General features: G+C 62.1%; 42 protein-coding genes (2 of these 42 running past the window's edge). 30 read left to right on the top strand and 12 right to left on the bottom strand.

Features of this window, described 5'->3' with window-relative positions; genetic code table 11:
• The 9 genes from accC to V8689_RS26735 all read left to right on the top strand — a co-directional run.
• Window positions 1–141, top strand: the end of a protein-coding gene (accC, locus tag V8689_RS26695; RefSeq protein WP_056782803.1) for an acetyl-CoA carboxylase biotin carboxylase subunit. The gene continues 1,221 nt to the left of window position 1, outside the view; 141 of the gene's 1,362 nt are visible here — the last part of the coding sequence; the start codon falls outside the window, past its left edge; it ends in the stop codon at window positions 139–141.
• 259 nt (window positions 142–400) lie between these two features.
• Window positions 401–1,279 (top strand): 50S ribosomal protein L11 methyltransferase, encoded by an 879-nt coding sequence (prmA, locus tag V8689_RS26700; RefSeq protein ID WP_034134793.1) that lies wholly within the window; start codon window positions 401–403, stop codon window positions 1,277–1,279.
• A 30-nt stretch (window positions 1,280–1,309) separates the two neighbouring features.
• Entirely contained in the window at window positions 1,310–2,560 is a 1,251-nt protein-coding gene (locus tag V8689_RS26705) for a DUF3426 domain-containing protein (RefSeq protein WP_056782802.1), read from the top strand.
• Between the two features lie 185 nt (window positions 2,561–2,745).
• Window positions 2,746–3,759, top strand: coding sequence for a tRNA dihydrouridine synthase DusB (dusB, locus tag V8689_RS26710; RefSeq protein WP_034126416.1), 1,014 nt, complete (start codon window positions 2,746–2,748; stop codon window positions 3,757–3,759).
• A complete protein-coding gene (gene fis, locus V8689_RS26715) occupies window positions 3,756–4,076 on the top strand; it encodes a DNA-binding transcriptional regulator Fis (protein WP_002555375.1) in 321 nt (106 codons plus the stop codon). Before dusB ends, fis begins: the two co-directional genes overlap by 4 nt.
• A gap of 81 nt (window positions 4,077–4,157) precedes the next feature.
• Entirely contained in the window at window positions 4,158–5,765 is a 1,608-nt protein-coding gene (gene purH / locus V8689_RS26720; protein WP_056782801.1) for a bifunctional phosphoribosylaminoimidazolecarboxamide formyltransferase/IMP cyclohydrolase, read from the top strand.
• Window positions 5,766–5,893: 128 nt separating this feature from the next.
• Window positions 5,894–7,186 (top strand): phosphoribosylamine--glycine ligase, encoded by a 1,293-nt coding sequence (purD, locus tag V8689_RS26725; RefSeq protein ID WP_014716727.1) that lies wholly within the window; start codon window positions 5,894–5,896, stop codon window positions 7,184–7,186.
• A 116-nt stretch (window positions 7,187–7,302) separates the two neighbouring features.
• The gene (locus V8689_RS26730) at window positions 7,303–10,077 is read left to right on the top strand and encodes a response regulator (protein WP_434520653.1); all 2,775 of its coding nucleotides are present in this window, start codon (window positions 7,303–7,305) and stop codon (window positions 10,075–10,077) included.
• A 180-nt stretch (window positions 10,078–10,257) separates the two neighbouring features.
• Window positions 10,258–10,854 carry a MarC family protein gene (locus V8689_RS26735; RefSeq protein WP_003171467.1) on the top strand — a complete coding sequence of 199 codons (597 nt, stop codon included), beginning with the start codon at window positions 10,258–10,260 and terminating at the stop codon, window positions 10,852–10,854.
• On the opposite strand, the gene V8689_RS26740 is transcribed toward V8689_RS26735, so the two are convergent.
• The 5 genes from V8689_RS26740 to cobG form a co-directional block, all read right to left on the bottom strand.
• Window positions 10,851–11,630, bottom strand: coding sequence for a hypothetical protein (locus tag V8689_RS26740; RefSeq protein ID WP_056782799.1), 780 nt, complete (start codon window positions 11,628–11,630; stop codon window positions 10,851–10,853). The two genes, V8689_RS26735 and V8689_RS26740, sit on opposite strands and share 4 nt — an antisense overlap.
• Before the next feature lie 237 nt (window positions 11,631–11,867).
• Window positions 11,868–13,505: a precorrin-3B C(17)-methyltransferase gene (gene cobJ / locus V8689_RS26745; RefSeq protein WP_056782798.1), complete on the bottom strand. Its 1,638-nt coding sequence runs from the start codon at window positions 13,503–13,505 to the stop codon at window positions 11,868–11,870.
• Complete coding sequence (locus V8689_RS26750; protein WP_032893769.1) at window positions 13,505–14,236, bottom strand: precorrin-2 C(20)-methyltransferase; 732 nt, start codon at window positions 14,234–14,236, stop codon at window positions 13,505–13,507. The genes cobJ and V8689_RS26750 overlap by 1 nt, the downstream gene beginning before the upstream one ends.
• A complete protein-coding gene (locus tag V8689_RS26755) occupies window positions 14,236–14,862 on the bottom strand; it encodes a precorrin-8X methylmutase (protein WP_003188162.1) in 627 nt (208 codons plus the stop codon). Before V8689_RS26755 ends, V8689_RS26750 begins: the two co-directional genes overlap by 1 nt.
• The gene (gene cobG / locus V8689_RS26760) at window positions 14,855–16,201 is read right to left on the bottom strand and encodes a precorrin-3B synthase (protein ID WP_056782797.1); all 1,347 of its coding nucleotides are present in this window, start codon (window positions 16,199–16,201) and stop codon (window positions 14,855–14,857) included. Before cobG ends, V8689_RS26755 begins: the two co-directional genes overlap by 8 nt.
• A gap of 38 nt (window positions 16,202–16,239) precedes the next feature.
• Here cobG and V8689_RS26765 point away from each other — a divergent pair, with 38 nt between their 5' ends.
• The 8 genes from V8689_RS26765 to V8689_RS26800 all read left to right on the top strand — a co-directional run bounded on the left by V8689_RS26765 (window position 16,240) and on the right by V8689_RS26800 (window position 24,294).
• Window positions 16,240–17,445: a bifunctional cobalt-precorrin-7 (C(5))-methyltransferase/cobalt-precorrin-6B (C(15))-methyltransferase gene (locus V8689_RS26765; protein ID WP_056782796.1), complete on the top strand. Its 1,206-nt coding sequence runs from the start codon at window positions 16,240–16,242 to the stop codon at window positions 17,443–17,445.
• Window positions 17,442–18,161 (top strand): cobalt-precorrin-6A reductase, encoded by a 720-nt coding sequence (locus V8689_RS26770; RefSeq protein WP_056782795.1) that lies wholly within the window; start codon window positions 17,442–17,444, stop codon window positions 18,159–18,161. Before V8689_RS26765 ends, V8689_RS26770 begins: the two co-directional genes overlap by 4 nt.
• Before the next feature lie 509 nt (window positions 18,162–18,670).
• A complete protein-coding gene (locus V8689_RS26775) occupies window positions 18,671–18,976 on the top strand; it encodes a DUF6392 family protein (protein ID WP_177342980.1) in 306 nt (101 codons plus the stop codon).
• 328 nt (window positions 18,977–19,304) lie between these two features.
• Window positions 19,305–19,697 carry a DUF2946 domain-containing protein gene (locus tag V8689_RS26780; RefSeq protein ID WP_056782794.1) on the top strand — a complete coding sequence of 131 codons (393 nt, stop codon included), beginning with the start codon at window positions 19,305–19,307 and terminating at the stop codon, window positions 19,695–19,697.
• 47 nt (window positions 19,698–19,744) lie between these two features.
• Window positions 19,745–20,227 (top strand): copper chaperone PCu(A)C, encoded by a 483-nt coding sequence (locus V8689_RS26785; protein ID WP_056782793.1) that lies wholly within the window; start codon window positions 19,745–19,747, stop codon window positions 20,225–20,227.
• A 10-nt stretch (window positions 20,228–20,237) separates the two neighbouring features.
• Window positions 20,238–20,639 carry a DUF2946 domain-containing protein gene (locus V8689_RS26790; protein ID WP_032893777.1) on the top strand — a complete coding sequence of 134 codons (402 nt, stop codon included), beginning with the start codon at window positions 20,238–20,240 and terminating at the stop codon, window positions 20,637–20,639.
• Window positions 20,640–20,732: 93 nt separating this feature from the next.
• Window positions 20,733–22,793 carry a TonB-dependent copper receptor gene (locus tag V8689_RS26795; protein ID WP_056782792.1) on the top strand — a complete coding sequence of 687 codons (2,061 nt, stop codon included), beginning with the start codon at window positions 20,733–20,735 and terminating at the stop codon, window positions 22,791–22,793.
• 118 nt (window positions 22,794–22,911) lie between these two features.
• On the top strand, window positions 22,912–24,294 hold the full coding sequence (locus V8689_RS26800) for a PepSY-associated TM helix domain-containing protein (protein ID WP_056782791.1): 1,383 nt from the start codon (window positions 22,912–22,914) through the stop codon (window positions 24,292–24,294).
• A 15-nt stretch (window positions 24,295–24,309) separates the two neighbouring features.
• Here V8689_RS26800 and V8689_RS26805 read toward each other — a convergent pair whose 3' ends face one another.
• Window positions 24,310–28,866, bottom strand: coding sequence for a DUF4329 domain-containing protein (locus V8689_RS26805; protein ID WP_056782790.1), 4,557 nt, complete (start codon window positions 28,864–28,866; stop codon window positions 24,310–24,312).
• 256 nt (window positions 28,867–29,122) lie between these two features.
• On the opposite strand from V8689_RS26805, the gene urtA reads away from it, so the two are divergent.
• From urtA to ureC, 11 genes are all read left to right on the top strand, one after another.
• A complete protein-coding gene (urtA, locus tag V8689_RS26810) occupies window positions 29,123–30,388 on the top strand; it encodes an urea ABC transporter substrate-binding protein (protein WP_003188149.1) in 1,266 nt (421 codons plus the stop codon).
• 166 nt (window positions 30,389–30,554) lie between these two features.
• Complete coding sequence (gene urtB / locus V8689_RS26815; RefSeq protein ID WP_044271067.1) at window positions 30,555–32,057, top strand: urea ABC transporter permease subunit UrtB; 1,503 nt, start codon at window positions 30,555–30,557, stop codon at window positions 32,055–32,057.
• Window positions 32,057–33,124, top strand: coding sequence for an urea ABC transporter permease subunit UrtC (gene urtC / locus V8689_RS26820; protein ID WP_056782788.1), 1,068 nt, complete (start codon window positions 32,057–32,059; stop codon window positions 33,122–33,124). The genes urtB and urtC overlap by 1 nt, the downstream gene beginning before the upstream one ends.
• On the top strand, window positions 33,121–33,954 hold the full coding sequence (gene urtD, locus V8689_RS26825) for an urea ABC transporter ATP-binding protein UrtD (protein ID WP_162259471.1): 834 nt from the start codon (window positions 33,121–33,123) through the stop codon (window positions 33,952–33,954). Before urtC ends, urtD begins: the two co-directional genes overlap by 4 nt.
• A 147-nt stretch (window positions 33,955–34,101) precedes the next feature.
• The gene (gene urtE / locus V8689_RS26830) at window positions 34,102–34,800 is read left to right on the top strand and encodes an urea ABC transporter ATP-binding subunit UrtE (protein WP_056782786.1); all 699 of its coding nucleotides are present in this window, start codon (window positions 34,102–34,104) and stop codon (window positions 34,798–34,800) included.
• A 30-nt stretch (window positions 34,801–34,830) separates the two neighbouring features.
• Complete coding sequence (locus V8689_RS26835; protein ID WP_056782785.1) at window positions 34,831–35,670, top strand: urease accessory protein UreD; 840 nt, start codon at window positions 34,831–34,833, stop codon at window positions 35,668–35,670.
• 176 nt (window positions 35,671–35,846) lie between these two features.
• Entirely contained in the window at window positions 35,847–36,149 is a 303-nt protein-coding gene (gene ureA / locus V8689_RS26840; RefSeq protein ID WP_003171437.1) for an urease subunit gamma, read from the top strand.
• 9 nt (window positions 36,150–36,158) lie between these two features.
• Entirely contained in the window at window positions 36,159–36,671 is a 513-nt protein-coding gene (locus V8689_RS26845; protein ID WP_056782784.1) for a GNAT family N-acetyltransferase, read from the top strand.
• 5 nt (window positions 36,672–36,676) lie between these two features.
• A complete protein-coding gene (locus tag V8689_RS26850; RefSeq protein ID WP_056782783.1) occupies window positions 36,677–37,210 on the top strand; it encodes a GNAT family N-acetyltransferase in 534 nt (177 codons plus the stop codon).
• Window positions 37,207–37,512, top strand: coding sequence for an urease subunit beta (locus V8689_RS26855; protein ID WP_034134776.1), 306 nt, complete (start codon window positions 37,207–37,209; stop codon window positions 37,510–37,512). The genes V8689_RS26850 and V8689_RS26855 overlap by 4 nt, the downstream gene beginning before the upstream one ends.
• 110 nt (window positions 37,513–37,622) lie before the next feature.
• Window positions 37,623–39,323 (top strand): urease subunit alpha, encoded by a 1,701-nt coding sequence (ureC, locus tag V8689_RS26860; RefSeq protein ID WP_056782782.1) that lies wholly within the window; start codon window positions 37,623–37,625, stop codon window positions 39,321–39,323.
• On the opposite strand, the gene V8689_RS26865 is transcribed toward ureC, so the two are convergent.
• The 3 genes from V8689_RS26865 to V8689_RS26875 all read right to left on the bottom strand — a co-directional run bounded on the left by V8689_RS26865 (window position 39,320) and on the right by V8689_RS26875 (window position 52,691).
• Window positions 39,320–44,491: a dermonecrotic toxin domain-containing protein gene (locus V8689_RS26865; protein WP_056782781.1), complete on the bottom strand. Its 5,172-nt coding sequence runs from the start codon at window positions 44,489–44,491 to the stop codon at window positions 39,320–39,322. The genes ureC and V8689_RS26865 overlap by 4 nt on opposite strands.
• An 83-nt stretch (window positions 44,492–44,574) precedes the next feature.
• The gene (locus tag V8689_RS26870) at window positions 44,575–45,513 is read right to left on the bottom strand and encodes a DnaJ C-terminal domain-containing protein (protein WP_056782780.1); all 939 of its coding nucleotides are present in this window, start codon (window positions 45,511–45,513) and stop codon (window positions 44,575–44,577) included.
• A 230-nt stretch (window positions 45,514–45,743) separates the two neighbouring features.
• Window positions 45,744–52,691, bottom strand: coding sequence for an NEL-type E3 ubiquitin ligase domain-containing protein (locus V8689_RS26875; protein ID WP_056782779.1), 6,948 nt, complete (start codon window positions 52,689–52,691; stop codon window positions 45,744–45,746).
• 166 nt (window positions 52,692–52,857) lie between these two features.
• Here V8689_RS26875 and V8689_RS26880 point away from each other — a divergent pair, with 166 nt between their 5' ends.
• Window positions 52,858–54,126, top strand: coding sequence for an Hsp70 family protein (locus V8689_RS26880; protein ID WP_056782778.1), 1,269 nt, complete (start codon window positions 52,858–52,860; stop codon window positions 54,124–54,126).
• A 611-nt stretch (window positions 54,127–54,737) separates the two neighbouring features.
• Here V8689_RS26880 and V8689_RS26885 read toward each other — a convergent pair.
• The 3 genes from V8689_RS26885 to V8689_RS26895 form a co-directional block, all read right to left on the bottom strand.
• Entirely contained in the window at window positions 54,738–55,751 is a 1,014-nt protein-coding gene (locus V8689_RS26885) for an AI-2E family transporter (RefSeq protein ID WP_003188124.1), read from the bottom strand.
• Between the two features lie 176 nt (window positions 55,752–55,927).
• Window positions 55,928–56,227 carry a PsiF family protein gene (locus tag V8689_RS26890; RefSeq protein WP_056782777.1) on the bottom strand — a complete coding sequence of 100 codons (300 nt, stop codon included), beginning with the start codon at window positions 56,225–56,227 and terminating at the stop codon, window positions 55,928–55,930.
• A gap of 71 nt (window positions 56,228–56,298) precedes the next feature.
• Window positions 56,299–57,087 carry an AraC family transcriptional regulator gene (locus V8689_RS26895; protein ID WP_150073422.1) on the bottom strand — a complete coding sequence of 263 codons (789 nt, stop codon included), beginning with the start codon at window positions 57,085–57,087 and terminating at the stop codon, window positions 56,299–56,301.
• A gap of 98 nt (window positions 57,088–57,185) precedes the next feature.
• Here V8689_RS26895 and V8689_RS26900 point away from each other — a divergent pair, with 98 nt between their 5' ends.
• On the top strand, window positions 57,186–57,671 hold the 5' portion of the coding sequence (locus tag V8689_RS26900; protein WP_150073421.1) for a DMT family transporter. It continues 402 nt past the right edge of the window; only the first 486 of its 888 coding nucleotides appear in the window; its start codon is at window positions 57,186–57,188; its stop codon lies off the right edge, out of view.

A 57,671-nucleotide genomic window follows, 5' to 3' on the forward strand; every position in this document is an offset into this window, starting at 1 on the left:
ATGCGCAATGCCCTGGACGAAATCGTGGTAGACGGCATCAAGACCAACATCCCGCTGCATCGGGACCTGGTTCGTGATGAAGGCTTCTGCGAAGGTGGTGTGAACATTCACTACCTGGAACACAAACTGGCCAACCAGTAAGTGCTCCACCCAACAAAACCGCCTTCGGGCGGTTTTGTTGTTTCTGGGCCCTGATCGTTCCCACGCTCCGCGTGGTAACGCCTCTTGTGGCGCTCCGCGCCACGCCTTAACAACGGGACGCGGAGCGTCCGAGGCGGCATTCCCACGCCGAGCGTGGGAACGATCGTCGGCGCAGTCGTCTTCTGGCTTGCTCTCGCGTAAACTTGCGCGCTTTCGCGGCCTGCCCGCCGCACATTCATTTTTTTCAAAGGTGCCCGCCATGCCTTGGCTGCAAGTCCGTCTCGCCATCAGCCCAGAACAAGCCGAAACCTACGAAGACGCGTTCCTCGAAGTGGGCGCCGTGTCGGTGACCTTCATGGACGCCGAAGACCAGCCGATCTTCGAACCAGAACTCAATACCACGCCGCTGTGGTCCCACACCCACTTGCTGGCCCTGTTCGAGGACGGCACCGACGCCGCCGCCGTGCTGGCCCATATGGAACTGCTCACCGGCGGCCCGCTGCCCGAGCATCACAGCGAAGTCATCGAAGACCAGGACTGGGAACGCAGCTGGATGGATAACTTCCAGCCCATGCGCTTCGGCCAGCGCCTGTGGATCGTGCCAAGCTGGCACGCCGCTCCCGAGCCAGACGCGGTGAACCTGCTGCTGGACCCGGGCCTGGCGTTCGGCACCGGCACCCACCCTACCACCGCCCTGTGCCTGGAATGGCTGGACGGCCAGGACCTGACCGACAGCAACGTTTTGGACTTCGGCTGCGGCTCGGGGATTTTGGCAATTGCCGCCCTGCTGCTGGGCGCCAAGGAGGCCGTGGGCACCGATATCGACGTGCAGGCCCTGGAGGCCTCCCGCGATAACGCCGGGCGCAACAACATTGCCGAAGGTAAATTCCCACTCTACCTGCCTGAAGACCTGCCCCAGGTTCAGGCCGATGTACTGGTGGCCAATATCCTCGCCGGGCCACTGGTGTCGCTGGCGCCGCAACTGTCGAGCCTGGTCAAGCCGGGCGGGCGCCTGGCGCTGTCGGGCATCCTCGCCGAGCAAGGTGAAGACGTGGCGGCGGCCTACGCCAAGGACTTCGAGCTGGACCCGATCGCCAACCGTGATGGCTGGGTACGCATCAGCGGTCGTCGGCGCTAGAATGAGCGCTTGCCTGAATCGGATAGCCGCATGACCGACAGTTTCGTCACCCAGTGCCCACATTGCCAATCGCGCTTTCGCGTCAACCACGCTCAATTGAGCGTGGCCCGCGGCGTGGTGCGTTGTGGCTCGTGCCTGCAAGTATTCAACGCCGCTCGCCAGTTGCTGGAGCAACGGGCCCAGGCGTCTGCGCCCGAGCCTGAGGTGCCGACGACCGAAGAGCCGGCCGTCGAACCGACTGTCGAAACGCCTCCCGAGCCACCGCGGGCCATCAGCCAGAAACAGTGGACGGCCGAAGAGCTGGACCTGGATAACCTGGACAAGGAATTGGCCAGGCTGGAACGTCGCGAGATCCAGCACACCCAAGCCGTGGGCGCAGAACGCCGCCAGCCAGGCGCCGACCGTCGGCAAAAGGAAGAGTCCTTCAGCGCCAGCCGCGATACGGTCAAGGCCGAGGAAGAAAAATGGGCGGCCAGCCTGTTCAGTGAGCCACCCGAAGAGCGCGCCCAGGCACCTGAAGAAGAGCCCGAGCCGGCCATGGCACCTGCGTCTAAACAGCGCACCGAACCGTCCATGTCGGCCCATACCGACGACCTCGATGACGAACCGGCTCTGCACGCCACCGCCTTAGATGACGACCTCGACCCGCCGCTGACCCCCACCCTCGACGAGCCGGAACCCGAAGACCGCGTGCAGCCACGACGCAAGCGCGCACGAACGGAAGCCGGCGTACACGACGAACTGCTCCAGGACCTGGAAGACGACCCTCTGCACTTGTATGCGCAGAAGCGTCCGTCAGGCTGGGGCCGCCGCCTGGTCTGGATTGTGCTGGTGGTGCTCGCCGCCGCCGGCCTGGCCGGCCAATACGTCGCCTACCAATTCGACGACCTGGCCCGCCAGGATGCCTACCGCCCGTGGTTCCAGGCGCTGTGCCCGAAACTCGGATGTACGGTGCCATCGCGGGTCGACATTACCCATATCAAAAGCAGCAACCTGGTGGTGCGCAGCCATCCCGAGTTCGCTGGGGCGCTGGTGGTGGATGCCATCCTCTATAACCGCGCGACCTTCTCCCAGCCCTTCCCGCTGCTGGAGCTGCGCTTTGCGGATTTGAACGGCAGCCTGATTGCCAGTCGTCGCTTCAAGCCCGCCGAATACCTGAGCGGCGAGTTGGCCGGCGTCAGCGAAATGCCCTCGCAAACGCCGATCCACATCTCCCTGGACATCCTGGACCCCGGCAACAAAGCCGTGAATTACAGCCTGAGCTTCCATTCGCCCGAGTAAAACGGCGTGCCCACCGAGGTTTGACGGCGGATTATTGACTTGGCCGCCGTCGACCAAACCGATGGCGATAAAAAAGTAACTGTTCAGATTTTATCCAATTCAGCCTTTAACCAGTCATCGAGAGCGGGTATCATGCCAACCCTTTTTCGAACTCTAATGATCCGGCCCCACAACAGGGAAGTCCTATGTCGGCGGTACGCATCGGCCCATACACATTGCAAAACGGCTTGATCCTCGCCCCAATGGCGGGTGTCACCGACCAGCCCTTTCGTCAGCTGTGCAAGCGTTTGGGCGCGGGTCTAGTAGTCTCTGAAATGGTTACCAGCGACATGAGTTTGTGGAACACCCGCAAGTCGCGGATGCGCATGATCCATGAAGGTGATCCCGAGCCACGCTCGGTGCAGATCGCCGGTGGCGATGCGCAGATGCTGGCGGATGCAGCCCGGGCCAACGTGGAGCTGGGTGCACAGATCATCGATATCAACATGGGCTGCCCGGCCAAGAAGGTCTGCAACAAGGCCGCCGGTTCCGCACTGTTGAAAGATGAGCAGTTGGTCGCCGAGATCCTGCAGGCCGTTGTCGGCGCAGTGGATGTGCCGGTGACCCTGAAGATTCGTACCGGTTGGGACCGGGACAACAAGAATGGCCTGACGGTGGCGAAGATCGCTGAACAGGCAGGTATTACAGCGCTGGCGGTGCATGGCCGCACCCGCGCCGACCTTTATACCGGTGAAGCCGAGTACGACACCATTGCCGCGATCAAGCAGGCCGTGTCGATGCCCGTCTTTGCCAATGGCGACATCGACAGTGCCGAGAAAGCCCGGCGCGTGCTGCACGCGACCGGTGCCGATGGCTTGTTGATTGGCCGGGCCGCCCAGGGGCGGCCGTGGATTTTTCGTGAAATCGAGCATTTCCTGCGTACCGGTGAAGTCTTGCCGGCACCAGAGTTGGTCGAGGTGGAACGTATTCTGCTAGAGCATCTGGCCGCCCTGCACGCCTTCTATGGGGACGTGATGGGAGTACGCATTGCTCGCAAGCATGTCGGCTGGTATCTCGCCACCTTGCCGGGCGCCAAGGAATTCCGCGCTCAGTTCAATCGTTTGGATGAAACGCAGGCACAGGTCGCCACCGTTCGTGAGTTCTTCGCCGGACGCGACAAGAGCCTGGGAACAGGGGATGGAGAAGGGGTGGCCGCATGACGATGATGACCGAGACTTTAGTGAGTGGAACAACACCCGTGAGCGACAACGTCAATTTGAAACAGCACCTCAACACGCCGAGCGAAGAAGGCCAGACCCTTCGCGGGAGTGTCGAGAAAGCGCTGCACAATTATTTCGCCCACCTTGAGGGCGCTTCCGTCACGGATGTGTACAACCTGGTGCTCTCCGAAGTCGAGGCGCCCTTGCTCGAAAGCGTGATGAACTACGTCAAGGGCAACCAGACCAAAGCCAGTGAGCTGCTGGGCCTCAACCGTGGCACCTTGCGCAAAAAGCTCAAGCAGTACGATTTGCTGTAAGCATTCAATCAAACCAGAAAGGCGCCCGCGTAAAACGGTCGCCTTTTTTGCTGACTTCCTTTGCTTTTGATGGAAATTGAGATGACCGACCAGACCACCCGCCTGCCGATCCGCCGTGCCTTGATCAGTGTTTCCGACAAGACCGGGATCCTCGAATTTGCCCGGGAGCTGGAAGCCCTGGGTGTGGAAATCCTCTCCACGGGCGGGACCTTCAAACTGCTGCAGGACAACGGCGTGGCCGCAGTAGAAGTCGCGGACTACACCGGTTTCGCAGAAATGATGGACGGTCGCGTCAAGACCCTGCACCCGAAAATCCACGGCGGCATCCTCGGCCGTCGCGGCATCGACGACGCCATCATGACCGAGCACGGCATCAAGCCGATCGACCTGGTGGCCGTTAACCTGTACCCGTTCGAAGCCACCATCAACAAGCCAGGTTGCGACCTGCCGACCGCCATCGAAAACATCGATATCGGCGGCCCGACCATGGTGCGCTCGGCGGCCAAGAACCATAAAGACGTGGCCATCGTGGTCAATGCCAGCGACTACGCCAGCGTCCTGGAAAACCTCAAGGCCGGTGGCCTGACCTACGCCCAGCGCTTCGACCTGATGCTCAAGGCGTTCGAACACACCGCCGCCTATGACGGCATGATCGCCAACTACATGGGCACCGTGAACCAGGCGGCGCCAACCTTGAGCACCGAAGGCCGCAGCCAGTTCCCGCGCACCTTCAACAGCCAGTTCATCAAGGCCCAGGAAATGCGCTACGGCGAGAACCCGCACCAGAGCGCGGCGTTCTATGTGGAAGCCAAGCCGGCCGAAGTGGGCATCGCCACCGCCACTCAACTGCAAGGTAAAGAACTCTCCTACAACAACGTGGCCGACACTGACGCTGCGCTGGAATGTGTGAAGAGCTTCGTCAAGCCGGCCTGCGTGATCGTCAAGCACGCCAACCCGTGTGGCGTGGCCGTCAGCCCGGACGCTGAAGGCGGTATCCGCCAGGCGTACGAACTGGCCTACGCCACCGACACCGAATCCGCATTCGGCGGCATCATCGCCTTCAACCGCGAACTGGATGCCGAGACCGCCAAAGCCATCGTCGAGCGCCAGTTCGTCGAAGTGATCATCGCCCCAAGCGTCAGCGAAGAAGCCCGCGCCATCGTCGCCGCCAAAGCCAACGTGCGCCTGCTGGCCTGTGGCGAGTGGTCGGCAGACCGCGCCGCCGCCTGGGACTACAAGCGCGTCAATGGCGGCCTGCTGGTACAGAGCCGCGACATTGGCATGATCGGCAGCGATGACTTGAAAGTCGTGACCAAGCGCGCGCCGACCGAGCAAGAGATCAACGACCTGATCTTCGCCTGGAAAGTGGCCAAGTACGTCAAGTCCAACGCCATCGTCTACGCCAAGAACCGCCAGACCATCGGTGTCGGCGCTGGCCAGATGAGCCGTGTGAACTCGGCACGTATCGCCGCGATCAAGGCAGAACACGCCGGTTTGCAGGTGGTGGGTTCGGTGATGGCATCCGATGCGTTCTTCCCGTTCCGCGACGGCCTGGACAACGCTGCGAACGCCGGCGTGACCGCCGTGATCCAACCGGGCGGCTCGATGCGTGATGCAGAAGTCATCGCCGCCGCTGATGAAGCGGGCATTGCGATGGTCTTCACCGGCATGCGCCACTTCCGCCACTGATTGATCGTTCCCACGCTCTGCGTGGGAATGCAGTCCGGGACGCTCTGCGTTCCAAAGCGTGACGCAGAGCGTCACATGAAGCATTCCCACGCAGAGCGTGGGAACGATCAAGTTAACGAGGTTTTGAAATGAATGTTTTGATCATTGGCAGCGGTGGCCGTGAACACGCCCTGGCCTGGAAAGTAGCCCAGGACCCACGCGTGCAGAAAGTCTTCGTGGCCCCCGGCAACGCCGGCACCGCCATCGAAGCCAAGTGCGAAAACGTCGCCATCGACGTGCTGGCCCTGGAGCAGTTGGCCGATTTTGCCGAGAAGAATGTTTCCCTGACCATCGTCGGCCCGGAAGTGCCACTGGTAGCAGGTGTTGTTGATCTGTTCCGCAGCCGTGGCCTGGATTGCTTCGGCCCTACCGCTGGCGCCGCCCAGCTGGAAGGCTCGAAAGCCTTCACCAAGGACTTCCTGGCTCGCCACAAGATCCCGACGGCCGATTACCAGAACTTCACCGAGATCGAACCGGCCCTGGCTTACCTGCGTGAGAAAGGCGCACCGATCGTGATCAAGGCCGATGGCCTGGCTGCCGGTAAAGGCGTGATCGTCGCCATGACCCTGCAGGAAGCCGAAGACGCCGTACGCGACATGCTCGCCGGCAATGCCTTTGGTGACGCCGGTTCGCGCGTGGTCATCGAGGAATTCCTCGACGGCGAAGAAGCCAGCTTTATCGTGATGGTCGACGGCAAGAACGTATTGCCGATGGCCACCAGCCAGGACCACAAGCGCGTCGGCAACGGCGACAGCGGCCCGAACACCGGCGGCATGGGTGCCTACTCCCCGGCGCCGGTGGTGACCGCCGACGTGCACCAGCGCGTCATGGACCTGGTGATCTGGCCAACCGTGCGTGGCATGGCCGATGAAGGCAACGTGTACACCGGTTTCCTCTACGCAGGCCTGATGATCGACAAAGCCGGTAACCCGAAAGTCATCGAGTTCAACTGCCGTTTCGGCGATCCGGAAACCCAACCGGTGATGCTGCGCCTGCAATCGAGCCTGGTGCTGCTGGTGGAAGCCGCCCTCGCCCAGGCCCTGGACAAGGTCGAAGCGCAATGGGACCCACGCCCGAGCGTTGGCATCGTGCTGGCGGCCGGTGGCTACCCTGCCGACTACGCCAAGGGCGATGTGATCGAAGGCCTCGACGCTGCCGCTGCGCTGGAAGGCAAGGTGTTCCATGCGGGCACCGCGCTCAAGGACGGCAAAGTTGTAACCGCCGGTGGCCGAGTATTGTGCGCCACCGCGATGGGTGCCAGTGTCGATGCCGCGCAACAACAGGCGTACAAACTGGCGGCAAAAATCGACTGGAAGGGCTGCTTCTACCGCACCGACATTGGCTACCGTGCCATTGCCCGCGAACGCGGCGAGAACAACTGAGCAGCTACACTTGCGGTAGCTATCCGTTCGGTTAGGTAAGGGCCTTTGGCCCTTGCCGTACCCTGTCGCCCCGCGCATAGTTAACCCGTGCATCCAACTACCGAAGGGATTTCGCCGTGCGCTGGCTCAGGATCGCCATAGGTTTCACAATCAGTCTGCTGACTTTGCTCTGCTTGCTACCGGCCCAGGCCGCCGCGCAAGACAGTGGCTGGGCGGTATTGCTTGATGAACAGGCCGACCTGCAACTGAGCGACATCCGTTCCGCCCGCTATACCAATCAATTCAGCCCCATCGAACTGGACCGGATCACTGCCGCGCAGCCGGACGGTGCGTTGTGGGTGCGTTTCAGGTTGCAGCCCGGCAAGCACGAACAAGTGCTGCGGGTGTTCGCCCCGGACCTGTCCAGCCTGAGCCTGTACGTGCTGGACGGCGACACCCTGGTGGAGCAACAAATCACCGGCACTCGCCAACCCCAGGCTGAGCGCCCGCTGCCCAGCAGTGACTTCATGTTACCGATGCCCCAGAGCCAACAGCCTCTGGAGGTGTACCTGCGGCTGGTCTCGGAACACGAACTGCGCCCTTACATCACCCTGGAACCTGCGGTCCTGGCCGCTGCCAACCAGAACCAGACGCTGATCTACGGCTTGCTGTTCGGCGTGCTGTCGATGCTGATCCTGCACAACCTCACACGCTTCGCCTACCACCGCTCGCGCAGCAGCCTGTGGCTGGCCGCGTGCGAGTTCCTGTTGATGCTCAGCCTGGCACTGCTACTCAACCTGGTGGGGCCGTGGCTGCCGAACTGGCACGCGATCCAGACCCCTGGCGCCTACCTGGCCCTGCTGCTGACCGCGCCCTGCGGGCTGATGTTTGCCTACCGCTTCTTCATGCCCCTGGGCCCGCATCCGCTGAACAAAGTATTGATGGCTGACATCCTGCTGATCATCCTGTGCGGCCTGCTGCTGTTGTTCGTCAACACCTTGCCGTTGAACATCATCACCTATGCCCTGGTCGCGCTGGCAGGCCTGAGCATGCTGTTTGTCTCGGCCTATCACTGGCAAAAAGGTTACCGCCCGGCGCGCTTGTTCGTGGCGGCCATGGTGGTGTTCAACATCGGCACGCTGATCATCCTGCCCGCCCTGCTCGGCCTCACCCTGGTGGCGCCACAAGGCCTGATCGTCACCCTGCTGAGCTTTATCTGCCTCAGCGGCCTGCTGATGAGCCTGGCCCTCGGCGAGCGCCAGCGCGCCATTGTCGAAACCCGCTTCAGCCTCAGCCGCGACCTGGCGGCCAGCAACGCCGAAATCGCCGCCAAGGCCGAGTTCCTGGCGAAGATCAGCCACGAAATTCGCACCCCCATGAACGGTGTGCTGGGCATGACCGAGTTGCTGCTGGGTACGCCGTTGTCGGTGAAGCAACGCGACTATGTGCAGACCATCCACAGTGCCGGTAACGAGTTGCTCACCCTGATCAACGAGATTCTCGACATTTCCAAGCTCGAATCCGGCCAGATCGAACTCGATGATGTGCAGTTCGATCTCAATGCATTGATCGACGACTGCATGAGTATCTTCCGCGCCAAGGCCGAGCAACAGAATGTCGAGCTGATCAGCTTCATCCAGCCCCAGGTGCCACGGGTGATCAGCGGTGACCCGACGCGGCTGCGCCAGGCTTTACTGAGCCTTCTGGAAAACGCCCTGCACAAAACCGATGAAGGCGAAGTGCTGATCGTTGTCGCCCTGGATGAGCGCAGCACCAAGCCGCGCCTGCGCATTGCCGTGCAAGACAGCGGCGTGCCCATGGAAGCCGCCGAACGCGACGCCCTGCTGCACAGCGAACTGCACAGCAAGAACTTCCTTTCCGCGACGCGCTTGAGTGGCCACCTGGGCCTGGTCATCGCCCGCCAGCTGATCCTGTTGATGAACGGCGAGTTCGGCGTCAAGAGCGGCAGTCACCAGGGCAGCACCCTGTGGCTGACCCTGCCGCTGGACCCGGAACGCCTGGAGCACCCGACCAGCGACCTCGACGGCCCGCTCAAGGACGCCCGCGTGCTGGTGGTGGACGACAACGACACCTGCCGCAAAGTGCTGGTGCAGCAATGCACGGCCTGGGGCCTGAACGTCAGCGCCGCGCCTTCGGGCAAGGAGGCCCTGGCGCTGCTGCGTACCAAGGCGCACCTGCGTGATTACTTCGATGTGGTACTGCTGGACCAGAACATGCCCGGCATGACCGGCATGCAACTGGCGGCGAAGATCAAGGAAGACCCGAGCCTGAACCACGACATCCTGCTGATCATGCTCACCGGCATCAGTAACGCACCGAGCAAGATCATTGCGCGCAACTGCGGGATCAAGCGCATCCTCGCCAAACCGGTGGCGGGCTATACCCTCAAAACCACCCTGGCCGATGAGCTGACCCAGCGCAGCAAAGGTGCCCTCGTGGCCCGCCCGGCCCCCAGCGCACCGGCCGCCATCACCGTGCCCAGCGATTTCCGCATCCTGGTGGCCGAAGACAACAGCATTTCCACCAAAGTGATTCGCGGCATGCTCGGCAAGCTCAACCTCAACCCAGACACCGCCAGCAACGGCGAAGAAGCGTTGCAAGCGATGAAAGCCCAGCGCTATGACCTGGTATTGATGGACTGCGAGATGCCGATCCTCGATGGTTTCTCTGCCACCCAGCAACTGCGGGCGTGGGAAATCAGCCACCAACGCGTGCGTACGCCGGTGGTGGCGCTCACGGCGCACATTCTCTCGGAACACAAAGAACGCGCACGCCAGGCGGGCATGGACGGGCATATGGCCAAGCCGGTGGAACTGTCGCAACTGCGCGAGCTGGTGGACTACTGGGTGGCGCAGCGCCAACAGATTCCTGAGCACAGCACCCTTTCCTGATGATCGTTCCCACGCTCCGCGTGGGAACGCCGCCCGGGACGCTCCGCGTCCTGCTTGAACGTGACGCAGAGCGTCACTGGATGCATTCCCACGCAGAGCGTGGGAACGATCAGCCAGCTCCCACATTTGATCTCTGTCAGATAGACTCCTCCACACTTCCCCCGCCCGCGAGCCGCCCCCATGCTCCATGTGTTATTCAGCGTTTACCTGAAGATGCTGGTGCTCTACAGCCCGTTCTTTGTGCTGTCCTGCTTTATCAGCCTCACCCGTGGCTATTCCAGCAAGGAGCGTCGGCGCCTGGCGTGGAAAGTCGCACTGGCCACCCTGGTATCAAGCGTGCTGCTCTACCTGTTTGGCCGGGTGATTTTCAGTGTGTTCGGCATTACCGTAGACGCGTTCCGCATCGGCGCCGGCAGCGTGTTGTTTATCTCCGCCCTGGGCATGGCCCAGGGCAAGTCGGCGGTGCAGACCGACAACGTGCAGCAGGACGTGACCATCGTGCCGCTGACCATCCCCCTCACCGTCGGCCCCGGCACCATCGGCGCCTTGCTGGTGATGGGCGTCAGCCAACCGCACTGGGACGACAAGCTCACCGCCATCCTCAGTATTGCCCTGGCCAGCCTGACGGTAGGCGTGGTGCTGTACCTGTCCAACCGTATCGAACGCATTCTCGGCGACCAGGGCTTGCAGATTGTCAGCCGCTTGATGGGCCTGTTCGTCTGCGCCCTGGCCGCGCAAATCATTTTTACCGGGGTACGCGGCTACCTGGTGCCCTAGATCCGGTATTTGGCGATAGCCATTTCGACTTTGTCACCGGCGCTTTCGCGCATCAGCTGGATGGTTTTCTCGTTGACCATCGAGGTATTGAGCACAAGGCAAGTCTGCCCGCTGAAGGCCTCGAACGAGGAACTGTCCCACTCCAGGAACGGCAGGCCCACCTGTTTATCCACACCATGAGTGCTGTAGGTCACCAGCACCATGATCAATTCGCCGTCTGTTTCAGCGCAGGAGGCCAGGCCGAAATCGCCGCCCTCGCGCACCGCGCAATTGCGCTTGAACAGCTCGAAAGACGCTGGCTGGCGCTTCAATGCGTCCAGCGCATCGGCGGCCAGCTTTGGCAATGCGCTGAGCAACGGCCCGGACAGCGCCGTCGACGTCAGCATCGAGGCGATGATATTCAGCGCCGCCAGTTGCACGGTCAGGCCCTTGCCCGCACGCGAGACCCGCTCAAAGCGACTGCGCAGCGGCAGCCAGCCCAGGCTGACCATGACCTTGATAAATTCCTCGTACCACGCCTCGCTGCCCCGCTGGACGTTCAGCACATCGCTCACATAACTGCTGGCCAGCAGGTAGCTTTTGCGCACGTATTCGCGGTTCAACGCCGACAAGCCTTCGGCAAACGAAATCACCCCGTTGTTGACCACGGCCGCATTGCAATCATCCTCGCGATCCAACGCGCCAGTGGCCTGCGGTGCAGGTGCGCCCGGCAATTTGTAGGCGGCAATCAACTTGCGCCGTTTTTTGCTGTTGATCCTTCTGTGACGTCGCTCCATTTTCTGTTCTCCACAAGCACCCCACATGGGGCTTGCTTCCACACTAGTCCAGGGAGCGGCGGGCTTTCCATGCGACAAACATCCCTTGGCCTGCCCCGCCCAAAACCAGCGCCCAGCAATAACAAGGCGCGAGCGGCAGGCTTCTGGTTTTCATCGCAGAAAAAAGAAAAAGCCCCGAACAACACCAGAGGAATCCCTGGGTTATTCGGAGCTTTCCGGCAGCCAACGGGGCTGTTTTCAGGAGTTGGGTTTGTCGCCATACCAACGTGGCGTGTACACCCACTCGCCGCCACCGGCGCGTGGGAACACACAGGTGGTGGATGAACCGATCAGCACCATAGTGCGCATGTCCACCTGCTCGGGGGTCAGTTGCCCCAATGTGGTGACGCGCAGCGTCTGGCCTGGGCGGCCGATGTCACGGCCCAGCACCACCGGCGTCTGTGGCGTGCGATGCAACGCGACGATCTCCAGGGCGCGCCCCAGTTGCCAAGGCCGCGACCGCGAGATCGGGTTGTAGAACGCCAAGGCCAGGTCAGCCTGGGAAGCCAGGTCCAGGCGTTTTTCGATGATCGACCAGGGCTTGAGGTTATCCGACAGCGACATCACACAGAAGTCATGCCCCAGCGGCGCGCCCGCCTGGGCGGCGGTGGCCAGCGAGGCGGAAACCCCCGGCAGGATTTCCAGGTCGACCTGATGCCAGGCCGGCTCACTGGACTCGTGCAGCGCTTCTATCACGGCCGCAGCCATGGCGAATACGCCAGGGTCGCCGGACGACACCACCACCACCGAACGCCCCTGCGCAGCCAACTCGAAGGCGTGGCGGGCGCGCTGCATTTCTTCACGGTTGTCGGTGCAGTGTTGCACTTGGTCGTCACGGAACGGCCCAGCCATGCGCACGTAGGTTTCATACCCCAGCACATCGGTGCAACGCGCCAGTTCCGCCTTCACCGCCGGCACCATCAGTTCAGCGGCGCCGGGGCCCAGGCCGATCACCGCCAGACGCCCGCGCGGGCGCCCCACCTGTGACAGGTCCAAGGGCTGCTCGGCCACGGTAATGCTGATATCCGCAACAGGTGTCAGCGCGGCAAAACGCAGCGGTACGCCCAAGGCCGACGCGGCTTCATGCAAGGACGCGTCAGCCATCTGCAACTCACTGGCCAGCAGGCAGGCCAGGGATTGCACGGCCACACCCGCCTCCTGCAACGCCGTGCGCACACGCTCGGCCAACTGCGCACCCGGCCGGCAAGTGACGTAGACATTCTGCGGGTAAATCAGCAACTCGTTGGCTGCCGGTGTGCGCTCGGCACTGCCCACATGAATCGCCAGGCGCGCTTGTCGATCCTGAGGCAGGTTAGCGTCCTCCAGCCATGGCGCCGCCCCTTCGATACGCACGCTTTCGCCGGCCAGAAGGTCGGAGACAAAGCGTTTGCCCAACTCGATATCGGCCAGTTGGTAGCCCGCCGGCGGGTTGAGCAGGCAGGTGCCAAAACGCAATTCACCGCTGGTGGTGATGGCCGCGGATACGCCCAGTGCCGCGGCGATATCCCGTGCCATCACATTCACACCGCCCAGGCCACCGAGCAACGGCACCACGGCGCTGCCGTCTTCGGCCACGGCCAGCACGGCGGGTTCTTCGCCCTTTTCCAACAGCAAAGGCGCCAGAGTGCGGATCACAATACCCGCGGCGCACAGGGCAATCAGTGGTGTGCCCTGCTGATAGAGCTGACGCAAGGTCGCGCCGAACTCGCTGTAGCTGCGGTCTGCCCCCTCAACCCGTGTGGCCAGGCCGTGGATCAACGCGCCGGGGTAAACCTGCTGGAGCTTGCGCGCAGTCGCCAGGCTGCCCTGGCCCAGAATCACAATCGCCGGGGTCATCAACCTTGCCACCGTTCACCGGGCACGATGATCAGTGAGAAATACGGCGAAGACATCGGCTCCACCTGGTCCAGCGGCACGATCTTCTGGTTGGCCATGGTCGCACGCTCCACATACAGCGCCCGCTCGGCCAGGCCCAGTTCTTCCAACACCTGGCGCACCTTCGGGAAGTTGCGCCCCAGCTTCATGATCACGGCGGCATCGGCATCCGCCAGGCGGCGCTTGAGGTCCTCATGGGGCAATACGCCGGAGAGCACCGACAAGCTCTGGTTGCGATACACCAACGGCGCGCCGAGTACCGAGGCGCCACCGAGCATCGAGCACACGCCTGGAATCACCTCGGCGTCGTAGCGCTCGGCCAGGCGGTCATGCAGGTACATGTAGGAGCCGTAGAAGAACGGGTCACCTTCGCAAATCACCGCCACGTCACGGCCTGCGTCCAGGTGCGCGGCCACGTCGAGGCTGGCGTTGTCGTAGAAGTCGCTGATCACCTGCTCGTAGGACAGCGGCGCCGGCAGCACTTCGGTAGTCACCGGGTACACCAGCGGCATCAGGGTCTGTTGCGGTACCAGGTGGTCCTCGATGATGCCGAAGGCGTTGCCCTTCTTGCCCTTGGCCACGAAGTACGCCACCACCGGCGATTCACGCAGCAGGCGCAGGGCTTTGAGGGTAATCAGTTCGGGGTCACCGGGGCCGACGCCCAGGCCGATCAAACGTCCGCGCACCTGCATTATTCGACCTCCGTGGCCAGGGCATTGACGGCGGCGGCCGCCATGGCACTACCACCCAGGCGGCCTTGCATGATCACGAACGGCACCCCACGGCTGTCAGCGGCGAGCATCGCCTTGGATTCGGCGGCGCCGACAAAGCCCACCGGGAAACCCAGGATCAACGCCGGTTTCGGCGCGCCGGCGTCGAGCATTTCCAGCAGGTAGAACAACGCGGTCGGCGCGTTGCCGATCACCACCACACTGCCTTCCAGGTGCGGGCGCCACAGTTCAAGGGCGGCGGCGGAACGGGTGTTGCCCAGCTCCCGCGCCAGCTCCGGCACGCTGTCGTCGCGCAGGGTGCAGATCACCTGGTTATTGGCTGGCAGGCGTGCGCGGGTCACACCTTCGGACACCATCCGCGCATCGCACAGAATCGGCGCGCCAGCGGCCAATGCGTCGCGCCCGGCCTTGCCCGCACCTTCAGAGAATTGCAGGCCGTCGATGGCCTCGACCATGCCGCACGCATGAATCACCCGCACCGCGAGTTTTTCCAAGTCAGCCGGGATGCGGTCCAACTTGGCTTCCGCGCGAATAATGGCGAAGGAGTTGCGATAGATCTCCTGACCGTCGCGGATGTAATCAATCATCGGTGTTGCTCCGTGGACGAGCGCGCAACAGGGCGCCCGCCGCTTCAATGGAAAGAGTGCGCGCGTGCAGCCGGCCAAAACCTGGCTGGGCTGCATCGCGAAAATAGAGGTCGTAGTGGCCGGGGCCCACCGCCAGCAAGGTGACGGGCGCGGTGTGTGCGGCAGCGCAGGAGCGCGGGCAGCCGGACAGATGCACCTCAACGCCCGGTTGCAGAGCGGCCAGTTGCACGGCGTCGGCCTTGGTGTCGGCCAGGCCTTTTGCGCAGCCGCTGGAACCGGTGCAGGCAATCATGCGCGCCAGCGGGTGGTCGAGGGAGCAGATAAAGCCCAGTTGCGCCAGGCGCTCGGTCACGGCGTGCGGCTTTTCGACGTTGGGCACCAGCACGCCCTGCCAGGGGGTGAAGCGCAAGGTGCCGTCCCCAAAGTCGCTGGCCAGTTGTGCGGCGCCCTTGAGCATCGTCGGGTCCAGGCGGCCCAAGGGCGCGAGGGCGGCAACGTAGAACTGATTCTTTTGCGCTTGTGGATAAGTGCCCACCTGCAGCGAGGCGTTGCTGGGCGGGCGTGTGAAGCCGTCGACTGGCAGCAACGGCACACGCAAATGGCTCAGCACGTTATCCACAGGCAAATGGCGCATGCGCGTTTGCTCAGGGGTGGCGAGGGCCAGAAAGGCTTCCAGCACGGCCACTACCAACTCAAGGCCTTGGCCCAATGGCACGGCCGCCACGGGCGCATCCAGGCCCGGACAACCCGCCAGGCCGAACGCGAGCAGGGTTTCGCCATGGCGTACGAAGGCCGACAACCACAGGTCGTGGTGATGTTCGAGCATCGCCAGGTCTTCGCCGCCATCGAGCTGCACCGCGAACTTGGCCGACAGTTGATGGAAACGCGGATGGTTTTCCAGGGTGGCGAGGATCTGCGCGGCCAGCGGGCGGGTGTCGAACAGCATCTGCGGGTCGATGCCGGCGCTGGGGCTGAGCATCAGGTTGCGCACGTCGTCACCGCCCGCGTTGCTGGGCCCCAGGCCCGCCGCCAGCAGCCGGGCGATCAACGCTTCCTGCTCGGCGCCGATGCCGCGAATCTGCAGGTTGGCGCGGTTGGTCGCCTCGATCACCCCGCCTGCATAGGCCTGGGCCGCGTCTGCCACGGCGTGGGCCTGGGCGGCGGTGATCGCGCCACCCGCCAATTTGACCCGGCAAATGCCGCCGTCCAACGCCTGGACAATACGCAGCAACCCCGGACAAGCCGAGGGGCGCAAGGTATTCACAGCGGGCGTTGGGTTCACGGGGCTACCGGTTGACGGGTAAAGGCGCGGTATTATGCCTGCTTTGTCCGGCGGCATGAAAAGCCTGCCCGTCGGATGTCGTTCAAGGAATTGATATGTCGCCCTGGCTGACGGTTGTAGGCATCGGTGAAGACGGCTTCAAAGGCCTGGGCAGGAATGCCCGGCATGCCTTGCTGCGCGCCACGCGGATTATAGGTGCTCAGCGCCAGTTGGACCTGCTGCCGCTGTGTATTGGTGGTGAGCGCCAGCTGTGGCCGAGCCCGTTTTCCCTGGAGCCGGTGTTGTCGCGGCGTGGGGAGCCTGTGTGCGTCTTGGCCAGTGGCGACCCGATGTTCTATGGCGTCGGCGCCAGCCTGGCCCGGCACGTGGCGGCTGAGGAGTTGACGATTTTGCCCGCGCCCTCGTCGGTATCCCTGGCGGCGGCACGCTTGGGCTGGCCGTTGCAGGAGGTGGTGACAGTGTCCGTGGTGGCGCGGCCATTGGCGGCGATCAACGCACACCTGGCCAGTGGCGTGCGCTTGTTGGTATTGAGCAATGACGGCAGCAGCCCCGCCTTGATTGCCGCGTTGTTGACCGAGCGCGGTTTTGGCCCCAGCCGCATCCGTGTGTTTGAACACTTGGGCGGCCCGGCTGAACGGCGTATCGACGGGCACGCGCAAGCGTGGGAGCAGGCTGCGGTTGCCGATTTGAACCTGGTCGCCATCGACTGCCTGGCAGATGCCCACGCACCGCGCCTGTCGCGTCTTGCCGGCTTGCCGGACTCGGCCTTCCAACACGATGGCCAACTGACCAAGCGCGATGTGCGCGCCATGACCCTCGCCCGCCTCGCGCCCATGCCGGGCGAACTGTTATGGGACGTGGGCGCGGGCAGCGGCTCCATCGGCATCGAATGGATGCGCACCCATCCCAGCTGTCGCGCCTTGGCGATTGAAGCCGACACCGGCCGCCAGGGCCTGATCGAACACAACCGCGACACCCTCGGCGTGCCCGGCCTGCAACTGGTGCGCGGCAAGGCGCCGGAGGCGTTAACCGGCCTGGAAACACCGGACGCCATCTTTATCGGCGGCGGCGTCACCCGCGCCGGCGTACTCGACACCTGCTGGCAACAGCTGCGCCCCGGTGGTCGGCTGGTTGCCAATGCCGTGACCCTGCAAAGCGAAATGACCTTGATGAACTGGCGCGCCCAACATGGCGGCGAACTGACCCGCATCCATGTGGCCCAGGCGCAGCCCTTGGGCGAGTTCGATACCTGGCGCCAGGCGCTGCCGATCACGTTGCTGGAAGTGATCAAACCGTTATGAAAAGGATTCTTTTACTGGGCGGCGTCACCGAAGCGCTGGCCATCGCCCGCACCTTGGGGCCGCAGCATATCTACAGCCTGGCCGGCGTGGGCCGCGTACCAACCGACCTGAACTGCCAGGTTCGCGTCGGGGGTTACGGAGGCGCTGAAGGGTTAGCGCAGTTTATTCGTGACGAACGTATCAGCCTGATCCTTGATGCCACCCATCCGTATGCAGCGCAGATCAGCCAAAACGCGGCCCAGGCGGCGCGATTGAGCGATGTGCCTTGCTGGGCATTGCGCCGCCCGGCCTGGCAGCCGCAGCCGGGGGACGATTGGCGCGAGGTCGCTGACTGGGCCGAGCTGGTCGAAGCGCTCAAACCCTTCAAGCGCCCGCTGTTCACCTTGGGTCGCGAACCCTTACAGCACCTCGACGAAATCCCCGCCGAGCAGTTCTGGACCTTGCGCGCGCTGGATGTGTATCCCGGCAATGAGCGCTGTGAGGTGATCGGCGCACGCGGGCCGTTCCTCATCGAGGACGAGCGGGCGTTATTCGAAGAACGGCGGATTGATGTGCTGATCAGCAAGAACAGCGGCAGCGCCGCCACCGAGCCGAAGCTGGAAGTGGCGCGTGAGCGTGAGGTGCCGGTGCTGGTGTTGAAGCGGCCGGTGTTGGCAGCGGTGGATCGAGAGTTTACGGCAGTGCCAGCGTTGCTACAGGCAATCACCCTTTTCTAAACACCACCGCTCCCACACTTTGGAACTGCGTTATCAAAAGGCGGTAGTGGATCAGCCAGCAAAGGCGGTAGCTCAATCAACTGCGCAACGGTTCAACGAGAAGTTACCTACAGACGCACCGGAACCCGCTGACTACTGAGACGCGCAGCCCATGGCGATGATCCTCAACATTTCGTCAATCGACGTAAACATGAGGTTCAGCACATGAATGACAGGCCCGATAAGCATCCCTTAACTCGACCGGCCGAAGGCACGATAATCAAACACATAATCGCGAATCCAGAGTTTGCACACGCACTACGCCTTGAAGCCGACGCGCTGAAACCGGATGAGCCCGACGTTGCAGCACGATTAAACCATTGGCTGGAAAAAGCCCTATACCTGACTTGATTGATCGTTCCCACGCTCCGCGTGGGAATGCATCCTGTGACGCTCCGCGTCACGGCTTTAAAAGCGGACGCAGAGCGCCCAACGCGGCATTCCCACGCAGAGCGTGGGAACGATCAACCATGAGATTGGAGCGAATCGTTTTTTGCCTGATTTCACTGGCACAAGGCGAGCCCAAGTATTCCGGTGAACTGCCTGTACCCCTCACCCTCTCAATGAACCAAGACAGCATCCGAAAAACGCTTGGAACACCACACGAGTCCAAAGGGCCAGTGAAATTACCGTTACCGATTGGAGCTTCAGGTGGATGGGATTCCTATCGACTCAGCTTGGAAACCCACTCAAACGCAAGGATTGCCGTGCAATATTTATCCGATAAAACCGTATGTGGTTTAGCGTTCACTTTGGTTGATATGGGCCGCGATTGAACGCGTTGACCACCCTATTACCAAGCGCACATCAATGAACGCGCAAACGATTGAGTGGAGGGCTGGGCAGGTGGGAGCTGGCTTGCCTGCGATGCAGGCTACTCGGTCTTCCAATTGGAACGCGGTGATGCTATCGCAGGCAAGCCAGCTCCCACAGTGTTCAGCGTCGCCTGGTGCGCTGCGTCCCTTCTGCAAAATTGGCAAGCGGCCGTTCTCGTCTATCCTCAAACCCACGACTGCGACACCAAACCACACCCGCCCTTTTTACTTATCCCCCTCGATCAGGCTAAATACCCGCCTGATCGTTTAACCCTACGGATTATCCGCCATGGCCCGTCAACGCTTTGCAATTGCCTGGATCGCCTGCCTTGCAGTGCTGTTCAATGCGTTTGCCATGCCGTTGGCCAGTGCGATGCAGCAGACCGATGACCCGGTCAAGCGTCTGATGTGGGGCGGGTTCTGCTCGTCCAATGGCGCCAGCCTCAAGGCGATTGCCCTGGGCAAGCTGGAAATCCCGGCACCGCCGGATGATCACTCGGCTATGCAGCATTGCTGGTGTTGCTCGGGTTCGGCGCCGTTGGTGGCGTTGCCGGGGCATGTGCCGCAGTTGTATGTGACGCGCTTCGAGGCGGTGCAGAGCCTGCCGCCGCGCTTACTGCGCAATCCCACCCCGCGCCAGCAATGGCCGAGCCTTAACCCGCGTGCCTCTCCAACGGTCTGAGCTTCTTCGCAAGTGAACTGCGTTTAGAACCGTTCTGGAGAACTGCCATGCTCAAATCTTCCCTGCTTCTGGCTGCGTTGCTGCTGCCGGTGTTCAGTGCTGCCAATGCCGAGGACTACAAGGCCGGCGACTTGGAGGTCAGCAATCCCTGGTCCCAGGAATTGCCGCCGAATGCGCCCACTGTCGCGGCGTACTTTGTGATTCATAACACCGGGGCTACCCCGGATCGCCTGCTCGGCGTTGAAACCAGCGTCGCAGAGAAAGCCGAGTTGCATGAGCATGTGATGCAAGGCGACCTGATGAAGATGCAACAAGTGCCCAGCGTCGCCGTACCGGCCGAGGGTGAGTTGACCTTCGCACCGATGGCCTATCACGTGATGTTGCTGGGCCTCAAGGACCGCAGCCTGTTGGCCGATGGCAAGCAATTCCCGCTGACCCTGACCTTCGAGAAAGCCGGCAAGGTCGAGGTGCAAGTGTCAGTGCACAAAGCGCCACCGATGGCTGGCCACGAGCATATGCACGCTCAGTAAGCCAACCTCGATGGGCGCCCCTCGCGCCAGGTTGTCTCCCCACTACCGCGTGAAGCGCGGCAGTTGGATCAGCCTGTTCGCCATGCTGATGATCTTTATCGGTCCGCTGATTTCCCAGGCGATGCCGATGGATCATCACGCCGGTATGTCCATGGAAATGCCCATGGAGATGCCGAGCGACCACGGCGAATCCCATCACACCAAAGCCCCAGCCGAACACCACGCACTCTGGGCCAAGTGCGGCTATTGCGACCTGCTATTCAGCTGCCCGGCCCTGCCCGGCAGTGTGTCATTCGTGGCCCTCGGCACCCCGCCGCCCGCCAACGCCCTCACCCCCGCCACGCGCCTGGGCCATGCCCGGCAGAGCATCTTCCCCGGCGCCCGTAGCCGCGCGCCGCCCATCGCTTCGTAAGCCCTTCACAGCGTTACTTCACCCCGGCCGACTTTAGACAGACAGCCGTAGGCTGCTGGCCGTGTTGTTTACGATTGATTGATGGAATTTGTCATGTCCAGGTTTTCTGCTGACACCCGTTTGGGAAGTACTGCCCTGCTCACCGCGTTATGCGGCGCACTATTGGCTGCCCACGCTCACGCCGACGAGCATGAGCTGAGCCCCACAGTGATCACCGCGATTGCCCCCAGCTCGCCGCTGACCGTGGTCACCAACCCCAAAGACCCACGCCAACCGGTGCCCGCCAGCGATGGCGGCGACTACCTCAAGACCATCCCAGGCTTTGCCCTGGTGCGTAACGGCGGCACCAATGGCGACCCGGTATTACGCGGCATGTTCGGCTCGCGCCTGAATATCCTCACCAACGGCGGCATGATGCTCGGCGCCTGCCCGGGCCGCATGGATGCGCCAACTTCGTATATTTCGCCGGAAACCTACGACAAGCTCACCGTGATCAAAGGCCCGCAAACCGTGCTCTGGGGCCCGGGCGCGTCTGCCGGCACCATCCTGTTCGAGCGTGAGCCGGAGCAGTTCGGCGAGCTGGGCACGCGGGTCAACGCCAGCGTATTGGCCGGCTCCAACGGGCGTTTCGACAAAGTCATCGATGCCGCTGCCGGCGGGCCATTGGGCTACGTGCGGGTGATCGGCAATCAGGCCCACGCCGACGATTACAAGGACGGCAACAACGATACCGTCGCCTCGCGCTATGACAAGTGGAACGGTGACGTGGCCGTGGGTTTCACGCCCGACGCCGACACCCTGCTGGAACTCACCGCCGGGCGTGGCGACGGCGAGGCGCGCTACGCCGGGCGCGGCATGGATGGCTCGCAGTTCCTGCGCGAAAGCCTGGGGCTGCGTTTCGAGAAGTCCAATATCGGCGAGGTGCTGGATAAGGTCGAGGCCCAGGTCTACTACAACTACGCCGACCATGTGATGGACAACTACAGCCTGCGCGTCCCGTCGGGCACCGGCATGATGGCGGGCCCCATGGCGTCCAACGTCGACCGCCGCACCCTCGGTGCGCGCATCAAGGCGACCTGGCGCTGGGCCGATGTGCAATTGATCAGCGGCCTGGATGCACAGACCAATGAACACCGTGCGCGCAGCAGCATGGGCATCGACACGTACAAGGATTTGCCGCGCAACAAGGACGCTAATTTCCACAACTACGGCGTGTTCGGCGAATTGACCTGGTACGCCGCCGACAACGATCGCCTGATCACCGGCGCACGCCTGGACCGCGCCTCAGCTAAAGACTTCCGCCAACGCACCGGCTCGGGAATGATGTCGCGCCCGAACCCGACTGCCGGCGACACCCGCGCCGATACATTGCCCTCGGGCTTTGTGCGTTATGAGCACGACCTGGCGGACAGCCCCACCACGCTGTATGCCGGCCTGGGCCACGCGGAACGTTTCCCGGATTACTGGGAACTGTTTTCCCCCAACACCGGCGCGGCCGGTTCAGTGAATGCCTTCGACGGCGTGAAACCGGAGAAAACTACACAGCTCGACTTCGGCGCCCAGTACAAAAGCGCGGATCTGGAAGCCTGGGCCTCGGGCTATGTCGGCCAGGTACGTGACTTCATTCTGTTCGACTACAGGCCCGGCATGATGGGCACCACCTCCCAGGCGCGCAATGTAGACGCACGCATCATGGGCGGCGAAGTGGGCGCGGCGTACAAGCTGAGCCAACACTGGAAAGCCGACGCCAGCCTCGCCTATGCCTGGGGCAAGAACAGCAGCGACGGCAAGGCCCTGCCACAAATGCCACCGCTGGACACACGCCTGGGCCTGACCTACAGCCAAGACGACTGGAGCGCCGGCGCCTTGTGGCGGGTAGTTGCTGCGCAAAACCGCATCGACCCGAACAAGGGCAACGTGGTCGGCAAGGACTACGACAAAAGTGGCGGCTTTGGCGTGTTCTCGTTGAATGCGGCATACCGCATCAACAAGCACTTCAAGGTCAGCACCGGGGTCGACAATTTGTTTGGCAAGGCTTACGCCGAGCATCTGAATCTGGCCGGTAACGCAGGCTTCGGCTACCCGGCGAACGACCCGCAGGCCATCAAGGAGCCGGGGCGTACGCTCTGGACCAAGGTGGACATGAGCTTCTAAAAGCATCGCAGGCAAGCCAGCTCCCACAGGTGCGGTACAGTCCCATGTGGGAGCTGGCTTGCCTGCGATGACGATGTAACAGACCAAGAAAAATCAAAAGCCTTATGCGGAGCACCCGATGACCACGCAAAAGATCTCCTTCTACAACCTGGCCTGGCGCTGGCACTTTTACGCCGGCCTCTTTGTCGCCCCCTTCATGGTGCTGCTGGCCCTCACCGGCATCATCTACCTGTTCAAACCCCAGCTCGACCCGCTGATGTACGGCCACCTGCTCACCGTGCCCGCCGCCGAACACGCGCTGAGCGCCGACGAGCAACTGCAGCGCGCCCAGGCCGCCTACCCTCACGCCGCGATCAGTAAATACCTGCCCCCTGCCGATGCCACTCGCAGCGCGCAGTTCGTGATGCGCAACGACGCCCACGAAGTGACGGTGTTCATCGACCCCTATCGCGGCACCGTCCTCGGTGAGCAGGACGCAAATAACAACCTGCAAGCCATCGTCCGCGCCCTGCACGGCGAGCTGATGATCGGCACCGTCGGCGATCGCCTGATCGAACTCGCCGCCGGCTGGGGCGTGATGCTGGTGGTGTCCGGCCTGTACCTGTGGTGGCCGCGGGGCAAGTCCTCGGCCGGGGTGTTGTGGCCGCGCTTCGGCAGCCGTGGCCGCTTGTTCTGGCGTGACCTGCACGCTGTCGCCGGGTTCTGGGGCGCGGCGTTCCTGCTGGTGATGTTGCTCAGCGGCATGACCTGGACCGGCTTCTGGGGCAAGCAATACGCCGACCTGTGGAACACCTTCCCGGCAGCGATGTGGAACAACGTGCCGCAGTCCGACCAGCAGGCCCGTGTACTCAACACGGCTACCCAGCAAACCGTGCCCTGGGCCCTGGAAAACACGCCGATGCCGATGTCTGGCGACCACGCCGAACATATGAACCACGGTGCGATGCACGCAGGCCCGGCCGCACCCACCGTGCGCCTGCAACAGGTGGTCGACCTGGCCAATGCGCGCAAGGTCGAACCCGGCTACAGCATCACCTTCCCCACCACCGCCACAGGTGTGTTCACCGTCGCGGTGTTCGCCGACGACCCGCGCAACGACGCCACCCTGCACGTGGACCAGTACACCGGCAAGGTCCTGGCCGATGTGCGCTGGGATCATTACAACCTGGTCGCACGCGCCACCGAGACCGGCGTGATGCTGCACGAGGGCAAAATGTTCGGCTGGGTCAACCAACTGATCGTGCTGGTGATCTGCCTGATGATTCTGCTCAGTGCGGTCAGCGGCGTGGTGATCTGGTGGAAGCGTCGGCCACAAGGCGGGCTGGGCGTGCCGCCGCTGCGTCACGACTTGCCCAAGTGGAAAACCGCGATGGTGATCATGCTTGGGCTGGCGATCATTTTCCCGTTGGTGGGGGCTTCGTTGATCGCCGTGTGGGCATTGGATCGCCTGGTGCTGTCACGTGTTCTTGGCCACAGAGAGCCCACTTCAGGCTCCGCCTGACGCAGGCAGTAGTGTTCACAACTCATCCTTGGGGGGACGACTGATCGACAGTTTCAACTGAGCCCCCAGGACCCCACGCACAGTCCAGAAATCCCCACTGCGCACCACCCGCAGCTCGCCGATTCGCGCGAGCTCGGAGATGAAGTGAGAAGGTGTCGGGGCCTGCGCGGTATAACCTGTTTGTGCCGACCATTTGCCGGGGACTGCAAGCAGGTTGTACTCCTCGTTGCTCCAATGAGGTGCGTAAGCCAGCAATGCCCCGTCCCTTGCGGACAGATAGAACGAGACAATCGGCAAACCCTTTCGCTTCAAATCGTGAATGTAGTACGCCAGCTCGCGCCACGATACGAAGTGATTGCGAAAAGCGCTCTGCGCCGCGTCTTCCGGCTGATCCAACCCCGCATGGAACAGTAGATGGGCTGCGGTGATCCGGTATTTGTCCGGCAACCCACGGCCATCAAACAAGCCTTCAGCATGCGTGGAGGGAAATCCATTGTCCGGCATTGGCAATACGGGAAGATGGCTGCTGCCCATAGGATCCGACAACAGTGCACTCAGGTATTGCTGGCCCGTGTAGCCGCCGACAGACGACTGAGAGAACCACGCGGCATCGTCGCGGTGAGCATGCAGCGGCCCCAATGCCAACTCGTGCTCGCCCGCAGGCTTGACTGCGCGTGAGAGGCCCGGCTGCCACTGAGCACCCACTACGCCCGTACCGAGCCAGTTCGCGCTGGACTGCAACACCCGCAGTTCACCTGCCACCGCGACACGGCGGATGTAGTCAGACGGGCTCAATAAGCGCAGGCGCAGATTGACTGCATCGCTGTATGAGAGACCGCGCGTATCGCGCACGACAAATTTGAGCAAGGCCCCGTCCACACAAGACAGGTACACCGGCAACGCCGAACGATCGGCCGTGGCCTGCAGTTGACGAGATGCGCCGAGCAAATCGACCGGCGAGAACAACCCTCGGTATACATCGTCCCCGGTACGTACACCCCCCGTTGGAAAAAAATCCGCCTGCTCAGGCACGCAGATATACATACCTGCCAAGGCGTAGCGATACGGATAGCCTGCACTGCTGAATACCCGGCGGCGAGCCAGTTTCGACCCGCCGTCGCTCACCGGCAATGTCGCCACGTACCCTCCGTTACCCATCGACTTGAGGATATATCCGAACATCAACTCCGAACGCTGCGCCCGTTGCTCGTGGACATACCGCACGGCATCGTCGACCTGAATGAACAGCGGGCTGCACGCTGGGTCATGACGCGCCTGGACATACTGGCCGTCACTTTTCGCTGGCGTGGCAAACGCACTCCATCCCGAAACCTCCCCAGGCCCGCCCCACATCGCACTGCCCAGCACCACATTCAGGGTAAAGCTGCGGGCAATACGATTGACGTACTCCGAAGGGGCCAACTCGCCCGCCCGTATCTGGCGCTCCAGTGGTGCTGTGAGCCACTCATGACGGCTTCTGGGGCGGGTGACCAGTTGCTGCTCGGTGATCTGCGGGTACTTGACCCGCGGCTCAGGCCACAGGCGGGTCAACGAACCGTCAGGCCCCAGCAGGTAGTGATGCAGGCGCTTCTCACCGGGCGCCAATGCATGGGCCAGCAGACGGGTGGAAAACGTATTGCTGTACACCGATGCTTCAGCCGCCGTCAGCAAAAACGGCCACTGGGACGCTGGCCGTGAGTGATAGCTGGCTACCACTGTGGTGCGTATGGGGTACTGCCCCCGCGTCACCAACTCATCAGGGAAGATCCATTTGAGGTCGAAGACTTCATCGGCAATCACCAAGGGCTCGGTGGCCATGAAACCGCCGTCATCGCGTCGCAGGATGAGGCCGCCGTACATCTGCGCCTGCGTCGCGGCCACACGCCGCCGCACGTAGCGGGCAGCGTCGTCCATCGACACAAAGACCGGGCTCAAGCGACGTCGTGTCAGGTTGGCATACGGGTTCCATAACCGGCTCACCGCTCCGGTGCGGTCCCAGCATGGACTCTGCGTGACCACACGCAGCTCGCCCGCCTCGGCGACCTTGCGAATAAACCTCAGCGGTTCAAGGGTGCCGCCCTTCAACTTGGCCTCGATCGTCTCCAGGCTGTCGCCCACGCTTTGCGAATCAAACAAGGACTTGGGCGAAGACGAGCGATAGCACAGCAAAGCCCCCTCGGGTGTCGCGATATACACCGCCGCGCCCAGGGCGGAGCCGCGTGTGATCAAGCGTGCCTGGGATACGGCGATGTCCAGGTGCGCAGGCAGCATAAAGCAGCGCTCCAGCCAGGCCGAAACACCATTGCCTGCCCATTGGTTGGTGTAATAAAGCGCTTCACACTCAAACCCCTCAGGTAGTTGGTAAGTACCAGGGCCGGTACTCGCGTACAGGCTGGCAAGGGTCAGCATCGGTGACTGCCGCGAAATCGGAACACATTCACTCGCCACGTAGTCATTGCGCGACGTGTGTTTGAGGATAAAACAGAAAAAATAGCGGTTTTGCTCCTGGTTGTAAGGGACTCGAGCGAGCGCATCCAAGGCCGCCGCGTCGGCGCTTTCAAACAGTGCGCCATGGCTCGGCTGTTCGGGACGCTGCCAGGCAGTGCTACGCAGGTACGGGCCCCAATCCAGTTCGATTGGCCCGCTCGGCCCCCACAACGCATTGCCGATCACCACCCGCAAGGTGCCGGCCTCGGCCAGTTTGCGCACCACATCGGCGGGCTTCATCGTGCCATTGGCCAGGTTCTTGGCAATCTGGCTGGTACCGCTGATGGCCTCGGCTTGCCAATGCAGTACCCACTCGGCCGTCGTGTGGCCCGGCTGGTAGGCGATCAGGCTGTCCTCGGCGGCGGATAGATAAGCGGTTACTTCGGCCTGCAAAATCGGGTGTACATCCAGGTCGCGGAACATCTGCCCGTAGACCTCGGCATCCTGGCGGCTCCACTTCAACGTCAGCGCCTCGGCGGGGTCGGCCAGGGACAGGGCGGTGCGTGAGCCGTAAAGCCCCTGCAAGCGGCACCCGGCGTGCAGAATGATCGGCGCACCTTGCCGATCTTTGGGGTAAAGCCCCGCAAAGGCGAACGGCCATGGCCCAGTCGCCACAGGCTCGGTCGCCACATAACGACCATCCGCGCGTTGCAGGATCGTCCCGCCATATTCGCGATCACGACGTGCGCCGATCCGTTCATGGGCATGACGGGCCGCATCATCGGCACTGAGAAAGCCACGGCTCAAGCTGGGCAGGGCCGCCTGGGAGTAGGGTTTCCACTGTGCATCGATCACACCGGCACGGTCCCACAAGGCACTGGTTTTCTCGACACTCAACTCCCCGGCTGCCGCGACCTTCAAAACGAACGCCCGGGTCAACAGCGTGCCGGACTGCAAAGCCGCCTGAGTGCCGTTGTCACCCACTTCACCCGTGCTCGACCGGGTAAACAACGCCGTCTCCGCCGCCGAGCCTGAAAACCTGTAGCGCAGGATCGCCTCGTCGCGCATGCGGATGTACAACGACGCCCCCAGGGTAGATTGAGCCCCCCGCGCGTACTGACGAAATTGCGCGATATGCGTGGCCAGCTCCAACGGGCTGACAAAATTTTTATATAGCCAGGCATCCAGGTCAGGGTATTGGCCGGGCAAGGGCCGGGAGTGAAAGTAGATACCCAGCAGGTGAAGCCCGGTCGGCAACAGCGGCAGTTGATCACCGACGTCGCTGGTGAGTTCCGGCTGCGCCGCCACAAACAACTCTTGCAGATCATGCTTGAGCAACAGAACCCGCTGCCGGGCGGTGGGAGTACGCTGGATACGCGACCAGGCATACGACAAAGCCTGCTCAACGCTGGTGAACACCGGCCCGCAGGGCAATGGCATCGGCGACGCACTGAAGGGCTGGTAAGGTTGCCAATCGGCGGGAACGTCACCTGTCGAACCGCCCCACGCTGGGCTGGACTGCACGAAGGTCAACAGGCCCACCAATGCCAGCTTTTTGTAGATGCCTTCCAGCGTTCCATCATGGGCATGGGGCGAGGACCACGGCCCATTAGTATCCAGCCAGTGCACAAACCCCGCTTCGGCGGCGGAGTTGCTCGGTGTGTAGCGCAACAGTGCGCCATCTGGCCCCGAGAGATAAGCCTGGGTAAAACGCGCACGGTCCTGATGATTGAAGTAAATATCCGGCGTGGAATAAAAACTCATGAACGCCTGCATCTGCTGCAGCGTCCACTTGGGGTAAGTACGTTTTACAAAATCCAGAGAACTGGGGTGAGAGTGCAGGCTCGCCACAATCTGGTAGCCCTCGGGGTTCACGAACTCGCCGGCGGCATGTTCGCGGTCCAGCAACAGATTCCAGTCGAACGTGGTGGGCTTGCCCGCGCGCGGTTCGCTGGCAACGTACAGGTTATCGCTCAGGCGCCGCAGAATGACGCTGGCGTATTCCACGTCACGCTGGTTACCGATTTGCTCGTGAATATAACGCGCGGCATCGTCAGTGCTGATAAAGGCGGGGCTGAGCTGCCCCAGTTTGGCGTGGCCGCGCGGCAGTGCCGCGCGTTTGTCACGCGCAGAAGAATCGTCCATGAAAGCACCTGGATAGTCGAAAGAAGTGACCATCGTGGAATACCCGTGCGCCAAGCTTGCGCTGCATATTGCTCCCGGCGCCCTTTTTTGAGGCGCGTCACGCCTGCGTCCTCTCTTGCAGCGCCAGGCTGGTGCGTAACCGCCGCTGCCTGGCCCTGAATCCCCGTTAAAACCGCTGCGGCAGGTCGCAGGCACAGCCTTTGCAAAGCGCTGTGTATCTGCCCCATAACAACTATTGGTTTACGGAGATCGCACCATGAAGCGTCGCAGCTTGATCAAGGCTTTCACTTTGTCGGCATCCATTGCCGCCATGGGTTTGACCTGGACCGTCCAGGCCGCCGAGACCATCAAGGTCGGCATCCTGCACTCGTTGTCCGGGACCATGGCGATCTCCGAAACCTCGCTTAAAGACATGGCGCTGATGACCATCGACGAGATCAACGCCAAAGGCGGGGTGAACGGCAAGATGCTCGAACCGGTGGTGGTAGACCCGGCGTCCAACTGGCCGCTGTTCGCCGAGAAAGGCCGGCAACTGCTGACCCAGGACAAGGTCGCCGTGGTGTTCGGCTGCTGGACCTCGGTGTCGCGCAAATCGGTGCTGCCGGTGTTTGAAGAACTCAACGGCTTGCTGTTCTACCCAGTGCAGTACGAAGGCGAAGAGATGTCGCCCAACGTGTTCTATACCGGTGCGGCGCCGAACCAGCAGGCGATCCCGGCGGTGGAATACCTGATGAGCGAAGAAGGCGGCAGCGCCAAGCGTTTCTTCCTGCTCGGCACCGACTATGTGTACCCGCGCACCACCAACAAGATCCTGCGCTCGTTCCTGCATTCCAAAGGCGTGGCGGATAAAGACATCGAAGAGGTGTACACCCCGTTCGGCCACGCCGATTACCAGACCATCGTTGCCAACATCAAGAAGTTCTCCGCCGGTGGCAAGACGGCTGTGGTCTCCACCGTCAATGGCGACTCCAACGTGCCGTTCTACAAAGAGCTGGCCAACCAGGGCCTGAAAGCCACCGAGGTACCGGTGGTGGCGTTCTCGGTGGGTGAAGAAGAACTGCGTGGCATCGACACCAAACCATTGGTGGGCAACCTCGCGGCCTGGAACTACTTCCAGTCGGTGGAGAACCCGGTGAACCAGAAATTCGTGGCCGACTGGAAAGCCTACGCCAAGAAACACAACCTGCCGGGCGCCGACAAAGCCGTGACCAACGACCCGATGGAAGCCACCTACGTGGGCATCCATATGTGGGCGCAGGCGGCGGAAAAAGCCAAGTCCACCGACGTCGACAAAGTGCGTGAAGCCCTGGGCGGCCAGACCTTCGCCGCGCCGTCTGGCTTCACTCTGACCATGGACAAGACCAACCACCACCTGCACAAGCCGGTGATGATCGGTGAGATCCAGGCCGACGGGCAGTTCTCGGTGGTGTGGCAGACCGAAGCGCCGATTCGTGCACAGCCGTGGAGCCCCTACATCCCGGGCAATGACAAGAAGCCGGACTATGCCGTGAAGAGCAACTAAAGCCCCCACAGCTCAAATGTGGGACATGGTCACTGTGGGAGCTGGCTTGCCGGCGATGCAAACAACTCGGTGTGCCTGACACACCGCAGCGATGCCATCGCAGGCAAGCCAGCTCCCACACACAGCCTGCTCCCACACTGTCCCCGCATGACCAGGACATTTTTATATGCCCACTGCCCTCCACCGCCTCATCCTCGCCCTGCTGTTGTTGCTGCCCTTTGGCGCACACGCCAGCGACGCCGAAGACTTCCTTGCCGCCAACCCGGTGCAGCAAGCCAAACTCCTGCAGGACTGGGCCGCCCAACCCGACCCAACGCGTATCGAGCTGGTAGATGCCCTTGAGCAAGGCCAACTCACGCTCAACGGCGAAACCAAGACCGTGCGCCTGAACAACCGCCTGCGCGGCTTGATCAATAACGTGCAAGCCAGCCAGCAACTGCTCGCCGCCGACCCCAAGGTGCGCCTGGAAGCAGCGCGCACCCTGCAAAAAAGCGCGGTGCCTGCACAACTGAAATTCCTCGACCAGCAGGTCGCCGCCGAGACGGATGAGCAGGTGCACAGCGCCCTCAGCCTGGCCCTGGCCAACCTGCAACTGGTCGACCCCGACCCGGTGGTGCGCCTGGCGGCCGTGCGCTTGCTCGGCAGCACCGGCGACCCGCTGGCCCGCACACGCCTGGAAGCGCTGCTGGCACCCGGCGTGGAAGCCGACGCGGCCGTGCATACCGCTGCTGAAACCAGCCTGGCCCAGGTCAAACGCAAACTGATGATGGGTGAAATCCTCGGCCAGGCGTTCAGCGGTATGTCCCTGGGCTCGATCCTGCTGCTGGCGGCCCTGGGGCTGGCGATCACCTTCGGCCTGCTCGGCGTGATCAACATGGCCCATGGCGAGATGCTGATGCTCGGCGCCTACTCCACCTATGTGGTGCAGTTGATGATGCAGCGCTATGTACCCCAAGCCATCGAGTTCTACCCGTTGATCGCGTTGCCGGTGGCGTTCTTTGTCACTGCGGCCATCGGCATGGCGCTGGAACGCACAGTCATCCGTCACTTGTATGGCCGCCCGCTGGAAACCCTGCTCGCCACCTGGGGCATCAGCCTGATGCTGATCCAGCTGGTGCGCCTGGTGTTCGGCGCGCAGAACGTCGAAGTGTCGAACCCGGCCTGGCTGTCCGGCGGCATCCAGGTGCTGCCCAACCTGGTGCTGCCGTACAACCGCATCGTCATCATTGCCTTTGCGCTGTTCGTGGTGGTGCTCACCTGGCTGCTGCTGAACAAGACGCGCCTGGGTCTGAACGTGCGCGCCGTCACCCAGAACCGCAACATGGCGGCCTGCTGCGGCGTGCCCACCGGGCGTGTGGACATGCTCGCCTTTGGCCTCGGTTCCGGCATCGCGGGCCTTGGCGGCGTGGCGCTGAGCCAGATCGGCAACGTCGGCCCGGACCTGGGCCAGAGCTACATCATCGACTCGTTCCTGGTGGTGGTGCTCGGCGGCGTCGGCCAGTTGGCCGGCAGTGTCATGGCCGCCTTTGGCCTGGGGATCGCCAACAAGATCCTCGAACCCCAGATCGGCGCCGTGCTCGGCAAAATCCTGATCCTCGCGCTGATCATTCTGTTTATCCAGAAACGCCCGCAAGGACTCTTCGCACTGAAAGGACGGGTGATCGACTGATGAACCAGCCATTGATGCTTACGGCCACGCAAAAGGCCGGCCCCAAAGTCACGATTGCAGCCGGTGCGGTCATCCTGCTCCTGCTGCTGGCGTTGCCCTTGTGTTCGCTATTGTCTGCCGACAACCCACTGCATGTGTCGGCCTACACCCTGACCCTGGTGGGCAAGATCCTCTGTTACGCCATCGTCGCCCTGGCGCTGGACCTGGTGTGGGGTTACGCCGGGATGTTGTCCCTGGGCCACGGTTTGTTCTTCGCCTTGGGCGGCTACGCCATGGGCATGTACTTGATGCGCCAGGCGTCTGGCGATGAGTTGCCGGCGTTCATGACCTTTTTGTCCTGGACCGAATTGCCCTGGTACTGGGCCGGCACCGACCATTTCCTTTGGGCGTTGTGCCTGGTGGTACTGGCCCCCGGTGTGCTGGCCTTGGTGTTCGGTTTCTTCGCCTTCCGCTCGCGGATCAAGGGCGTGTATTTCTCGATCATGACCCAGGCCCTCACGTTCGCCGGGATGCTGTTGTTCTTTCGCAACGAGACCGGGTTCGGCGGCAACAACGGCTTTACCAACTTCCGCAGCATCTTAGGTTTTGGCATCACTGAACCGGGCACGCGGGCGGTGTTGTTTATCGCCACGGTGGTGTTGCTGGTGGCCAGCCTTTACATCGGCTGGCGCCTGGCGAAAAGCAAGTTCGGGCGTGTGCTCACCGCCCTGCGCGATGCCGAGAACCGCCTGATGTTCTGCGGTTACGACCCACGCGGTTTCAAGCTGTTCGTGTGGGTGTTGAGCGCGGTGTTGTGCGGCCTTGCCGGCGCACTGTATGTGCCGCAGGTGGGCATCATCAACCCCAGCGAAATGTCACCGACCAACTCCATCGAAGCCGCCGTGTGGGTGGCGCTGGGCGGGCGTGGCACGCTGATCGGGCCGCTGCTCGGCGCTGGCGTGGTCAATGGCATGAAGAGCTGGTTCACCGTGGCCTTCCCCGAGTACTGGCTGTTCTTCCTGGGGGCGCTGTTCATCATCGTCACCCTGTACCTGCCCAAGGGCGTTATCGGCCTGCTGAAGAAATGAGGAACGTCATGCTTGAACCTATTTTCGACGCAGGCAGCGGCCGCGATGCGATTGGCATCGGCCAGGTCGCGGGCAAAGGGCTCAACACCCGCCACGGCACCATTCTGACCCTGGAAGATATCAGCGTCAGCTTTGACGGTTTCAAGGCCCTCAACGACCTGAACCTGTACATCGGCGTCGGCGAGTTGCGCTGCATCATCGGCCCCAACGGCGCGGGCAAGACCACGCTGATGGACGTGATCACCGGCAAGACCCGCCCCAGCCACGGCAAGGCCTGGTTTGGCGAAACCCTGGACCTGACCCGCATGAGCGAAGTGCAGATCGCCCAGGCCGGCATCGGGCGCAAGTTCCAGAAGCCCACGGTGTTCGAAGCCTTGAGCGTGTTCGAAAACCTGGAGCTGGCGCAGAAGACCGACAAGTCGGTGTGGGCCAGCCTGCGTGCGCGCCTGAGTGGCGAGCAAAAAGACCGCATCGCAGAAGTGCTCGACACCATCCGCCTCGCCGCTTCCGTGCATCGCCCCGCCGGTTTGCTGTCCCACGGCCAGAAGCAGTTCCTGGAAATCGGCATGTTGCTGATGCAAGACCCGCAACTGTTGCTGCTCGATGAACCGGTGGCAGGCATGACCGACGCCGAGACCGAGTTCACCGCCGAGCTGTTCAAGCGCCTGGCCGGCAAGCACTCGTTGATGGTGGTGGAACACGACATGGGGTTTGTCGGCTCGATTGCCGACCACGTGACCGTGTTGCACCAGGGCAGCGTGCTGGCCGAAGGGTCGCTGGAACAGGTGCAGGAAAACGAGCGGGTGATCGAGGTCTACCTCGGCCGCTAACGCTGACACGAACGGCTGATCGTTCCCACGCTCCGCGTGGGAATGCCAAGTTGGACGCTCCGCGTCCCGCTGAGAAACGGTGACGCAGAGCGTCACGGGATGCATTCCCACGCAGAGCGTGGGAACGATCATTTAGGAGAATCGAACATGCTGCAAGTCGACAAGCTGCACCAGTACTACGGCGGTAGCCACATCCTGCGTGGGCTGTCTTTTGACGTGAAGATCGGCGAAGTCACCTGCCTGCTCGGGCGTAACGGCGTGGGCAAGACCACCCTGCTCAAGTGCCTGATGGGCCTGTTGCCCGCCAAGGAAGGCGCGGTTAATTGGGAAGGCAAGGCCATCACCGGCTTCAAGCCGCACCAGCGCGTGCATGCCGGCATCGCCTACGTGCCCCAGGGCCGGGAGATATTCGGGCGGCTGACGGTGGAAGAAAACCTGCTGATGGGACTGTCGCGCTTCCCCGGCTCCGAAGCCAAAGAGGTGCCGGCCTTCATCTACGAGCTGTTCCCGGTGTTGCTGCAAATGAAGCATCGGCGCGGCGGTGACTTGTCCGGTGGTCAGCAACAACAGTTGGCGATTGGCCGTGCCCTGGCCAGCCGCCCGCGCCTGTTGATTCTCGATGAGCCCACCGAAGGCATCCAGCCGTCGGTGATCAAGGAAATCGGCGCGGTGATCAAAAAGCTCGCAGAGCGCGGCGACATGGCGATCCTGTTGGTGGAGCAGTTCTATGACTTTGCCGCTGAACTGGCAGACCAGTACCTGGTGATGTCCCGCGGCGAAATCGTGCAGCAGGGCCGTGGTGAAAATATGGAAAGCGAGGGTGTGCGTGGGCTGGTAACCATCTAATCTGTAGCCTCCTAACGATAAGCCCACACCATGAACCTGCCCGTTACCCCTGCCCTGTTCACCCCCAGCTGGCACGCCGCGCTGGAACTCGGCTACGCGCGTGTCGACAACACCACGCGCCCGGTGCTGCGCCGCCACCTTGGCCCGCTGCGGGTGCAAAAACACCTGTACGCCGAAGGCCCCGAGGTGTGCCAGCACATCATCGTGCACCCGCCCGGCGGGATTGCCGGTGGCGATCGCCTGGACATCAGCGCCCATGTCGGCACAGGGGCCTGGGCCCAACTGACCAGCCCCGGCGCGGCCAAGTGGTACCGCGCCAGCGGCCCGGCGTTTCAACAACTGGAACTGACCGTGGAAGCCGGCGCGACCCTGGAATGGCTGCCCCAGGAAACCATCGTGTTCAGCGCCGCCCAGGCCGAACTCACCACGCGAGTCGAGCTGTCGGGCGATGCGCGGTTGTTCTACTGGGATGTGGTCGCCCTGGGCCGCCCGGCCAGTGGCGAACGGTTCGACCTGGGCCACTTTCAATCGCACCTGGACATTCGCCGCGACGGCCAGTTGCTCTGGCACGAACGCCAGCGCATTGTGGGCGCCGATGGGTTGCTGGATTCGCCTATCGGGCTGGATGGGCAGCCGGTGTTTGCCACGTTGCTGGTGACCGGTGAAGTCGATGCGCAATTGCTGGAACAATGCCGCTCACTGCCCCACGCGGTGCGCGGTGATCTGACCCAATTGCCTGGCTTGCTGGTGGCGCGGTGCCTGGCCAGTGAAGCGTTGCTGGCGCGGGGATGGTTGATTGATTTATGGAAGTTGCTACGCCCGGCAGTGCTGGGGCGAGAAGCAGTCGCACCACGAATCTGGAGCACATGATGATCAAAATGTGGAACCTGCTCCCTGTGGGAGCTGGCTTGCCTGCGATGGCATCACCTCGGTACATCAGAAACACCGAGTCGCCTGTATCGCAGGCAAGCCAGCTCCCACATAAATCAGCTTCACATGGGATCTTCTTTGTATTTAAGAATGAATTTTATGAAGGACCCTGAACCATGGACCTGACCCCACGGGAAAAAGACAAACTGCTGATCTTCACCGCAGGCCTGGTCGCCGAGCGGCGCCTGGCGCGCGGGGTGAAGCTCAACTACCCGGAGACCATCGCTTATATCTCCGCCGCCTTGATGGAAGGCGCCCGCGATGGCCGCACCGTGGCCGACCTGATGCACTACGGCACCACCCTGCTCAGCCGTGAACAAGTGATGGAAGGCATCCCGGAAATGATCCCGGATATCCAGGTGGAAGCCACGTTCCCCGACGGTACCAAGCTGGTCACCGTCCACCAGCCCATTGCGTGAGGCGCGGCCATGATTCGTGATGCAACCGAACACGACCTGCCAGCGATTCGCGCCATCTACAACGACGCGGTGTTGAACACCACGGCGATCTGGAACGAGCAACCGGTGGACCTGGCCAACCGCCAAGCCTGGTTCAGTGCGCGCCAGGCCCAGGGCTATCCGATCCTGGTAGCGGTGGAAAACAACGAAGTCACCGGTTATGCCTCGTTCGGCGACTGGCGCCCCTTCGAAGGCTTTCGCTACAGCGTCGAGCACTCGGTATATGTGCGCAACGACCAGCGCGGCAAAGGCCTCGGCCCACGGCTGATGGCTGCGTTGATCGAGCGCGCGCGCACCTGTGGCAAACATGTGATGGTCGCAGCCATCGAAAGCGGCAACCTGGCCTCGATCCGCCTGCACGAACGCCTGGGTTTTATCACCACCGGGCAAATGCCCCAAGTGGGTATCAAGTTTGGCCGCTGGCTCGACCTGACCTTTATGCAACTGACCTTGAACCCGGGCGCACAACCGCCCAAGGAGTGACATCGATGAGCGCTGCACAACTGCGTCGAGTCAATGCGGAAAGTTTTGCTCATTACCGGCGGGGCTTGATCGAGCTGTTGCTGGACGCGGTGCAGCATGGCGCTTCGGTGGGCTTCATGGCCGACTTCGATGAAGCCCAGGCCCGGGACTACCTTAGCGGCGTGCAAGCCGGTGTCGAGGACAGCAGCCTGCTGCTTTGGGTGGTGGTGCGCGACGAGCAGGTGATTGCCAGCGTGCAACTGGCGCTGTGCCAGAAAGCCAACGGCCTGAACCGCGCCGAGGTGCAAAAGTTGCTGGTGCACAGCAGCGCCCGTCGCCATGGCCTGGGCCAGCAATTGATGAATACCCTGGAACTCGCCGCGCGCCAGCACAAGCGTGGCCTGCTGTACCTGGACACCGAGGCCGGCTCCGGCGCCGAAGCCTTTTACCAGTCGCTGCGCTACACCAAGATCGGTGAGCTGCCCGACTATTGCCAAAGCCCGGACGGGCGCTACAGCCCGACCGCCATCTACTTCAAGACCCTGGGGCAACCTGCATGATTCCTGGTGAATATCAGATCCAGCCTGGCGAGATCGAACTGAATGTCGGCCGCCGCACCCTCACCCTCGGCGTGGCCAACAGCGGCGACCGCCCGATCCAGGTGGGTTCGCACTACCACTTTTTCGAAACCAATGACGCGCTGGAATTCGACCGCGCGGCCAGCCGTGGCATGCGCCTGAATATTCCGGCGGGCACGGCGGTGCGGTTTGAGCCGGGGCAGCGTCGGGAGGTGGAGTTGGTGGAGTTGAGTGGTGCAAGGCGGGTATTTGGGTTTGCAGGGCGGGTCATGGGCGACCTTTAGGGCCTCATCGCAGGCAAGCCAGCTCCCACAGCTGGAATGCAATCCCCTGTGGGAGCTGGCTTGCCTGCGAAGCGATTTCACATTCAACACCTATTCTTCAGGGCACACACATGAAAATCACCCGCCAAGCCTACGCCGACATGTACGGCCCCACCGTCGGTGACAAGGTGCGCCTGGCCGACACCGAACTGTTCGTCGAAGTGGAACAGGACTTCACCGTCTACGGCGAAGAGGTCAAATTCGGCGGCGGCAAGGTGATCCGCGACGGCCAGGGCCAGAGCCAATTGCTCGCCCATGAAGTGGTCGACACGCTGATCACCAACGCCTTGATCATCGACCACTGGGGCATCGTCAAGGCTGACGTCGGCTTGAAGAATGGCCGCATCCACGCGATTGGCAAAGCCGGCAACCCGGACATCCAGCCCGGCGTGACCATGGCCATCGGCGCCAGCACCGAAGTGATTGCCGGTGAAGGCATGATCCTCACCGCCGGCGGCATCGACTCCCACGTGCATTTCATTTGCCCACAGCAGATTGAAGAGGCCCTGACCAGCGGCGTCACCACCATGATCGGCGGCGGCACGGGGCCGGCCACCGGCACCAACGCCACCACCTGCACTTCCGGCCCGTGGCACCTTGCGCGGATGCTGCAGGCCAGCGATTCGTTCCCGATGAACATCGGTTTTACCGGCAAGGGCAACGCCAGTTTGCCCGAACCGCTGATCGAGCAGGTCAAGGCCGGTGCTATCGGCTTGAAGTTGCACGAAGACTGGGGCACCACCCCCGCGAGCATCGACAATTGCCTGAGCGTCGCCGATGCCTACGATGTGCAGGTGGCGATCCACAGTGACACCCTCAATGAGTCGGGCTTTGTCGAAACCACCCTCGCCGCGCTCAAGGGCCGCACCATTCACACGTACCACACCGAAGGCGCCGGTGGCGGCCACGCGCCGGATATCATCAAGGCCTGCGGTTTCCCCAATGTGCTGCCCAGCTCCACCAACCCGACGCGGCCGTTCACGCGCAACACCATCGACGAACACCTGGACATGTTGATGGTGTGCCACCACCTGGACCCGAGCATTGCCGAAGATGTGGCCTTCGCCGAGAGCCGCATCCGCCGCGAAACCATCGCCGCCGAAGACATCCTGCACGACCTCGGCGCGTTCTCGATGATCAGCTCCGACAGCCAGGCCATGGGCCGTGTCGGTGAGGTGATCACACGCACCTGGCAGACCGCCGACAAGATGAAAAAACAACGTGGCCCCCTGCCGGGCGACGGTGCGGGCAACGATAACTTCCGCGCCAAACGCTACATCGCCAAGTACACCATCAACCCGGCGATCACCCACGGCATCAGCCATATCGTCGGCTCCATCGAAGTCGGCAAATGGGCCGACCTGGTGCTGTGGCGCCCGGCGTTTTTCGGCATCAAGCCGACGCTGATCCTCAAGGGTGGCGCCATTGCTTCGAGCCTGATGGGCGACGCCAACGCCTCGATCCCCACACCGCAACCGGTGCATTACCGCCCCATGTTCGCCAGCTTCGGCAGTTCGCTGCACGCCACCAGCCTGACGTTTATCAGCCAGGCCGCGCAGGCGGCCGGACTGCCCGAGGCCCTGGGCCTGAAGAAACAGATCGCGGTGGTCAAGGGTTGCCGCGATGTGCAGAAAACCGACCTGATCCACAACGATTACCTGCCAGACATCGAGGTGGACCCGCAAACCTATCAGGTCAAGGCAGACGGTCAGTTGCTGTGGTGCGAACCGGCCGAGGTGTTGCCGATGGCCCAGCGGTACTTCCTGTTCTAGAGGATGGCGCTGATCGCCTGATCGGTCAGTGTCTGGTTCAAGGTGATCAGTTCGGCATTGATGCGGCCAAAAGTGTCGTCGTAGTCTTGCTGGGACATCAGTTGCCCCGGTTCACTTTCAGAAACCGGTCGGCCCAGGCGCTGGGCCGCCTGGCTGATGGTTCGACGCAGGGCTTGCCTCGCTTTCTCGGGGAAGTTGGCAGCCGCCGCCCATTGTTCCTGAGCGGCCTGATAGTCGATCAGGGCGTCGAATTTGTCGGCAATCGGCGCGTAGTCCGCTTGATGCGCACGCTGCAGGAAGTCGGTCCACATCGGCTGCTCCAGCAGGTTGTCACGCACCTGCGCGCCCTGATCCTGCAGCTGTACGCGCTGGAATGCCGCCTCCACCATCGGTGCCGTGACATAGTCCTCGCGAAACATCATGCTCCTGGATTGCCAAGGCAAGTCCAGCCGGGCGGCCAGCGGCACTGTATACGCCAGATAGATTTCGACTTCGTCGATATCGGCGATCACATTGCCGGCGCCATCGTAATGCTCAATCTGCTGGCCCTGGGCGTCGTACTCGGGAAACTTGGCGCCCTGCTGCAGCAATTCGGCGACTCGTGCATGGGCAATGCGCCCCAGCTCATCGAGGCGCCATTTACCCCTGGCCAGGTTGAACACAGCCCTGCGCACGGCATCGACATCCTCGCTGAAATAGGCCGAGCGATGCAGCACGGCAACGCCCATCGAATTGAACAACTGCGCCCCGGCGTCCACGCAGGCCGCGGGGTCCCGGGCCATCAGGAATAACTGCTCGCGCAATTCGGCGTCTTCGCCCATCGCCTCAAGCATGCGCCAGACCTTGGCAGTCAGTTCCGGCAACCAGACGCCGCCCCTGGCTGTCGCGTCCCCGGAGTTTCTGACGGTACGAAGAATATCGAAAAAGCCCTCAGAGCCAAACGACCCTTCCAGCATGTCCCATAGCTTTTGCCTGGAGGGCCATTCCCGCGCCGAATAACCGGTTTTCCACTGCTCGCTGTCGAGCGCGCCCCTCTTCGGCAATTGGCGATCCGGGTCCCGGCCGGCGGCCTCGATGTACCGCTTGAATTGAGCAAGCAGCCCAGGCGTCAGCTCTTCACGGGTGAGTAACGTTGTCGCCACAATCAGTGCCTTATCCGAGCCCGGCGCAAACTCGGGAAGCCGCGCTATCGGGTTCTGCCGCATATCCAGGATGAAATGTTCCGGCCTGGGCAAACGGAACACACTGGCAGGCCACTCCTGCAGGCTTGTGCCATTGAGCAGCAAGGTCTGTAAGCGCGGCATGCGACCGACATCGGGTGGCAAGCCGAGTGGGTTCATCTCCAGGAATAACTCTTTGAGGTGCACCCGATCTTTCAAGCGCAGGACGTCTTCGGGCGTCAGGACAATATCGTTGCCGCCCAAATGCAACCGCTGCAAATGCGGCATCTGTTCGATGGCTGAAGGCAGGCGTGTCAGTTGAGCGCCTTCGATCCCCAATCGACGCAATCCGCGAAAGTTGGCGAGCAGTGGCTGCACATCCGCATCCGTCAGCGCCGAGCCTTCGGTGCCCACAATGCCCAAGTAGCTCACATGGTCGAAGTTTGCAGTCAGTGCGGGCAAGGTTCGCAGTTGCTGTGCCAGGTCTTCTTCCAACCATTCGATTTTCTGCCCCAAAAGGCGTCCATTTCGATCGTAGTGCCCTGGGCCTACCTTTTTCCAGGCGTCATCCAGCGCCGCATAAATCTTGCGCCTTACCCTCAGCACCTGGCGATACTCGTCACCGAAGGGCTCCAAGCTCTGGGGCGGCGTACTCAGCCATTGATGCAACGTGGATTGCAGGGTTCTGTATTCTTGCTCCAACGCATTCAGCCAGCTCAGATCCTGCGCCCGGTGCTCGTTGATCAGGGCGAGCATTTCCTCCAGGGTGATTGCCGGGTACAGGCTGCGGATCCGCTCGCGCATGATTTTTTCCGACTGTGTGCCACCCCGCCCGCTCAATGGATAGCCGCGACGATCGCCCGGCAACCTGCTCGGCGGTCGAAAAAACGCCAGTTTTTCCGGCGACATGCCCAAGGCTTTGCGCAACGGTGCGCGGCCTATTGCATGCTGCTTGATCAGCCCCTTCAGTTGCTCACCCTGGCCGACATGGGGCAGGCCAATCGCGTTGCGGTGGGCGTCCGTCAACGCATGCTGCAAGGCGCCGTAGAAACCATTGAGCCCATGCAGGTGCTGGCCGCGCTCATCGAAGGCTTGGTAGCGGCCATCCTCCATGCGCGCCAGCACCTTGCGATTGCTCGCCTCCGGGGGGCCAAAGCTGGCACGCAGTGGGCCTTCAAACCGGCCTTCGCGCACTTCCAGGCGCAGATTGTCCGACCAGCCGGGAAGCGCCGGCAGGGTGTTAAGGGCCAGGGTTTCGGTGTCCGGCCCGGCCAACGCATCAAGGTACAAGCCCTCATACGCGAGGGTCAGGCGCATTTGCTGCTGCGCCCGGCGCGCCTTCTGGGCCAGGCGCAGCGGGATGCGCTTGGCGCTGTTCAGGGTGTCGCGCTCGGTCGGCGTTGCGTCTGCCAGCACTTCGCGCGCCAGGATCGTCGGCACACCGCTGAAGTCGCGCTGAATCAGCATGGTCGCGGTGTCGGACGGTGGTTGCTGCTCGACGTAAATACTCTTCATCAAGCGTTCGCGCACGTCCACGGCCCGCTGTTCCAGCTTCAACTGCAGGGCCTTGGTTCGCGCCTCGGGTGTACGGAGGGTGTAACTGCCCACCAACGCATCGCGCTGAGGTTCGCTGAACGCTTCGATAATGCGCCGGGGCAACTGACCGCCCATCAATTCGCCACGGTGGATTTGCACGGTGTCCGCCGCCGTTGCCTGACGATTGCCGTACTTGATCGACGGCCCGCTCAACTCGGTGCCAGCAAAGGCCTCGATCGCCTTGCTCGCCGGCCACCCCGGCAACTCCACCGCCAGGGATGCGGCGTAGCTGCACAGTGCGCTGCTGAGCGAGCCCTGGCGTATGCCCTCGGCGACGCTCACCGCATCGCGATACGCCCTGAACTGGCGCAGGGTGTCGAGCAAAATCGCCGGTACCGGTTCGCCCTGCGCGTGCACGCGGCGCAGCACCGCCTCACTCACATCCGCTACGCTGCGCACCTGCTCCAGTTCGGCATCGCTGAACCCCTGTGTCATCGGGCCCAGGCGTCGCATCAACGTGGTGCCTTCCCAGGTGTGCGGGCGTTCCACTTCATGGTTCCAGAGACCAGTGCCGTTGCTCTTCAATATCGGTTGATAGGCCTCGGCGCGCGTGGGATGCAGGATGCGGTATTGCTCGGTCAGCGGGTCTTGTTGCACGGCATAGCGTTTACCTTCCAAGGGCAGCACGGTCTGGCCGTTGTGCCGATGCAGGCCCTGTTCATCCGCTGCCACTGAAGGTAGGGACGCGGTGTGCTCATAGGCCGACAAGTCGGGTTTCCACAACCGTGTCTTGCCACTGGGCAGGGTGACGGCCTTGAGCTGCTCGATAAACGGCGACACCGTGAAGTGCACCACGGCGGCCTGCACCGCCAGCGTCGCGAGGTTTTCCACCACGTCGGTGATGTGCGCCCAACCCTCTTCGCGGTCGCCTTCGCTCAGCTCGATAACACCGTCGATAACTTCGTAGAGCATTTGCCCGGCCATCGCCACGGCCATCACCACGCCCAGCGGCGGCACCGCCATGGCCACCAGGTTGAGGCCGAACAGGCCAATGCTCATGTAATGCGCAGCGCGCAGTGAACGCGAGGCCTCATCGACATCGGCGGTGCTCACCGCACGATGCCGGGCATTCTCGAACAGGCGGGCACGCAAGCTGCCCAGGCGATAAGTCCACAAGTCCGCAACTTGCCAAAGGTCAACGAGGGTGTGCGCGCGGATGTTGAACTCAGGGGCGCTGACAGGTACGCGCACCCGAGGTTGTGGCTCCCCCAGCGCTGAAGGCGTGGAGAAGGACGGAGACGTGAGCAAGCGCCCCCATTCCGATCGCAGCGCCTGTGCGCCGAACGGCTGGGGAGGTGCGTCCAGCACCACTTCGGTCAGCCGTTTGTAGTAGTACGCGCGGTCTTTGTCGGCAACGAACCGGGCAAAAAAATGCTGATTGGGCGTAGCCTTCCAGCCTTGGGAACGGTCAGTTTCCTGGGTGATTTTCGCGCTCAGGCGCTCGGTCAACTCCTTGCGAAAGTCGTTGAAGGTTTCATAACGTTTGATGGGATGGTCGGGGTCATCGGGAATATAAACGATGACCCAGCAGGTGTAGCCAGGCTTGGCGCAAGTGTCGATGACCAGGCAATCGTGCACATGCAGGTTCATCAGGCTCAGGCTGCGATACCCAATGGGCTTACCGTCGCTGAGGATGTGTTTTTCCCCGGCCGCCACCCGCATCAGCAGCGCGTGGTCGTTGTCGTCAATGTCGCCCTTGAGCAACGCCAGGTACGCGGCCGCCTTGAAAGCGGCTTTCTGGTGCCGGGTATAACGCTCACGCAGTTCGGCCTGGGACTTGGCATCGTGAGGTTTCAACTGCGCCCGCAGGTGAGCCTGGTATTGCTTGCCCAGGTCCAGGTCTCGGCACAGTTGAGTGAACGCATGAATCTTCAGGGTCGTGGTGTGGCGCTCGAAAAGACCGCGCACGTCCGGTTGGGTGATGAAACCTGAGGCACTGTCGAGATAGCCCTCTCGCGTCTCGCGTTGCTCGAAGTTGCCGAGGGCAGCGTGGAGCAGGGAGAACGTTTTGACCCTGAAGCCAGCGGTCTTCACGCCAAAGGCATCTTCGACCGGTACATACAGGCGCAACCAGGTTTGATTGACGTCCAGCTCGTGGCCGATAGCCTTTAGTTTGGCTTCCAACAAGGGTTGGGCAAATGCTTGCTCCGAGCGTATATGACTGAAGGTTTTTTCCAGTTCGTTGAGCGAATCGCAACGGGCGTCCAGCAGCACCTTGAGCTGATCTTTGCGCGCCTGAGAAGCGGCGTCATACCAGCGGGGAATGGCCGGCGGCGTGTCTTTGAGGGCCTTGCGACGGGAGGGCGAACTGTTGACCAGGCAAGTGGGGATCGCCTGTTTGATCAGTTCGTAATGCTGGCCCTGCTCACCCGGAAGCGGGGTGGCGGGGTCGGTGACCTGAAAGTCCGGCATGGGATGACAACCTTTTCTGGGAAGAGGTTGTCATCCTAGGCACGCCGTTTTTGCCGCTGGCGCTAACTAAATCAATGACCCGTTCAGAACTGCTCGCGCGGGTTGAACGCAGCCTTTTGCGCCAGGGCCTCCCACAATGCCTTGACCTCATCATCCGCTGCCTTGGGCATGACGGCCTTGAGCTGGATGAACAGATAGCCGCGTTGCCCGGCCTTGTTCAACAAGCCATGACCCTTGGCGCGCATGCGCTGGCCGTTCTGGCTACCCGCTGGCACCTTGAGGTTGATCTTGCCAGTGAGGGTCGGCACGGCCACTTCCGCGCCCAACGCCAACTCCCAGGGTGCCAGCGGCAGGTTGATGATCAGGTTTTCGCCGTCCACCTCGAACTTGGGGTGGGGCGCAAACTTGATGATCAGGTACAAATCACCATTGGCCCCGCCACCGATGCCGGGCGCGCCCTGGGCCTTGAGGCGAATGCGCTCGCCATCGGCCACACCGGCCGGGATCTTCACGTTCAGGCTTTTGGTGGTATTGCTCACATGCCGACCGGAGGCATCGTATTGCGGCACCTGGAAGCTGATCTGCTTGGACTCGGTGGACAGGGTTTCCTCCAGGGAAACCGTGAGGTGCATCTCCACGTCCTGGCCCTTGCGCCCGGTAGGACGGCGCTGGCCGCCACCGAAAGCATCGCCGCGCGAGCCGAAGATCGAACTGAAAAAGTCCGAAAAGTCGCCCGCGTCCTGGCCGCCACCAAAGCCGCCACGGCTCTGCCAGCCCGGCGGCCCCTGGAACGGCTGGCCATGCTGGCCATATTTGCGCAGTTCATCGTATTCGGCGCGTTTGTCGGCACTTTTCAGCGCTTCATAGGCCTCGGACGCATCCTTGAACTTGGCTTCGGCATCCTTTTCCTTGCTGACGTCCGGGTGATATTTACGCGCCAGCTTGCGATAAGCCGACTTGATCTCCTTGTCGTCAGCCGTCGGTTCGACACCGAGAATCTTGTAGTAGTCTTTGAAATCCATGGGGGCATCACCATCCGTTATCGATATCGCGCAGCCCGCCACACGGCACACCATGGCTGGCAGCCTGGGAATTGATGTCAGGGCGCGTCATAAGTTAAGCGGCGGCACACAGGTTCAATGAAATGGCTGTGTACCGCCTGGATATGCCCACAAGATTGGGGCAAAACGCGGTCTTTCAAGATGCGATACCGCTATTTACGACGACGGACGGGTTACCGACCTGAGTAGGATCAAGCGAACAGCTTTTTTATCATCCCCTCGGTGTATTGGTAGTCCATTCGCAGTTCGGTGCCCGCGGCGATATCTTCAGTGGCGAAAAGGGTGTTGAGGATGAACGGCTTGCGCTTTATCTGCGCCCCCGGCCCCATGCCCAGCCACATGTCGGCCTCAACATCAAACCCCACTGTCTCGACGTTATAGCCACCTGGCGCCTGGCGCAGCGGCTTGCCGTTTTCGTCATATTCAAAGTGGGTGTTTATTCGCGACAGAATATTGTCCCCCGACAAATGAATCGGCACTTCCATCAAAACGTTACCCTCGGCGACCTTCTGGCTGCCCACCTTCATGGTGTAGGTCTGGCCGCCCTCGCCGAAGATCCCCGATGGCAGTACGGTGCCGCCGTATACGCCGACGATTTCCCCTTTGGCGATACGCCGGTTGGCCACCACCATGGACTGGCCGATCAACGCCTTTTCGCCAGGCACTTTCACATCCTGCGCCGTGAACGTGCGCAGTTGCAGTTGCGCTTCATAGCGTGCACCGACGTGCTCATACCCTTCGAACTGGATGTAGGGTTTGACCTGCGCGGAGCTGTATTGCACGCCGGAATCCAAGGTCACCTGCCTCTCCAGGGTTCGGATACGGATCGGCCTGCCCTGGTAATCCCTGAGTGGGTACTTGCCGTTGTTGGCGCGGATGTAACTGCCGACCGGATTAGGGTTGGCCGTAAAGTGCACTTCCCGGCGCATGTAACTGAGTTCGGCCGTTGTATAGGGCTTGACCGGCATGGATTCCGACGCGTCGACAAACTCATCGTCAGACCCCGGCTGCACCATTCCGCCCGCCAGGCCTCGACGCCGCCACACGCCATTGACGTCAGGCTTGGCGACGATTGCGCTGCTGGTCAGCCGCAAGGGGTTATCCGCCGCTTGTACCCATAACACGTAATGCTCGCCATCACCCGCATCGGGCATGCTCGCCACGAAGTAGCGCTTGCCATTGAAGTCGACGGCTTGTGCCTGGGACAGTTGCAAGCCGTTGCCATCGCTGTCCACCAACACTTCAAGGCTCGCTGTCGGCACCAGCGCCTGCGCCACTTCATCGCGGCTCAAGCGTTCGATCAATTGTGCTTCTTCAATCTCGAACTGCGCCTGCAATGCCTTGACCTTGGTGTCGTAGGTTGCACGGGGCAGCGTCCCGGCCTCGAAGTCGCGCTGCAAGGCTTCCATTTGTTCGTGATGGGGTTCGTTCTGTGCTTCAAACTGCGCACGATATTTATTCGCCACATAGTCTTTCCAGAAGTCTCTGGCGAGCATGGCTTGCAACTCCTGGGCGGAGTTATCCAGGCTGAGCACCCGTTGGTAGGCCGCATCAAGCATGGCCTGGGTCACATTGCCGAAATGGGCAAACCGGGCCTGCTGCGGTTGGCCGGGCAATTCAAGGCGATCCTTGAGCCCATGGCGATACGCCATGCGCACCTCCACCTCTTCCACGGCCCTCAAGGCGCTCTCTCGTTGGGCGGGGGTCAAGCCCTCACGCGCGTTGATCGCGGCCCTGCGCTGGTCGATATCCTCCAAGGCGATCTTTTCCAGCTCATCGAGACGGAACAGCCCCTTGGACAGCTTCAGCAGGGCCGCACCCTGGGTCGAGTCCAAAGCGAGTGCCTTGGCGTTGTAGGTCATCAGCAGGATCTCCAGGTTGCTGAAGGTCAACGCCGCCCGGTCACAGCAGGCCGCCCGCCCCGCCCACTCGAACATTTCCTTGCGCAACTGCTCGGACTCATTGCTGTTTTGCGTGATGCCATCGATCACCTCCCAGATGCGGCGCTGCAAATCTTCACGCCCGGCGGGCGCTATTTCCAGGTCCCGGAGCACTTCAAAGAAACCGTCCGAACCCGGTAACGCACGCAGGGTGGACCACTGGAGCCGGCGCTGCGCCAACTGCTCAGTGGAAAAGCCCGTGGACCAGCGCCGAAACGGAGCATCCGCGCCAGCCAGCACCACCGGGCCATCCACCGCACTCGTCACGCTGGCGACCAATCGATTGGCTGCTCGCTCGGTGGCGGTGAGCCGGTCGCCGTAGGCGCTGATGCGTTGTCGTGTATCGGCGGACAGCGGGTTCAGGCTCAGATCGGTTACCCGGGTGACCCGCAGTGTCTGTTCCAACTGCTCGTCCGACGGGGCGATCAGCGCATCGGGCAAGGTGGAAATATTGTTGCCTCGCAGGTACACCATGTCCAACAGGGGGAGTTCGTCCAAGCCGGTAGGCCACGTTTCGAGGCCGGTGGCCCCCATGCCCAACGAGTGCAGATTGGTCATTTGGCTGAAGTCCGGCGCCCTACCCAGGGGGTTTGAATTGAGTACCAGAGCCTTGAGCGTGGTGCGTGACGAGAGTATCGCCGCCGAATCGGCAGTCAGGCGGATCCGGTTGTTTTGCAGGGACAAGCGGGTCAAGCCATGCATCTGCCCGACCGCCGGCGGTAACTCACGCAACTGGTTCTTGGACAAATCGAGCCAGCGCACCCCGCGAAAACGCGCGAGGAACCCTTCTGGCGAGGTTCGAAGGTTCATATTGCTCAGTTTGAGCGAACCCACATGGCTGAAATCCGCGTCCAGGTCAGGCAGGCTCGGCAGGTTCAGATCACTGAGGTTCAAATCCAGGCCGAAAGGTTCGCCATCATTGGTGAGCTGTTGCGGTGTTTCTTGCCTCCAGCAGCGCAAGATGCGGTCCCAGGCCTGGTGGCGGTCACGCAAAGACCCGGCGTCATTGGCACGCTCGCCAACACGCACATAGCGCTGGCGCTCACCACCGCCTGAGAACAGCCACCCGTTCAACTGCCGGAGCAGCACAGAATGCTCTTGCCAGAGGCGGTTGAGCTGCGCCTCGGCCCCTTCACCCCAGGACCAGATAAGCGCCCTGGCCTTCTGCACGGAGTACTCGGGGTACATGTACTGCACCTTCTCGATGCGCGGGTTTTTACTGTCGAAAGCGCCCTCCAGTGCCCCTTGCAACAGGTCGGGTCGAGACTGGGCCAGGTCCTGCCAGTACTTATCGAAGGTTTTCCAGTAATCGGGGGGGAAGCGATTATTATCAAGCAAGGTGACATTGTTGATCCGTGCCACGGTTTCCAGTTGACCCGCGGGCGGCACCAGGTTGTCTTGCGGTACCTGTTGCAGACGGTTTTGACGCAGGTCGAGACGCTCCAGCCCGGCCTGTTCTCTCAACCCCGAGGGCCACCGCTCGATGCGCGTCCTATACAGATTCAGCTCTCTTAAATGGGGCATGCCACTGAAGTCTGGGGTTACGCCCAGCGGATTACTCGACAGGTCGAGCACTTGCAGCGCATTGAGATTACTTACCAAGCCCGCGCTATGTTCAGTCAACTGCAAGCCGTTATCGTGCAGCTTCAACGCAGTGAGCTGCTTCATGTCGCCAATCACCGCAGGCAGCTCGGTCATTTCGGCCCCGGTGATGCTCAGGCTGTTCAACTCGGTAAAGTTTTCGAGGAACAACGCACTGGAATGCCCACCCCATTTGACATTCGACACCACCAATTCATGGACATGGTCGAAGCCTCCTTTTATGGCGGGCAAATCCACCCCATAGAGGTTGTCCCTGGGCAGGCGAATGTGCAGTTGGCTCCCGGTCTCACGGCGCCAGCAGCGTTTGATCTCTTCGCTCACACGCCACTCCTCGCTGTAAGGGGCCAAGGCCCGCGGCCCCTTAGCTTGCGCCCAGACCTTCAAGGTTTTTTTCAGGGTGCGGTACTCCAACTCACGGCGGCTCAACTCGCCCCGCACGTCTTCCCCCAGCGATTCAATGAACGCCGTGACCTGCTCGTCGCTGAAGGTTGGAAACAAGCGCCGTACCCGCTCCGCCGGGGAGCGGAGCACATTCCCCGCCGTCCTTAACAACTGGCGCACCCCAGGCGCGCCGCCCAACAGCCTGGCCATCGGATCGTAGTCAGGCTTGCGCAGCGGGTTATCCTCCAGCACCGTGCGCAACGGCTCTCGCGGTAACGGGCTGCGTTGAATCGCCTGCTTGAGTTCAACGGCACTGCTCAAGCCCAGGCGCTGGCGTTCATCGAGCGCCAATTGTTCCCAGATAGCGCTGTAGAAATCGCCGGGCATGGAGGCTTGGAAGTCGCCGCTTTCCAGCAGCACCAGTGTGCGTTTATGCGGAAAGTCAGGCGAGCCGATGGCATCCAGCACCGTGCCTTCAGCCGAATACTGACGCAGCTCGATGCGCGAACCCCGGTGCCAGCCCGGCAGGGTTTCCAGGGTGCGCAAGGCCAGGCGCTGGCTGTCCAGGTGCGTCTGGGTGTCCAGGTGCAACCCTTCGTAGGCACGGGCCACCCGGGTTTCCTGGGCACACCATCGGGCTTGCGTGGCCAGGGGCTCGGGCAAGCGACGGGTGCTGCGAAAGGCCTGCAACTGATCGGTCGTCGCCCCTTGCAGCACACGCTCGGCGACCGGTGCGGGCAAGGCCGGGTAGGTATCCAGCAGACGTTGTACATCGGCATCGGGCGCAGGGTTCAGCGCTTGGTAGCGCTGTTCCAGCAACGGCCCCTTGAGGCTGTCAACGGCATCGCCGAGATAGTGGCGCAGCTTGCCGGCGCGCACCTCCAGCGACTCCTCGGGGCTGCCGGGAAACTCCTTGAGCAGCGGGTCGACACCCTGCAACGTATACAACAACTCGCGCAGCAAACCGCCCCGGGCCATGGCGCTTTCGGTCACCACCATCACACGCTTGCGGACTGACGCCGGTGCATCGGCAGTCTCCCAGAGCACCTCCCCCTGAGGGCCGATAACCTTGAGCGCCATGTCGTCGGGCAACAGGCCACGGCGTTGAAGCAGGTCAAATTGCAGCTTGGGTTCGGCTTTCGAGTACACCAAGGGGTCACTGCTTCTGATGCGCTCGGCAAAGGTGGTGAGCTGCTGGTGCAGTTCAAAGCGTTTGAGCGTGTCTTCCAGCAACCACGGCAACGGCTCGTGATGGACCGCGGCCTGGCGCAACACGTCGGTGTCGACACCGCTGATGCGCAGCGGGTCCGCCTGATCGCCAAGCCCCAGGCGCTTGAGCAAGGTCGGTTCATCCCAGGTCAGCGGTTCTTCCAGCTCATGGCTCCATACCCCGTTGTGGTTGTGTTCCAGCTCTGGGGTATAAGCGCCGGAGCGGGTCGGGTGCTGAATGCGGTAATCGCCGGTGAGGGGGTCTTGCTTGACCTGATAATGGGCGTCCTCGAATGCCACCAGTTGCTGCCCGTCATGCTCGTACAGGCCCAGCGCGTTGGCCTTGGCCTCGGGCGCCGGTTTGACGGGCGATTCGTAGGGCGCCAGGTCAGGGTTCCACAGCACCTGCTTGCCGGACGGCATCGTCACAGGTTTGAGATGCTCCACCGCGCTTTGCCATTTGACGGCTGGCAACACTTTGGCGCCGGTGGCAATAAACGCCACGTTCAACGCCACCGAGGCAAAATGCGCCCACATTTGGCGTGGCTCGCCTTCCCCATAAGCCTCTATTCCTTCAAAGACCTCGTAGCACATCTGCGACGCGCCCACGGCCAGCATGATCGGCCCCAACCCTGGCACCACGAAGGCCGCCAGGTTGAACACGCTGACAGCGGCGTCGAAAAACCCTTCCAGACGCTCCAGCCGCGCCTTGCGGTCCTCGTCCTCGGTGGGTACGGCCACGGCCCGCGCATCACTCAAAATCTTGCGGATATGTGCCTGCCGACTGCGTTGCCAGAGGTCACCACTGAGCAGGAAGCCGTCCATGGGCAAACGCACCAACGAGGTACGCAGCGGATAATCGGCCCCACCGTTGTCGCTATCGGCTGGCTGGTACAACCGGTTGAAACGCGCGAAAAAACCGCCTTGCTCGCGCACTGGCACAAAGCGGCTGAAAAAGCGTCGGTAGGATGCGCTGTGCAAGCGCATGCGCAGGTCGACCATGAACTCGCCACTGGAGGCGTACTCCTTGACCGGCTGTTGCGGGTCGCCGGGTATGTACACCACCAGTGGCTCGGTACGGTCCGAACGTTCACGGTCTGGCCCGATCAGCAGCGGCCCCACCAGCACGCTGTCCAGTACCTTGAGGGCGGCGTAGGTGACCGGCTTGCCCGCCAGCTTCGGCGTGCCGGAACCGGCCACCACCTGTTTGAGCATCTGGTAGGCATCGGCGCTCAACGCGCCGTTTAACTGCAACCGGGCGATCTCGATGCTCAGCGCCAGTTGCTGGCGTTGATGCTCCTCAAGCAATTGCTCCAGCGCCTCGCGCTCTTGGGCGGCGTCGGGTTCGACCACCGCCTTGATGTGCTTCTGGTATTGCGCGCCGAGGTCCAGGGAGCGGCACAGCTTGGCAAATTCATGGGGTTTGATCGCCACCGCGTGGGCGCTGACGGCGGCGAATGTCGCAATGATGTGGGGGTTATCGGGATTCCAGCGGGTAATGAGTTGGCAATCGATGCACGGCGATGGCTGTTCTTCATCGGCCTCGAAATTGGCCAAAGCCGCTTCCAGCAGGGATGTACCACGGTAGGTGTAGGTCAGGCTGGGGTCGTTTTGCTGCTCAAAAACAAAGGCCCCGTAGAAATCGTCGCGAGCACCTTTGTAGGCGTATTTGCGCACGAGGAACACATTGCGTACATCCAACTCCAGGTTGAACTGCTTTTTGATCGCGTCCTTGAGCGGCTGCTCGGCGAAGGCCAGGATGTCGTCGATCTGGCCAAGATGCTCTTCGATTGAATTGAGGGTTTCGCGAAAACGTGTGTGCTGCTCGGCCAGGGTGGTTTTGTCTTGGTGAGTCGCGGCCAGGTACCAGGAAGGAATGTCCATCTCGTGCTGGCCCAGCTCTTCCTGGCGCTGGGTGGTGCCGTCCAGGAACCAGCTTGGCACGCGTTGTTTGAGGAAGTCGTAGTGCACGCCGCGCAGGTCGGCGGTAAAGGTTGCATCAGGCATAGCGGTTCATCCGTGAGCGGTAAAACCGCAGCCTAGCCAAACCCCGGCAGGTTCAAGACGTAGCTATGTAGCGCGAATGCCGGTGGATTTACGGATCACCGGTCTACGCATCCGCGCGCCAGTGACATACACTGCGCGGCCGTTTTTTGCCCGGAACCTGTGAGACATGAAAAACGCATCCCCAGCCCGTGCCTGCGGCATCGACTTCGGCACGTCCAACTCCACCGTCGGCTGGATCCGCCCCGGCGAGGAGACGCTGATCGCGCTGGAGGACGACAAGATCACCCTGCCGTCAGTGGTGTTCTTCAACTTCGAGGAGCGCCGCCCGGTATACGGTCGCCTGGCGCTGCACGAATACCTGGAGAACTACGAAGGCCGCCTGATGCGCTCGCTCAAGAGCCTGCTGGGTTCCAAGCTGATCAAGCACGACACCAGCGTGCTCGGCACTGCGATGCCCTTCACCGACCTGCTGGCACTGTTTATCGGCCAGCTCAAGAGCCGCGCCGAAGCCAACGCCGGCCGTGAGTTCGAAGAAGTGGTGCTGGGCCGCCCGGTGTTCTTCGTCGATGACGACCCGATGGCCGACCAGGAAGCAGAAAACACCCTGGTGGACGTGGCGCGCAAGATCGGCTTCAAGGACATCTCCTTCCAGTACGAACCGATTGCTGCTGCCTTCGACTACGAGTCCACCATCACCAAAGAAGAGCTGGTGCTGATCGTCGACATCGGCGGTGGTACCTCCGACTTCTCCCTGGTGCGCCTGTCGCCGGAGCGTCGTCACAACGACAACCGCCAGAGCGACATCCTCGCCACCGGCGGCGTACACATCGGCGGTACCGACTTCGACAAACAACTCAGCCTGCAAGGCATGATGCCGCTGTTCGGCTACGGCAGCCGCATGAAAAGCGGCGCCTACATGCCCACCAGCCACCACATGAACCTGGCCACCTGGCACACCATCAACTCGGTGTACTCACAAAAATCCCAGCTGGCCCTGGGCAGCATGCGCTACGACATCGAAGACACCGGCGGCATCGACCGCCTGTTCAAACTGATCGAACAGCGCGCCGGGCACTGGTTGGCCATGGAAGTGGAAGAAACCAAGATCCAGCTCACCCAACAAGACAGCCGCCACGTGCCGCTGGACCGCATCGAAGCCGGCCTGAGCGTAGACCTGAGCCGCGCACTGTTCGAGTCGTCCATCGACAGCTTGCTGGAACGTGTACGCGGCAGCGTCACGCAGTTGCTCAACGACGCCTCGGTGAGCGTGGCGCAGGTGGACACCGTGTTCTTCACCGGCGGCTCCAGCGGCATCCCGGCACTGCGCCACAGCATCTCGGCAATGCTGCCGAATGCGCGGCATGTGGAAGGCAATATCTTCGGCAGTATTGGCAGTGGTTTGGCGATTGAGGCAAGCAAGCGTTACGGTTGCTGAGTTTTAGCTGACACCGTGGCGCGCCCCTCCGACGGTAACCACGATGCGAAGCGAGCCGCTCTTGATCTTGATCTGCTTTTGATCTTAGGCGCCCCGTTAAACCACGCTGGCCGAACGCAGGCTTGAATTCGTGGGTAACCCGGCAGGACGCCGGGTTAGCCGCCCCGCGCCATGGATGGCGCGTGGCGGCGGCCCACGGATTCAAGCCTGCGTTCGGGCACACCGAGCGTGAGCGAGGTGCCGAGTGGTGGGGCAAGAGCCCTTTGGTTACTTTGGGGCTTTTCCAAAGTGACCCGCCGTCAGGGCGGAACCCTAAGCGGCCGTTACCGCAGCAATGGATATACACACAATCCAACTGCGTTAACTGCCAGGCCGCCTTCGCGAGCAAGCCCGCTCCCACAGTTTGATCGCAGGGCGTCAGATAGACAGGGGCCGGCTGTGAGGCCGTCATCGCAGGCAAGCCAGCTCACACAGTTGGATCGTTGGGGTGTCAGGTAGATAAGCTTCGGCTGGCAGGCCGTCATCGCAGGCAAGCCAGCTCCCACAGGTGATCGCATTTCAATGTGGGAGCGGGCTTGCCCGCGATGGCGTCAGCCCAGGCCACACAAGGCCTAAACCATCCCCCCGAGCTTCAGCTCGCTTTTGAGATAGGCATAGTAAATCGGCCCCGCCACCACCCCCGGCAAGCCGAACGCCGCCTCAAACACCAGCATCGCCAACAACAATTCCCACGACTTGGCACTGATCTGCCCGCCGACGATTCGCGCGTTGAGGAAGTACTCGACCTTGTGGATGACGATCAAATACCCCAGCGCCGCCACCGCCACCCAGATCGACAGCGACAGCGCCACGATGGTGATCAGCGTGTTGGAGATCAGGTTGCCGATCACCGGCAGCAGGCCAAGCAGGAAGGTCAGCACGATCAGAGTCTTGGTCAACGGCAGGTGGATGCCACACAACGGCAGCACCACCGCCAGGAATACCGCGGTGAAGGCCGTGTTCAGCGCGGCGATCTTGATCTGGGCAAAAACGATGTTGCGAAACGCCTGGACCAGCAGGTGCAGGCGATCGAACAGCGCCGCGGCCAAGGGTTTGCGCTTGGTCAAGTCGGGCACACGCTGCAAGGCGATGATCGCACCCAGCACCATGCCGATCAGCAAGGTGACGAACATGTGGGCGGCGTCTTTGCCGACCAGTTGCAGTTCGCTCAGGTGCTTGCTCAGCCAATCGCCAATAGCCACGCGAAACTCCGCGGCGCTGGCGGGCAGGTAAGCGTCGATGGACGGCGGCAATTGGCCGCGCGCGCGGTCGACCACGCCCATGAATTTATCCAGGGACGCCCCGGGGTTTTCCGCTTCGTGGAGCAGGAAGCTGATGGCGCCGGCGAAGATCAAGGCCAGCACGCTGACGATCAGGGTGCCCAGCAAGGCCACCGCCAGCCAGCGCGCGCGCCGGCCTTCGATCAGGCGTTGCAGTTGAGGGGTGAGCATGTTGACCAGCTCATAGACCAACAGACCGGCCAGCAGGCTGGGCAGCAATTTCAGCGGCAGTACCAGCAGCAACCCGCCGAAAATGATGATGTAGCTGGACAGCAACAACACATGACGCTGAGAAAACGTTGGCATACAGCCTCAAAACAAACGGCGTTGAAGGATGTTGTAGGAGCGAGCTTGCTCGCGAAAAACGCAAGAGCGCCTCGTTTAGTCAGGGCGCCCGTGTGATCGTTCACGTTTTCGCGAGCAAGCTCGCTCCTACAAAGGGGCTGTGTGCGAGTGTCGCAGCCTTCTATGGCCCGGGGCTATTATTTCTTCAGGCAGGTGCTCATGAAAGTTTTGCGCGCGTCACCGGCCAAGGCTTGGGTTTTCGCCGACGCATTGCAGTCTTTCATCTTCTGCTGCTGCGGGGTCAGGGTCTTGGCGTCGTTGGCGGCAGGTGCCGACAGGCAGGTCTTCATGAAAGTCTTGCGCTCATCGCCCTTGAGCGTCTTGGTGGTAGCTTCGGCATTGCAGGTGGTCATTTTGTTCTGCTGGGCAGTGGCGGCAAAACCCTGGGAACACATCAGCAGGCCCATCATCAACAACGGAATACGCAGCATCTTCATGGAGTTTTCTCCCTGTTACCGTGCCGACGGGCACGGCCTACAGCGCAGTGTAGTCAAAACCTGTTACAACTTCACCGGCCACGAATATTCGCCCGCCGGTATTGCTCCGGCGTGCAGCCGGCGTGGCGCTGGAACATCGCGATAAACGCCGAGGCGGTGCTATAGCCCAGATCAAACGCCACGTGTTGCACGCTGCGGTCGCTGTCCAGCGCTTCGATGGCCGCCAGGTAGCGCAGGCGCTGGCGCCATTCGCCAAAGCTTATGCCCAGCTCGCGCACGAACTGGCGCGCCAGGGTGCGCTCGCTCACATGCACCTGCTCGGCCCACTGCGCCAGCGGGCGGTTGTCTCCCGGCGCGGCCTGCATGCCCTCCAAGACCCCTAGCAACCCAGGGTGGCGGGCATAGGGCAGGAAGCAGTCGTGGACCGGCGCCAGCTTGAGCTGGTCAACCAGCACTTGGGCCAGGCGAATGTCAGCATCGGTGCGCGGTGCATTGACATCGCGCAGGGCGAAATCCTTGAGGATCGCCTTGAGAATGTCGCTGATGGCCAACGTGCAAGGCTGCTGCGGCAACTGCTCGCACAGCTGCGGCGCCAGGCCCACGGAGTGGTAGACAATCGCCTCGGCATTGTAGGAGCTGTGCTCGGTATGCGGCGGCACCCACACCGCGTACTGTGGTGGCGACATGAAGCGATTGCCCGCCACTTGCATGCGCATCACGCCGCTGGCCGAGTAATCCAGCGAGCCCCAGGTGTGCTGGTGCGGGGTGCATTCGGTGTCCGGGGCAAAATCGGAATACCGAAAGTACACCGGGCTTGGCAGGCGGGCGAAATCGGGCAGGCGTACGGTGTGTCGGGACATGTTGTCTGGATTCAACGCTCAGTTGTCTGGATCGCAGTATAGGCTTCGATCCAGACAGAGGATAATCCTGCCTCGTCAACACACTGGGTTTCTTTTCAATGCAATACGCGTATCCACTGCTGGCCATCTTTATCTGGGCCGGCAACACCGTGGTCAACAAATTGGCCGTGGGCTCGATCTTTCCGGCTGAAATCGGCTTTTATCGCTGGCTGTTCGCAGCGTTGCTGTTCACGCCGTTCATGCTCAAACCGGTGGTCGCCCACTGGCCGCAGATCCGCCCCAACCTGGGCAAGATCTTTATCCTCGGCGTGCTCGGCATGGCGGTATATCAAAGCCTGGCTTACTACGCCGCGACGCTGACCAGCGCCACCAACATGGGCATCATCCTGTCGCTGATGCCGTTGATGGCGTTGACCGCCGCGATCATCAGCCTTGGCCAACGCCTGACCTTTGGCGCCTTGACCGGCGCGGTGCTGTCGTTCGCGGGTGTCGTGGTAGTGGTGTCGGCCGGCAGCCTGGGCGTGCTGCTGCAACATGGGGTCAACCTGGGCGACGGCATGATGCTGATTGCCACGCTGGCCTAC

It is taken from the genome of Pseudomonas sp. AK181 (genome assembly GCF_051122975.1).
In the GTDB taxonomy this organism is placed as follows: domain Bacteria; phylum Pseudomonadota; class Gammaproteobacteria; order Pseudomonadales; family Pseudomonadaceae; genus Aquipseudomonas; species Aquipseudomonas lactis.

Excerpts from the sequence above, each read along its gene's own strand:
- prmA (WP_034134793.1), top strand. The coding sequence starts at position 401 with ATGCCTTGGCTGCAAGTCCGTCTCGCCATCAGCCCAGAACAAGCCGAA.
- V8689_RS26705 (WP_056782802.1), top strand. The coding sequence starts at position 1,310 with ATGACCGACAGTTTCGTCACCCAGTGCCCACATTGCCAATCGCGCTTT.
- dusB (WP_034126416.1), top strand. The coding sequence starts at position 2,746 with ATGTCGGCGGTACGCATCGGCCCATACACATTGCAAAACGGCTTGATC.
- fis (WP_002555375.1), top strand. The coding sequence starts at position 3,756 with ATGACGATGATGACCGAGACTTTAGTGAGTGGAACAACACCCGTGAGC.
- purH (WP_056782801.1), top strand. The coding sequence starts at position 4,158 with ATGACCGACCAGACCACCCGCCTGCCGATCCGCCGTGCCTTGATCAGT.
- purD (WP_014716727.1), top strand. The coding sequence starts at position 5,894 with ATGAATGTTTTGATCATTGGCAGCGGTGGCCGTGAACACGCCCTGGCC.
- V8689_RS26735 (WP_003171467.1), top strand. The coding sequence starts at position 10,258 with ATGCTCCATGTGTTATTCAGCGTTTACCTGAAGATGCTGGTGCTCTAC.
- V8689_RS26740 (WP_056782799.1), bottom strand. The coding sequence starts at position 11,630 with ATGGAGCGACGTCACAGAAGGATCAACAGCAAAAAACGGCGCAAGTTG.
- cobJ (WP_056782798.1), bottom strand. The coding sequence starts at position 13,505 with ATGACCCCGGCGATTGTGATTCTGGGCCAGGGCAGCCTGGCGACTGCG.
- V8689_RS26750 (WP_032893769.1), bottom strand. The coding sequence starts at position 14,236 with ATGCAGGTGCGCGGACGTTTGATCGGCCTGGGCGTCGGCCCCGGTGAC.
- V8689_RS26755 (WP_003188162.1), bottom strand. The coding sequence starts at position 14,862 with ATGATTGATTACATCCGCGACGGTCAGGAGATCTATCGCAACTCCTTC.
- cobG (WP_056782797.1), bottom strand. The coding sequence starts at position 16,201 with ATGCCGCCGGACAAAGCAGGCATAATACCGCGCCTTTACCCGTCAACC.
- V8689_RS26765 (WP_056782796.1), top strand. The coding sequence starts at position 16,240 with ATGTCGCCCTGGCTGACGGTTGTAGGCATCGGTGAAGACGGCTTCAAA.
- V8689_RS26770 (WP_056782795.1), top strand. The coding sequence starts at position 17,442 with ATGAAAAGGATTCTTTTACTGGGCGGCGTCACCGAAGCGCTGGCCATC.
- V8689_RS26775 (WP_177342980.1), top strand. The coding sequence starts at position 18,671 with ATGAGATTGGAGCGAATCGTTTTTTGCCTGATTTCACTGGCACAAGGC.
- V8689_RS26780 (WP_056782794.1), top strand. The coding sequence starts at position 19,305 with ATGGCCCGTCAACGCTTTGCAATTGCCTGGATCGCCTGCCTTGCAGTG.
- V8689_RS26785 (WP_056782793.1), top strand. The coding sequence starts at position 19,745 with ATGCTCAAATCTTCCCTGCTTCTGGCTGCGTTGCTGCTGCCGGTGTTC.
- V8689_RS26790 (WP_032893777.1), top strand. The coding sequence starts at position 20,238 with ATGGGCGCCCCTCGCGCCAGGTTGTCTCCCCACTACCGCGTGAAGCGC.
- V8689_RS26795 (WP_056782792.1), top strand. The coding sequence starts at position 20,733 with ATGTCCAGGTTTTCTGCTGACACCCGTTTGGGAAGTACTGCCCTGCTC.
- V8689_RS26800 (WP_056782791.1), top strand. The coding sequence starts at position 22,912 with ATGACCACGCAAAAGATCTCCTTCTACAACCTGGCCTGGCGCTGGCAC.
- V8689_RS26805 (WP_056782790.1), bottom strand. The coding sequence starts at position 28,866 with ATGGACGATTCTTCTGCGCGTGACAAACGCGCGGCACTGCCGCGCGGC.
- urtA (WP_003188149.1), top strand. The coding sequence starts at position 29,123 with ATGAAGCGTCGCAGCTTGATCAAGGCTTTCACTTTGTCGGCATCCATT.
- urtB (WP_044271067.1), top strand. The coding sequence starts at position 30,555 with ATGCCCACTGCCCTCCACCGCCTCATCCTCGCCCTGCTGTTGTTGCTG.
- urtC (WP_056782788.1), top strand. The coding sequence starts at position 32,057 with ATGAACCAGCCATTGATGCTTACGGCCACGCAAAAGGCCGGCCCCAAA.
- urtD (WP_162259471.1), top strand. The coding sequence starts at position 33,121 with ATGAGGAACGTCATGCTTGAACCTATTTTCGACGCAGGCAGCGGCCGC.
- urtE (WP_056782786.1), top strand. The coding sequence starts at position 34,102 with ATGCTGCAAGTCGACAAGCTGCACCAGTACTACGGCGGTAGCCACATC.
- V8689_RS26835 (WP_056782785.1), top strand. The coding sequence starts at position 34,831 with ATGAACCTGCCCGTTACCCCTGCCCTGTTCACCCCCAGCTGGCACGCC.
- ureA (WP_003171437.1), top strand. The coding sequence starts at position 35,847 with ATGGACCTGACCCCACGGGAAAAAGACAAACTGCTGATCTTCACCGCA.
- V8689_RS26845 (WP_056782784.1), top strand. The coding sequence starts at position 36,159 with ATGATTCGTGATGCAACCGAACACGACCTGCCAGCGATTCGCGCCATC.
- V8689_RS26850 (WP_056782783.1), top strand. The coding sequence starts at position 36,677 with ATGAGCGCTGCACAACTGCGTCGAGTCAATGCGGAAAGTTTTGCTCAT.
- V8689_RS26855 (WP_034134776.1), top strand. The coding sequence starts at position 37,207 with ATGATTCCTGGTGAATATCAGATCCAGCCTGGCGAGATCGAACTGAAT.
- ureC (WP_056782782.1), top strand. The coding sequence starts at position 37,623 with ATGAAAATCACCCGCCAAGCCTACGCCGACATGTACGGCCCCACCGTC.
- V8689_RS26865 (WP_056782781.1), bottom strand. The coding sequence starts at position 44,491 with ATGCCGGACTTTCAGGTCACCGACCCCGCCACCCCGCTTCCGGGTGAG.
- V8689_RS26870 (WP_056782780.1), bottom strand. The coding sequence starts at position 45,513 with ATGGATTTCAAAGACTACTACAAGATTCTCGGTGTCGAACCGACGGCT.
- V8689_RS26875 (WP_056782779.1), bottom strand. The coding sequence starts at position 52,691 with ATGCCTGATGCAACCTTTACCGCCGACCTGCGCGGCGTGCACTACGAC.
- V8689_RS26880 (WP_056782778.1), top strand. The coding sequence starts at position 52,858 with ATGAAAAACGCATCCCCAGCCCGTGCCTGCGGCATCGACTTCGGCACG.
- V8689_RS26885 (WP_003188124.1), bottom strand. The coding sequence starts at position 55,751 with ATGCCAACGTTTTCTCAGCGTCATGTGTTGTTGCTGTCCAGCTACATC.
- V8689_RS26890 (WP_056782777.1), bottom strand. The coding sequence starts at position 56,227 with ATGAAGATGCTGCGTATTCCGTTGTTGATGATGGGCCTGCTGATGTGT.
- V8689_RS26895 (WP_150073422.1), bottom strand. The coding sequence starts at position 57,087 with ATGTCCCGACACACCGTACGCCTGCCCGATTTCGCCCGCCTGCCAAGC.